Below are 55,772 nucleotides of genomic sequence, written 5' to 3' on the forward strand. Positions count from 1 at the left end.
GGAGCAGAGTACCGAGAGGATACCCAGCAGGCCGGTCAGCAGGATCATCAACAGCGACAGGCCGTCGAGGGCCAGGTGCACATTGATGCCGAAGCGCTGGATCCACACGTGCTTGAATTCAAGCGCGAAGGTGGGATCGACACCCGGTGCCGGAGCAAATGAATAGTCGCCATGGGCCCACAGCCAGAGGCCGAGCGCGAGTTCCAGGGACATGGTCAGCAACGCAATCCAGCGGGGGAGGGTGGCGCCGAAGCGTTCACCCATCCAGCAGAGCAGGCCGCCGATAAAGGGGATCAGGATTAGCCAGGGCAGAATCATGACGGGCTCGTTTCCTTTCGCAAGTTCGCAAAGTTCATATCAGACCGCTACCACTACGATGGCGCCGATCACCAGCACGGCGCCAGCCGCCATGGAAGCCGCATACCAACGCAATTGGCCGGTCTCGCTGCGGCTCAGGGCGGTGTGACCGCCTTTGGCTGCGCGCGGGATCAAACCAATGGTCTGGTCGAGCGGGTCTTTACGCAGCACATGGCTGATGGCCAGGTACGGCTTGACGAACAGTTTGTCGTAGATCCAGTCGAAGCCCCAGGCAGCGAACCACCAGGCCGACAGGAAACGGCCGATGCCACTGTTGGCCACGGCGGTCACGAAGCGGCGCTTGCCGAGGAACAGCAGGGCTGCCAGCAGGATACCGGCAATGGCAATGGCGCCCGAGGCGATTTCCAGGCTGTGCTTGGCGTCGCCGCCGGCATGGCCGACGCTTTCCGGCAGTACACCGGCCAGTGGCGGGGTGATCATGGCGCCGATGAAGGTCGACAGGATGATCAGCACCGACAGTGGCAGCCAGTGGGAGATGCCATGGCCTGCGTGCGCTTCGGTCTTGGCTTCACCATGGAAGGTGATGAAGATCAGGCGGAAGGTGTAGAGCGAGGTCATGAAGGCACCGACCAGGCCTGCGTACAGCAGGTTCTGGTTACCGCTGGCAAAGGCTTCCCAGAGGATTTCGTCCTTGGAGTAGAAACCTGCGGTCACCAGCGGCAGGGCGGCCAGGGCGGCACCACCGACGATGAAGCTGGCGTAGGCCAATGGCAGTTTCTTCCACAGGCCGCCCATTTTGAAGATGTTCTGCTCGTGGTGGCAGGCGACGATTACCGCACCGGAAGCGAGGAACAGCAGGGCCTTGAAGAAGGCGTGGGTCATCAGGTGGAAGATCGCCGCGTCCCAGGCGCCGACGCCCAGGGCCAGGAACATGTAGCCGATCTGGCTCATGGTCGAGTAGGCGAGGATACGCTTGATGTCGGTCTGCACCAGCGCGGCGAAGCCGGCCAGTACCAGGGTCACGCCGCCGACCAGGCCCACCAGGTGCAGGATCTCCGGCGCCAGGGTGAACAGGCCATGGGTACGGGCGATCAGGTAGACACCCGCGGTCACCATGGTTGCGGCGTGGATCAGGGCCGACACCGGGGTAGGACCGGCCATCGCGTCCGCCAGCCAGGTCTGCAGGGGCAGTTGCGCGGATTTACCCACGGCGCCGCCCAGCAGCATCAGGGTCGCCAGGGTGATCCAGAAGTCACCGACCTGGAATTTCTGCGGCGCCAGTACCAGCAGTTCCTGGATGTTCAGCGTGCCCGCCTGTTGGAACAGGATGAACAGGCCGATGGCCATGAACACGTCGCCGATACGGGTGACGATAAACGCTTTAAGTGCGGCGTTACCGTTGTTGCGGTTGCTGTAGTAGAAACCGATCAACAGGTACGAGCACAGGCCCACGCCTTCCCAGCCGAAGTACAGGAACAACAGGTTATCGCCGAGCACCAGGAACAGCATGCTGGCGATAAACAGGTTGGTGTACGAGAAGAAGCGCGAGTAGCCCGCTTCACCGCGCATGTACCAGGACGCGAACAGGTGGATCAGGAAACCCACGCCCACCACCACGCCAAGCATGGTGATCGACAGGCCATCGATGTAGAGGGCGAAGTTGGGCTTGAAGCCCTCCACCGACATCCACTGCCACAGCACCAGGGTGTAGTGACCGCCTTCCGGCGGCGCCACGTTGAATTGCCAGATGACGTAGGCGGCGACGATCGCCGACAGGCCAATGGACCCCACGCCGATCAAGGCCGAAAGGTTTTCCGACCAGCGCCCGCGAGAGAACGACAGCAGCAGGAACCCGATCAGGGGAAACAGGAAAGTCAGAAAGATCATGTTCATCCGCGCATCTCACTGGCAGCGTCGATATCAAGCGTGTGGAAGCGACGATACAGCTGCAGCAGGATCGCCAGGCCAATACTGGCCTCGGCCGCTGCCAGGCTGATCACCAGGATGAACATGACTTGTCCATCCGGCTGGCCCCAACGTGCACCCGCAACGATGAAGGCCAGTGCTGCGGCGTTCATCATGATTTCCAGGCTCATCAACACGAACAGAATGTTACGGCGAACCATCAGGCCGACCAGGCCAAGGCAGAACAGGATGCCGGCGACCGCCAGACCATGCTCCAAAGGGATAGCAGGCATCGTCATTGCTCCTTGGCTTCGTTGCGGCCCAAGTGGAAGGCGGTGACGGCTGCGGCGAGCAGCAGCATCGACGCCAGTTCGACCACCAGCAGGTACGGGCCGAACAGGCTGATGCCCACGGCTTTTGCATCCACAGTGGTGTGGCCGATGGCCTGGCCGCTCTGGTGAGCGAACAGTACATACAGCAGTTCACCCAGCAGCAGAGCCGCGAGGACAACCGGGCCGAGCCAGATGCCGGGCTTGAGCCAGACGCGTTCCTGGGCGACCGAAGCCGGCCCCAGGTTGAGCATCATCACCACAAACACGAACAGCACCATGATGGCGCCGGCGTAGGCGATCACTTCCAGTACACCGGCGAACGGTGCGCCGAGGCTGAAAAAGGTCATGGCCACGGCGATCAGGGAAATGATCAGGTAGAGCAGGGCGTGCACGGGGTTGGTGTTGGTGATCACGCGAAGCGTGGACACAACCGCGATACCCGATGCGAAATAGAAAGCGAATTCCATCTTTCTTCCTTAAGGCAGCAAGCTCTTCACGTTGATCGGCTCGGCTTCGTTTTGTGCGGCGCCTTTTGGCTTACCGGCAACGGCCATACCTGCAACACGATAGAAGTTGTAATCAGGGTTTTTACCGGGACCAGAGATCAGCAGATCTTCTTTCTCGTACACCAGGTCCTGACGTTTGAACTCGGCCATCTCGAAATCCGGTGTGAGCTGGATCGCGGTGGTCGGGCAAGCTTCCTCGCACAGGCCGCAGAAGATGCAGCGCGAGAAGTTGATGCGGAAGAAGTCCGGGTACCAGCGACCGTCTTCGGTTTCAGCTTTCTGCAGGGAGATGCAACCCACCGGGCACGCCACGGCGCACAGGTTGCAGGCAACGCAACGCTCTTCGCCATCGGGGTCGCGGGTCAGTACGATGCGGCCGCGATAGCGCGGCGGCAGGTACACCGCTTCTTCCGGGTATTGCAGGGTGTCGCGTTTGCGGAAGCCATGGCCGAAAACCATCACCAGGCTTCGCAACTGGGTACCGGTACCCTTAACGATGTCGCCAATATATTTGAACATGGGTCAAATCCTCACTGAACCGCGCCCGCTGGCGTGTTCAACAACACAACGGCAGCAGTCACCAGCAAATTGATCAGGGTCAGCGGCAGGCAGAAGCGCCAGCTGAAATCCATCACCTGGTCATACCGTGGACGCGGAATGGAAGCGCGCAGCAGGATAAACAGCATGATAAAGAACGCGGTCTTCAGGAAGAACCAGAAGAACGCCAGCTGCGGCAGGATGCCGAACGGACCGTGCCAGCCGCCGAAGAACAGCGTGACCAACAGGGCCGAGATCAAGATGATGCCGATGTACTCACCGACGAAGAACATGCCCCACTTCATGCCGGCGTATTCAATGTGGTAACCGTCGGCCAGTTCCTGTTCCGCTTCCGGCTGGTCGAACGGGTGACGGTGCGTCACGGCCACGCCAGCGATGAAGAAGGTACAGAAGCCGAAGAACTGCGGAATGATGAACCACAGGTTCTGCGCCTGGTACTCGACGATGTCGCGCATGTTGAACGAGCCGACCTGCACCACGATGCCCATCAGCGCCAGGCCCATGAACACTTCGTAGGACACGGTCTGGGCCGAGGCCCGCAAGCTACCCAGCAGGGCGAACTTGTTGTTGCTCGACCAGCCGGCGAACAGCACCGCGTAGACCGACAGACCGGCCATGGCAAAGAAGAACAGCAAGCCGATGTTCAGGTCCGCCACGCCCCAGGTCGGGGTGATCGGGATGATCGCGAAGGCGATCAGCAAGGCGCTCATGGCCACGACCGGTGCCAGGGTGAAGATCACCTTGTCGGCAAACGGTGGGGTCCAGTCTTCCTTGAAGAACATCTTCAACATGTCGGCGGCGATCTGGAACATGCCGAATGGGCCAACGCGGTTCGGGCCGTAACGGTCCTGCCACCAGCCCAGCAGGCGACGTTCGACGAAGCTGAGCAGGGCGCCCGCCACGACCACGGCCAACAGGATCACGATGGCCTTGACGACCGAGATGATCACGTCGATCACTTCAGGGGTGAACCAGGTCATTGCGCTGCCTCCTGCAGACCGTCAACGGTTTTGCCGAAGATCGCCGGCGGGATGCCGGCGAGGCCTTTAGGCAGTGCAACCAGGCCGGCACTCAGCTCTTCGTTGATACGCAGCGGCAGACGCAGGGTCTGGCCGGCAACGTTCAAGCTCAGCAGGGCACCGTCGTTGACACCCAGGCGGTCGGCTTCGGACTTGGCCATGGACACGTAGGCGGCGGGGATGCGCTCCTGAACCGGTGCGGCCTTGGAAGAGTTCTCCTCGCTGCCGAACAGGTGGAAGAACGGCACGACCTGCCAGGTGCCCGGGGCCGGGTTGAAAGGACGCGGGACCGCCGCGAACCAGTTCAGCGAATCGCCCTGGGTTTCGATCAGGCGAGTGCCTGGGTCGCCGGCGCGGATGTGGCCACCGACTTCGTCCTGGAACTTGTTCCACGCCTGTGGTGAGTTCCAACCTGGCGACCAGGCGAACGGCACTTGCTGACGCGGTTCGGCCGAACCCGAATAACCTTCCATGGAGAAGGCGAACGCGGTGTCGTTATCTTGCGGCGTACGTGGTTCATGCACGCTGATATCGGCGCGCATGGCGGTACGACCGGAATAACGCAGCGGCTCACGGGCCAGTTTCAGACCCTTGATGCGGAATGCAGCGGACGGCGCGGCGTCGACGATACGTGCCAGTTGCGGCGCGCTCGCGGCAGTGGCGGCGGTGACGTGGTCGAGCTGGGTCCAGTCGATTGGCCGATTCAGCAGGGTGGAGCGCAGGGCATGCAGCCAGCGCCAGCCTTCATGAATCAGGATGCTGGCGTCCATGTACTTCGGATCGAACACCTGGAAGAAGCGCTGCGCACGGCCTTCCTGACTGACCAGGGTACCGTCGCCTTCGGCGAAGGTGGCGGCTGGCAGTACCAGGTCGGCACGGTCGCTGGTGGCAGTCTTCTGGTGGTCGGCGACGATCAGCACCTTGGCGGCGTTCAAGGCGGCGTCCACCTTGGCCGCGTCGGTGCGGGTATACAGATCGTTTTCCAGCACCACGATGGCGTCGGCGTTGCCGTCGATCACCGTTTGTAGCGCGGCATCCACGGATTCGCCACCAAGCATGGCCAGGCCGAGGCTGTTGGCTTCCGGTACCACCAGGCTGATGGAGCCGTTCTTGTCGCGCAGTTTCAAGGCCTTGGCGATGTTGGCGGCGGCCTCGATCAGCGCCTTGGAACCCAGCGAGGTGCCGGCGATGATCAGCGGACGTTTGGCGGCCAGCAGCGCGTCGGCGATGCGTTGGGCCAATTCGACGGCTTCGGTGTCCAGGCCGTCGACGGCAGGGGCGCTCGCGTCCAGGGCATGAGCCACGGCGAAACCGAGGCGGGCCAGGTCGTCGGGGGCAGCGTGCACGCATTCTTCTGCGATATCGTCGAGCTTGGTTTCCGCCAGGCTAGCGATAAACAGTGGGTTCAGCGCGTGCTGGCCGATGTTTTTCACGGCGGCGTCGAGCCAAGGCTGTACGCGCATGGCGTCGGCCATCTCTTCAGCTTTGCCTTTGACCGACTGACGCAGCGACAGCGCGATACGCGCGGCGGTCTGGGTCAGGTCTTCGCCGAGCACGAAGATGGCGTCGTGGTCTTCGATGTCGCGCATGTTCGGCACCGGCAGCGGGCTGTCGTTCAGCACCTGCAGGACCAGGCGGATACGCTCCAACTCACCGGCTTCGATACCGCTGTAGAAGTGCTCGGCGCCGACCAGTTCGCGCAACGCATAGTTGCTTTCGAGGCTGGCGCGTGGCGAGCCGATGCCGACAATCGTGCGGCCGCGCAGCAGATCGGCGGCTTTATCCAAGGCTTCGTCGGTGCTCAGCTTCGCGCCGCCGGCCAACAGTGGCTGGCGTGGGCGGTCTTCGCGGTTGACATAGCCATAGCCGAAACGGCCACGGTCGCACAGGAAGTACTGGTTGACCGAACCGTTGAAGCGGTTTTCGATGCGACGCAGTTCGCCGTAACGTTCGCCCGGGGAGATGTTGCAACCGCTGGAGCAGCCATGGCAGATGCTCGGGGCGAATTGCATGTCCCACTTACGGTTGTAACGCTCGGAGTGAGTCTTGTCGGTGAACACACCGGTCGGGCAGACCTCGGTGAGGTTGCCGGAGAACTCGCTTTCGAGCACGCCGTCTTCGACGCGACCGAAGTACACGTTGTCGTGGGCGCCGAATACGCCAAGGTCGGTGCCGCCGGCGTAGTCTTTATAGAAGCGCACGCAGCGGTAGCAGGCGATGCAGCGGTTCATCTCGTGGGAGATGAACGGGCCGAGGTCCTGGTTCTGGTGGGTACGCTTGGTGAAGCGATAGCGGCGCTCGTTGTGGCCGGTCATCACCGTCATGTCCTGCAGGTGGCAGTGACCGCCTTCCTCACAGACCGGGCAGTCGTGAGGGTGGTTGGTCATCAGCCACTCGACGACACTGGCGCGGAACGCCTTGGATTCTTCATCGTCGATGGAGATCCAGGTGTTGTCGGTGGCTGGGGTCATGCAGGACATGACGATACGACCACGGGTGTCGTTCTCGTCGGTGTATTGCTTGACCGCACACTGGCGACAGGCACCGACGCTACCAAGCGCGGGGTGCCAGCAGAAATAAGGGATGTCGAGGCCTAGTGACAGACACGCCTGTAACAGGTTGTCCGCCCCATCGACTTCGAGCGCTTTGCCGTCTACGTGGATAGTGGCCATGGTTCAAAGTTCTTCGTTGGCCCGTTGTCAGCGGGCGTGGCTAATGGAATCTTGTTATTCATGTGCATCTACACAGCCTTAAAGGCGTCAGCACATGACAAGGCGAAGGGCACGGACCCTTCGCCTGTTTAAGCGTTACGCACCGACCATGGTCGGTGATACCACCTGATTGAGATCGCCTGCGCGGGTTGGCGCGATGCCGGCCTCGAATTCAGAGCGGAAGTATTTGATTGCGCTGCCCAATGGCTCCACGGCGCCCGGTGCGTGAGCACAGAAGGTCTTGCCTGGGCCGAGGAAGCCGACCAGACCCAGCAGGGTCTCGATATCACCCTCGCGGCCTTCGCCTTTTTCCAGGGCCATCAGCAGCTTGACGCTCCACGGCAGGCCATCGCGGCATGGGGTGCAGAAGCCGCAGGATTCACGGGCGAAGAACTGCTCCATGTTGCGCAGCAACGAGACCATGTTGACGGTGTTGTCCACCGCCATCGCCAGGCCCGTACCCATGCGGGTGCCCACCTTGCCGATGCCGCCGGCATACATTTGGGCGTCGAGGTGTTCGGGCAGCAGGAAACCGGTACCGGCACCGCCTGGCTGCCAGGCTTTCAAGGTGTAGCCGTCGCGCATGCCGCCGGCGTAGTCTTCGAACAGCTCGCGGGCAGTCACGCCGAAGGGCAGCTCCCACAGGCCAGGATTCTTGACCTTGCCGGAGAAGCCCATGAGCTTGGTGCCCATGTCTTCGCTGCCTTCGCGGGCCAGGGATTTGTACCAGTCCACGCCGTCGGCGATGATCGCCGGCACGTTGCACAGGGTCTCGACGTTGTTCACGCAGGTCGGCTTGCCCCACACGCCCACGGCGGCAGGGAAGGGCGGCTTGGAGCGCGGGTTGGCGCGACGGCCTTCGAGGGAGTTGATCAACGCGGTTTCTTCACCGCAGATATAACGCCCGGCGCCGGTGTGCACGAACAGTTCGAAGTCAAAACCCGAACCGAGGATATTCTTGCCCAGCAGGCCGGCGGCCTTGGCTTCTTCCACGGCACGGTTGAGGTGCTTGGCGGCGGTAGTGTATTCGCCGCGCAGGAAGATGTAGCCACGGTAGGTCTTCAGTGCGCGGGCACTGATCAGCATGCCTTCGATCAGCAGATGGGGCAGTTGCTCCATCAGCATGCGGTCTTTCCAGGTGTTCGGCTCCATTTCATCCGCGTTGCACAAGAGGTAGCGGATGTTGATGGATTCGTCCTTGGGCATCAGGCCCCATTTGACGCCCGTGGGGAAGCCTGCACCGCCGCGGCCTTTGAGGCCAGCGTCTTTCACGGTCTGGACGATATCGTCCTGGGCCATGTCGGCGAAGGCCTTGCGCGCTGCGGCGTAACCGTTCTTGGCCTGGTACTCGTCAAACCATACCGGTTCGGCATCGTCACGCAGGCGCCAGGTCAATGGGTGAGTTTCGGGCGACCGCTGGATGCGGTTGGCCGGGCCGAAAGAAGTCAGGGTCATGGGTAGCCCTCGAGCAATTGGGTCACGCCAGCAGGCTGCACGTCACCGAATGTGTCGTCGTCGATCATCAACGCCGGCGCCTTGTCGCAGTTGCCCAGGCAGCACACCGGCAGCAGCGTGAAGCGGCCGTCCGGGGTGGTCTGGCCGAGGCCGATGCCCAGCTTGTTCTGGATTTCGCTGACCACGGATTCGTGACCGCCGATGTAGCAGACCATGCTGTCGCACACGCGAATGATGTGGCGGCCGACCGGCTGACGGAAGATCTGGCTGTAGAACGTGGCCACGCCTTCAACGTCGCTGGCGGGAATGCCGAGGATCTCGCCGATGGCGTAGAGGGCACCGTCCGGTACCCAGCCACGTTCCTTCTGGACGATCTTCAAGGCTTCGATCGACGCCGCGCGCGGGTCTTCGTAGTGATGCAGCTCGTGCTCGATGGCCGAGCGCTCGGTTTCACTCAAAGTGAAACGGTCTGTCTGGATAAGCGTGCTGTTCATGCTTAGCGGTCCACGTCGGCCATAACGAAATCGATACTACCCAGGTACGCAATCAAGTCCGCGACCATCTCGCCTTTGATCACCGAAGGGATCTGCTGCAAGTGGGCGAAGCTTGGGGTGCGAATCCGGGTGCGGTAGCTCATGGTGCCGCCATCGCTCGTCAGGTAATAACTGTTGATACCCTTGGTCGCTTCGATCATCTGGAAGGATTCGTTGGCCGGCATGACCGGGCCCCACGAAACTTGCAGGAAGTGCGTGATCAGGGTTTCGATGTGCTGCAGCGTGCGCTCTTTCGGCGGCGGCGTGGTCAGCGGGTGATCCGCCTTGTACGGGCCTGCCGGCATATTGCGCATGCACTGCTCGATGATTTTCAGGCTCTGGCGCATTTCTTCGACGCGTACGATGCAACGGTCGTAGGCATCGCCGTTGGCCGCCAGCGGTACTTCGAACTCGAAGTTCTCATAGCCGGAATACGGGCGTGCTTTACGCAGGTCGAAATCGCAACCGGTGGAACGCAGGCCAGCACCGGTGACGCCCCATTCCAGGGCTTCCTTGGTGTTGTACTGAGCGACGCCGATGGTACGACCCTTGAGGATGCTGTTGTCCAGGGCGGCCTTCTGGTACTCGTCCAGACGCTTGGGCATCCACTCGACGAACTCCTTGACCAGGCGCTCCCAGCCGTTCGGCAGATCGTGGGCCACACCACCAATGCGATACCAGGCCGGGTGCAGGCGGAAACCGGTGATGGCCTCGATGACCTTGTAGGCGCGCTGACGGTCGGTGAAGGTGAAAAACACCGGGGTCATGGCGCCGACGTCCTGGATATAGGTACCCAGGAACAGCAGGTGGCTGGTGATGCGGAAGAACTCGGCCATCATGATGCGGATGGTGTCGACGCGGTCTGGCACCTTGATGCCGGCCAGCTTCTCGACCGCGAGCACGTACGGCAGGTTGTTCATCACGCCGCCGAGGTAGTCGATACGGTCGGTGTAGGGGATGAAGCTATGCCAGGACTGACGCTCGGCCATCTTCTCGGCGCCACGGTGGTGGTAGCCGATGTCCGGTACGCAGTCGACGATTTCTTCGCCGTCCAGCTGCAGGATGATGCGGAAGGCACCGTGGGCCGAAGGGTGGTTAGGACCCAGGTTGAGGAACATGTAGTCCTCGTTGGCGCCGGAACGCTTCATGCCCCAGTCTTCCGGGCGGAAGCGCGCGGCCTCTTCTTCAAGCTGCTGCTTGGCGAGATTGAGGCTGAACGGGTCGAATTCCGTGGCACGGGCCGGGAAGTCCTTGCGCAACGGGTGACCTTCCCAGGTCGGCGGCATCATGATGCGCGACAGGTGCGGGTGACCCGGGAAGTCGATGCCGAACATGTCCCAGACTTCGCGCTCGTACCAGCTGGCATTCGGCCAGATGCCGGTCACGGTTGGGATGCTCAGGTCGCTCTCGGACAGCGCGACCTTGATCATCACATCGCTGTTACGTTCCAGCGACATCAGGTGATAGAACACGGTGAAATCGGCGCCGCTCGGCAGCCCTTGACGCTTGGTGCGCAGACGTTCATCCACGCCATGCAGGTCATAGAGCATGACGTACGGCTTGGGCAGGTTGCGCAGGAAGGTCAGGACTTCGACGAGCTTGGCGCGCGCCACCCACAACACCGGCATACCGGTGCGCGTGGCCTGGGCGGTGAAGGCGTCAGGGCCAAAACGGTTATTGAGTTCGACGACCACATCCTGGTCGTCTGCCTTGTAAGGCGGGATGTACAGAGCACTGCCTGTAGTCATGGTTTTTTATCGCTTTCGGTCAACGTAAAGAATGAAGCCAGGTTTTCGTTCTATGAAAGAAGCGGCGCTGGATCAGACTTCGTCGGGGCTGCGCAGGTTGGTGACCTGAATACGCTGTTCGCGGCGCTGTTCCTTTTGTGACGGCATCTCGGCGCGGTATACGCCTTGATCCCCGACAACCCAGGAAAGTGGGCGACGCTCCTTGCCAATCGATTCCTGCAACAGCATCAAGCCTTGCAGAAATGCTTCAGGACGGGGCGGGCAGCCAGGCACGTAGACGTCCACGGGCAGGAACTTGTCCACCCCCTGGACCACGGAGTAGATATCGTACATGCCACCGGAGTTGGCGCACGAACCCATGGAGATAACCCACTTCGGCTCGAGCATTTGCTCGTAGAGACGCTGAATGATCGGCGCCATCTTGATAAAGCAGGTACCGGCGATAACCATGAAATCCGCCTGGCGCGGCGAGGCCCGGATCACTTCGGCGCCGAAGCGCGCAATGTCGTGGGGCGCCGTGAAGGCGGTGGTCATTTCCACGTAGCAGCACGAAAGGCCGAAGTTGTACGGCCACAGGGAGTTCTTACGCCCCCAGTTGACCGCGCCACTCAGCACGTCTTCGAGTTTGCCCATGTAGATGTTTTTGTGGACTTGATCTTCTAACGGATCGGAGACGGTTTCCCGTTCGCCGATGGGGTACTGCTCGTTAGGAGCATCCGGGTCGATCCTGGTGAGATTGTATTGCATCGCCAAAGCCTCATTGTTTCAGCTTCGCTTGCCGCTTGCGACGAGCTTCCGGAGCCCAGTCAAGGGCGCCCACTCGGAACAGGTAGACAAGACCTGCCAACAGAATTGCTATGAAAACGAGAGCTTCGACGAATCCGGTCCAGCCGCTTTCGCGGACGGACACAGACCAGGCAAAGAGAAAGAGGGCTTCGATATCGAAGATCACGAACAGCATCGCGACCAGATAGAATTTGGCTGAGAGCCGCAAGCGGGCGCCACCTGTAGGTAGCATGCCGGACTCGAACGGTTCGTTTTTGCTGCGGCCCCAGGCTTTTGACCCGAGGAGGCTGGAGACGCCGAGCATGAAGGCACAGAGGCCGACAACACCGAGGAGGAAAATGGCAAAGCCCCAGTTGTGGGCCATGAGTCCTGTCGCTTCGGTCATGCTGGAAATCCTTAACAGAGAGCAAAGGTCTCTGAGCTCGAAAAAAGTAACGATGCAGTGACGATATGTCGCAGCGTAGTCAATCGCGGTGATTTTATGGCTAAACACCGGGCAAGTAAAATTCCGATGGCGAAATTATTCGATGGAATAAGGACATAGTGCACCTTTGTGGGGCTGCAGCCCTTGTGGCGTGGGCATTAGCGGGCATTTGATCAATTGTGTTTTGTTTAGGTTGTAACGAAGTTTCTATGTTCTAAATGATAATGAATATTGTTTGGGCGAGTTTTAAGCGGGTGGTCATGGTGTGGCGAGGGAAGTTGCCGTTACTTGCTCGGTTACCGCTAGTTGTTGGAGCGGAATTTTTAACCGATTTATCTGCAACGAATACCGCTCTGGATCAAGATTTTGTACAAAATCTTCAGGTTGCAAGGTTCCTCATGCGGGAGGGGGGGGGGGGGGCCGATGGCTGAGTGTCAGGCTATAGCTTTCTTGCTGATCCCCCTCTATCGAGGGCAAGCCCGCTCTCTGATGAGGTGTGTGCGGGCAAAAAAACGCCCCGAACCAGTCGGGGCGTCAGATCGTGCGGCACTGCGGTTAGCTTTTTAAGAAGTCCGCCGTGGCCGTGTACTCACATCGATCAGTGAAACTGCTCTTCTTCGGTCGAACCGGTCAGCGCGGTCACGGACGAGGTGCCGCCCTGGATCACGGTGGTCATGTCGTCGAAGTAGCCGGTGCCCACTTCCTGCTGGTGAGCCACGAAGGTGTAACCCTTGGCGGCGTCAGCGAATTCCTGCTCTTGCAGCTTCACGTAAGCGGTCATGTCGTTGCGGGCGTAGTCGTGCGCCAGGTTGAACATGCTGTGCCACATGTTGTGGATGCCAGCCAGGGTGATGAACTGGTGTTTGTAGCCCATGGCGGACAGTTCGCGCTGGAACTTGGCGATGGTCGCGTCGTCCAGGTTCTTCTTCCAGTTGAAAGAAGGCGAGCAGTTGTAGGACAGCAGTTGGTCCGGGTATTCCTTCTTGATCGCTTCGGCGAAGCGACGGGCTTCGTCCAGGTCCGGCTTTGCAGTTTCGCACCAGATCAGGTCGGCGTACGGGGCATAGGCCAAGCCGCGGGCAATGGCTTGATCCAGACCTGCGCGCACTTTGTAGAAACCTTCCTGGGTACGCTCGCCCGTGACGAACGGCTGGTCGTACGGATCGCAGTCCGAGGTCAGCAGGTCGGCAGCGTTGGCGTCGGTGCGGGCCAGGATGATGGTCGGCGTGCCGGCAACGTCAGCAGCCAGGCGCGCCGCGGTCAGTTTCTGTACCGCTTCTTGGGTCGGTACCAGTACCTTGCCGCCCATGTGGCCGCATTTCTTCACCGACGCCAGTTGGTCTTCGAAGTGCACGCCGGCAGCGCCGGCCTCGATCATGCTCTTCATCAGCTCGTAGGCGTTCAGTACGCCGCCGAAACCGGCTTCGGCGTCAGCCACGATCGGCGCGAAGTAGTCGATGTAGCCTTCGTCGCCTGGGTTCTTGCCGGCTTTCCACTGGATCTGGTCGGCGCGACGGAACGAGTTATTGATGCGCTTGACCACGGTCGGTACGGAGTCCACCGGGTACAGCGATTGGTCGGGGTACATGGATTCAGCGGAGTTGTTGTCCGCCGCCACTTGCCAGCCGGACAGGTAGATCGCCTGGATACCGGCTTTTACCTGCTGGACTGCCTGGCCGCCAGTGAGGGCGCCCATGCAGTTGACGAAATCTTTGTCGGGACGGAAGGATGGCTTGGCACCTTGAGTGACCAGGTTCCACAGCTTCTCGGCGCCGAGTTTTGCAAAGGTGTGCTCAGGTTGAACCGAGCCGCGCAGGCGGACGACGTCAGCAGCGGAGTAAGCGCGGGTCACGCCTTTCCAGCGTGGGTTCTCAGCCCAGTCTTTTTCAAGGGCTGCAATTTGCTGTTCGCGTGTCAGTGCCATGGGGAAAAACCTCGTCGCGTCTTTGTGGAAAATCTACTGGGTTGAACATTCCGTTGGCCAGCCACTGTAGTCAGTGCGTGGTCATGGCTGCTCGCTGATCAGAAGCGTAGGCGGTCAGGTCAGGTTCGACGGGGTAGGCGACAGGATGAACGATGGCTCAAGGGGGAGTTGAGCAGGTAAGGGCAGACTGCGAACGGTCTTCGGGCGTCGTGGGCCTTTGTACGATCCATCAGTGTGTTGCCGGGTTACCTGGTTAGCTTCCGTCCCTCGGGACAACTTCGTTCCAGTCGCAACCTCGTCAAACACGCCTTGTGGGCGGTACAGACACGAATCGGCTCGGGTGGGTAGCTTGGAGCGACGATCCGAAGGCCCTTGCCAGGGCCCCTGATTAGCGGGAGCGAGGCCATCATGCCCAGGCTTTTTTCGATCGTCAAATGTTTTGTAGTGCTTTTTTTCAGGCACTACATCTTTAGTCTAATACGACTCGTCAGTCAGTTTTTGGTGCTTCAGTTCAGGGTGTCGACCTTGACCCGCAATGTCAGGTCATCGCGGCCCTGCGTAGAGTAGGTGCGGGTTGCGGAGGTTTTATCGGCCTGAGTCTGGCGATTGATGCCGGCCAGAGGAATCCACTCGCCCAGGCGGCCGCTGATGGTTGTGTCGGTGCTTTGCACGTTCACTACATCGGGACGTTCCTGGCTCATGCGGTCACGGTTGGTACTGATCGCCAGGTGTACGGTGTCGCCGGTGACGCTGGCGGTGACATAGAACCCTTGGGTGACGTTGCGATACTGGGTCTGGTTTTGCAGGCGCCCGTAGCTGTCTTGCGAGGTGGTAGTCAGCGGGACGCTCTGGCCGACCTGGATCAGTGCGGGCACGCCTTCACTGGCCTGGATCTGCTGAATGCCGCCGTCGCGGCTGACGGTGCCGTAGCTGATGATGCGGGTCTGGCTGTCGCCGGTGTCCTGCTGATTGTTTTCATTGGTGTCGACGGTGATCAGCAGGCGCTTGGCTGGCGTATCCAGTTGTGCCAGCAGGGTGCGTAATCCCTGCACTTTGTCGGGGGCAGCGTTGACGATCAGCTGGTTGCCATAGGCGCTGACCGTACCGTCCTTGCCGATAAAATTCTGCGCCACCGGCAATAGGTCGGCGCTGGTGCGGTTGCTCAGGTTGAGGACTTCGGTGTCGGCGCTGGCCGAGACGCTTACAGCCAGGAGGAGGGCGGTGAGCAGGGTGCGTAGGTGCATGTCCGTTATCTCTGCGAGTCAATTAGGCGTGATAGTGCCAGTTTGTCGGCCTGGGCGGTCGCTTATTGAATCGTAGACGGCAAAATGCCCCGCATGGCAGGGCATTGCTGGTGGTGCTGAAATAGCTATCGGGGGCAAGCCCCCTCCCACATGTTGACCCTGTACATTTCAAATGTGGGAGGGGGCTTGCCCCCGATAGCAGCGACGCGATCTCGAATCAGGCTCCGCGCACCATATCGACATGGGGAATCCCGACTTCCAGGAATTCATCGCTGACGATCTCGAAACCCAAGCGCTCATAGAACGGTGCGGCATACACCTGGGCGCTGAGGAATTGCTTGGTCTGGCCACGTTTTTCAGCCGCTTCGATCACCGCCTCCATCAGCTTGTCGCCCACCTTCAGACCGCGCCAGTCCTTGAGTACCGACACGCGGCCGATCTCGCCGCTGGGCAGCAGGCGCGCGGTACCAATCGGAAAGTCACCCTCGTAAGCGAGGAAATGCATGGCATCTGCGTCGTCGGAGTCCCACTCCAGTTCGGGTGGGACCGATTGTTCAGCGATAAACACCGCTTCACGAATGCGCCGAATCTCAGCGATATCCTTATGCCAGTCCGCGACACTTACGTGAATCTTATTCATCGGCAAATCCCAGGCTTCCTTGCTTCACCAGTTCGCACAGCAGGGCGCGACCGTCTTCGTCCGCCAGCCACGGGCCGAGGTTCTCGGCGTGCAGGGCATCGGCGGAGCAAATCATTTTCAGCAGTTCGCGCAATTTACCCGGCAGGTAGCGACTCTGGCCGCTGGCGAACAGCAGCACGTCATCGTCCACTTCCGACCAGGCCATGCGCGCGCTCGGGTTGCGCACCAGAATCGCGCCGTCCTGCAGGCTGGCGACGAAATCTTCTTCGCCCAGCTCTTCGCCGGCTACCAATTCCGGATAGCGCGGCTCGGTCATGAATTGGCCGAACCAGGTCAGCAGCATGCGCTCGTCGCTCATATGCTCGGCCAGCAGGCTCTTGAGGCGATCGAGGGCGTCGCTCTGGATCTGGTGCGGGTCGCTGACCGGCTGGACGTCGGCGTCGGTGTAGCGCTCTTCGTCGGTCAGGTATTGAGCGAGGAAGTCGGTGAAGTGGGTCAGCACTTCGGCTGCGCTTGGGGCGCGGAAGCCGACGGAGTAGGTCATGCAATCGTCTTCGGCAATGCCGTAGTGGGCCAGGCGCGGTGGCAGGTAGAGCATGTCACCCGGTTCCAGTACCCATTCGGCGCTTTCTTCGAATTCAGCCAGGATGCGCAGGTCGGCATGTTGCAGCAGCGGGCTCTCGGAGTTGCACATCTGGCCGATCTTCCAGTTGCGTTTGCCTTGGGCCTGCAGCAGGAACACATCGTAGTTATCGAAGTGCGGGCCGACGCTGCCGCCGGGCGCGGCAAAGCTGATCATCACATCGTCGATGCGCCAGCTTGGCAGGAAGCGGAACTGCTCTAGCAGTTCGGCCACTTCCGGTACGAACTGATCGACCGCTTGCACCAGCAGGGTCCATTCGCGCTCGGGCAGTGTGCTGAAGGCGTCTTCGGCAAACGGGCCGCGGCGCAGTTCCCATGGACGTTCGCCGTGCTCGATCACCAGGCGCGATTCGACTTCTTCTTCCAAGGCCAGGCCGGCCAGTTCGTCGGCGTCGATGGGGCTTTCGAAGTCAGGGATGGCCTGACGGATCAGCAACGGTTTTTTCTGCCAGTAGTCGCGCAGGAATTCCCGTGCCGTGATGCCGCCCAGAAGTTGAAGAGGGATATCAGGATTCATGTGTAACCTATTGAAAAAAAGCACTTTTCAGACTGGAATAAAAACGCCCGGCGCGGCCGGGCGTCTCAAGGGTCTTGCTTGGATCAGATGCGCTTGGCCTGGGCCACGGCATTACCGATGTAGTTGGCCGGGGTGAGCAGTTTCAGCTCGGCCTTGGCAGCAGCTGGCATATCCAGGCCATCGATGAAAGTTTGCAGCGCTTCAGGGCTGATGCCCTTGCCACGCGTCAACTCTTTGAGCTTCTCGTAGGGGTTTTCGATGTTGTAGCGACGCATCACGGTCTGGATCGGCTCGGCCAGTACTTCCCAGCAAGCGTCCAGGTCAGCGGCGATTTTCTGCTCGTTGAGTTCCAGTTTGCTGATGCCTTTGAGGCTGGCTTCGTACGCGATCACGCTGTGGGCGAAGCCCACGCCGAGGTTACGCAGTACGGTGGAGTCGGTCAGGTCGCGCTGCCAGCGGGAGATCGGCAACTTGCTGGCCAGGTGCTGGAACAGGGCGTTGGCGATGCCGAGGTTGCCTTCGGAGTTTTCGAAGTCGATCGGGTTGACCTTGTGCGGCATGGTCGACGAACCGATTTCGCCGGCAATGGTGCGCTGCTTGAAGTAGCCCAGGGAGATGTAGCCCCAGATATCGCGATCGAAGTCGATCAGGATGGTGTTGAAGCGCGCGATGGCGTCGAACAGCTCGGCGATGTAGTCGTGCGGTTCGATCTGTGTGGTGTACGGGTTGAAGCCCAGGCCCAGCTCGTCTTCGATGAATGCACGGGCGTTGGCTTCCCAGTCGATCTCGGGGTAGGCCGACAGGTGGGCGTTGTAGTTGCCCACGGCGCCGTTGATCTTGCCCAGCAACGGCACGGCGGCCACTTGGGCGATCTGGCGCTCCAGGCGGTAGACCACGTTGGCCAGCTCTTTGCCCAGAGTGGTAGGCGAGGCCGGTTGGCCGTGGGTGCGCGACAGCATCGGCACGTCGGCGAAACGGATCGCCAGCTCGCGGATAGCGTTGGCGGTCTGGCGCATCAGCGGCAGCATCACGTCATCACGGCCTTCGCGCAGCATCAGGGCGTGGGACAGGTTGTTGATGTCCTCGCTGGTGCAGGCAAAGTGGATGAACTCGCTGACCTGGGCCAGTTCCGGCAGCTTGGCTGCTTGCTCTTTGAGCAGGTACTCGATGGCTTTTACGTCGTGGTTGGTGGTGCGCTCGATCTCTTTCACACGCTCGGCGTGCTCCAGGGAGAAGTTTTCCGCCAGGGTGTTGAGCACGGCGTTGGCTTCGGCGGAAAACGCCGGCACTTCGCTGATGGCGGGGTGAGCGGCCAGGCGCTGGAGCCAGCGCACTTCAACCAGAACGCGGGCACGGATCAGGCCGTACTCGCTGAAAATTGGGCGCAGGGCCTGGGTTTTGCCGGCGTAGCGGCCGTCAACAGGGGAAACCGCAGTGAGCGAAGAGAGCTGCATGGGGTGTTCTCGGACAGTCGGGCAACGAAATGGGGCGCGTATCATACATGAAAAAATCCGCCGGTCCGTCGCCAACTGACCGGCGTATTACGCGTAACGGCTTGAAAACAGCCTGCTGCTGCGACTTATTCGTTGCGCATCAACGGGTAAAGCTCTTTAAGCAATTTGCGACGGCTGATGACCAACTGCCAACGATGACCGCCCAACTGGCGCCATAACCGCGCCGAACGAATACCGGCCAGCAACAGGGCGCGGATTTTCGACGCGTTGTTGGGTTGTTGCAGGTTGCGCATGTCGCCATGTACCTGGATACGCTGGCGCAGGGTGCTCAAGGTGTCTTGGTACAGCGCACCACAGGCGGCGATCACGTTTTCGTGGGCCGGGCCGAAGTGCTCCACCTGGGACTGGATTTGTGGCAGACGCTTGCCGATGGTCTCCAGCATGTCCTCGCGCTTGGCCAATTGGCGCTCCAGACCGAGCATCGACAGGGCGTACCGCAGTGGCTCGCGTTGCAAGGTGCTGGGGTCGCGTTCCAGGGCGCCGATCAGGGCGCGATAACCTTCGCGCAGCGCCAGATCGTCGCCGCCGTAGACTTCCAGGGTGTCCTTGGGGTCGCGGATCAACAGGCTGCCGAGCATGCAGGTCAGGCCAGCCTCGCCGACCTGGCCGGTCTTGGCGATCTTGTCCACCAGCACGGCGGCCAGAAATACGCCGCCCAGTGCGGTCAATTGCTCCTGGATCGGGCTCATGCCGGGTTGCTCCAGGGTTCGGCGACTTCGATCACGCCACCGCCCAGGCAGATCTCGCCGTCATAGAACACCACGGACTGGCCAGGGGTGACAGCGCGTTGCGGGTCATCGAAGGTGGCGCGGTAGCCGTTGGCGGTTTTTTCCAGGGTGCAGGCCTGATCGCTCTGGCGATAGCGCACTTTGGCGGTCAGGCGGCGCGGGGTGCTGAGGTCGATCGGGTTGACCCAGTAGATCTCCGACGCCAACAGCGCGCCGGAGAATAGCAGCGGATGTTCATTGCCCTGGCCGACGATCAGCACGTTGTGCTCCAGATCTTTGACCAGCACGTACCACGGCTCTTCACCGGCGTCTTTTAAGCCGCCGATCCCTAGGCCCTGGCGTTGACCGATGGTGTGATACATCAGGCCATGATGACGGCCAATGACTTCACCTTCGGTGGTCTTGATCTCGCCCGGTTGTGCTGGCAGGTATTGCTTGAGGAAGTCGCTGAAGCGGCGTTCGCCGATAAAGCAGATCCCGGTGGAATCCTTCTTCTTGGCGGTGGCCAGGCCGTGCTGCTCGGCAATCTTGCGCACTTCGGGCTTTTCCAGTTCGCCCACGGGGAACAAGGTCTTGGCGATCTGTTCGCCACCGACGGCATGCAGGAAGTAGCTCTGGTCTTTGTTCGGGTCCAGGCCCTTGAGCAGTTCGGTGCGCCCGTCGATATCGCGACGACGCACATAGTGGCCTGTGGCAATCAGGTCGGCACCGAGCATCATGGCGTAGTCGAGGAACGCCTTGAACTTGATTTCGCGGTTGCACAGGATGTCCGGGTTCGGCGTGCGACCAGCCTTGTATTCGGCCAGGAAGTGCTCGAACACGTTGTCCCAGTACTCGGCGGCGAAGTTGGCGGTGTGCAGCTTGATACCGATCTTGTCGCACACGGCCTGGGCATCCGCCAGGTCGTCCATGGCGGTGCAATATTCCGTTCCATCGTCTTCTTCCCAGTTCTTCATGAACAGGCCTTCCACCTCATAGCCCTGCTCCATGAGCAGAACGGCGGAAACGGAAGAATCCACGCCGCCGGACATGCCGACGATGACGCGCTTCTTTTGTGTGTCAGAGGGGGCTGGATCACGCATAGGGTTTCAACGGGTGTCTTGAAAAAGGACGCGATTCTAACAGGCTGCGGCCTCTAAGGCTAAAGAGAAGGGCGGATCAATTCGAGACTGTGGCAGTGGCCGGCCAGATAATCATCGATACAGCGAATGATCAGCTCGCTGCGCCAGTCCTCGCGCAGGTCCATCAGTTCGTCGCGAGTGAGCCAGCGGGCGCGCATGATGCCTTCGTCGAGCTGATAGTCGGGATGGTGTTTCAGGGCCTTGGCGATGAAGCACACACGCTGGTAGGTCACGCCGTTGCTCGGGGCGGTGTACAGGTAGATGCCGACTATGCCGGTGGCTTCGACGTCCCAGCCGGTCTCTTCGAGGGTTTCGCGTACGGCGGCTTCGGTCAGGGTTTCATGTGGATCGAGGTGGCCGGCAGGCTGATTGAGTACGGCGCGACCGCCCTTAAGTTCTTCGACCATCAGGAACTTGCCATTGTCTTCGACGATGGTGGCGACGGTGATGTGGGGTTGCCAGGTCATGGAGGCCTCGATTAAAGATATGACGCGGTGTTTGAGCAGAATTGCGGCCAGTGTAGGAGGGGGCTTGCCCCCGATGACGGTGTGTCAATTAGCAATAGCTAGACTGATCCATCGCCATCGGGGGCAAGCCCCCTCCCACATTTGATCTGGTTTCTTCAGTTGAGCGCTGGAAACAGAAACCCCGGCACTGGGCCGGGGCTTCATTGCATCCTTACAACCTTACTTCAACTTGGCAATCGCCGCGTTGAACGTGTTGCTCGGGCGCATGGCCTTGCTGGTCAGCTCAGGGTTCGGTGCGTAGTAGCCACCGATGTCCACTGGCTTGCCCTGTACGGCATTGAGCTCGGCGACGATGGTCGCCTCGTTCGCAGCCAGGGTTTTGGCCAGTTCGCCGAACTGTGCTTGCAATGCCGTGTCTTCGGTCTGAGCGGCCAGGGCCTGGGCCCAGTACAGCGCCAGGTAGAAGTGGCTGCCGCGGTTGTCGATGTTGCCGACTTTGCGCGATGGCGACTTGTTGTTGTCCAGGAACTGACCGGTGGCCTGGTCCAGGGTCTTGGATAGTACCAGGGCCTTCGGGTTGTTGTAGGTGACGCCCAGGTGTTCGAGGGACGCGGCCAGGGCCAGGAATTCACCCAGGGAGTCCCAGCGCAGGAAGTTTTCTTCCAGCAATTGCTGTACGTGCTTCGGTGCAGAGCCGCCAGCGCCGGTTTCGAACAGGCCGCCGCCGTTCATCAGCGGCACGATGGACAGCATTTTGGCGCTGGTGCCCAGTTCCATGATTGGGAACAGGTCGGTCAGGTAGTCACGCAGGACGTTGCCGGTCACCGAGATGGTGTCCAGGCCCTTGCGTGTGCGTTCCAGGGTGAACTTCATCGCGTCGACCGGCGACATGATGCGGATGTCCAAACCTTCGGTGTTGTGGTCTTTCAGGTAGGCCTGAACTTTCTCGACCACCACGCCGTCGTGGGCGCGCTTAGGGTCCAGCCAGAAAATGGCCGGGGTGTTGCTGGCGCGGGCGCGGTTGACGGCGAGCTTGACCCAGTCCTGGATCGGCGCGTCTTTGGTCTGGCACATGCGGAAGATGTCGCCAGCTTCGACGCTCTGTTCCATCAGCAGGTTGCCCTTGCTGTCGGTGACGCGGACCACGCCGTCAGCCTTGATCTGGAACGTCTTGTCGTGGGAGCCGTACTCTTCGGCTTTCTTGGCCATCAGGCCAACGTTCGGAACGCTGCCCATGGTGGTTGGGTCGAACGCGCCATTGGCCTTGCAGTCTTCGATGACGGCTTGGTAGATGGTGGCGTAGCAACGATCCGGGATCACAGCCTTGGTGTCGTGCAGTTGGCCGTCGGTGCCCCACATTTTGCCGGAGTCACGGATCATGGCCGGCATCGAAGCGTCGACAATTACGTCGCTCGGCACGTGCAGGTTGGTGATGCCCTTGCCTGAGTTGACCATCGCCAGGGAAGGGCGAGCGGCGTAAACGGCCTGGATGTCGGCTTCGATCTGCGCTTGTTGGTCGGCCGGCAGGGTCTTGATGCGAGCGTACAGGTCGCCGATGCCGTTGTTCAGGTTGAAGCCGATCTGTTCCAGTACGGCGGCGTGCTTGGTCAGGGCGTCTTTATAGAACTCGGCAACGATCTGGCCGAACATGATCGGGTCGGAGACCTTCATCATGGTGGCTTTGAGATGGACCGACAGCAATACGCCTTTTTGCTTGGCGTCTTCGATCTCGGCGGCGATGAACGAACGCAGGGCGTTCTTGCTCAGCACGGCGCTGTCGAGGATTTCGCCAGCCTGAACGGAAGTCTTTTCCTTCAGCACGGTGGCGGTGCCGTCTTTGGCGACCAGCTCGATCTTCACGGCGTCAGCGGCTTCGATTTGTACGGCTTTTTCGCTGCCGTAGAAGTCGCCGTTGCTCATGTGAGCGACGTGGGACTTGGAGTCTGCCGCCCAGGCGCCCATTTTGTGCGGGTGCTTGCGTGCGTAGTTCTTGACCGACAGCGGCGCGCGGCGGTCGGAGTTGCCTTCGCGCAGTACCGGGTTTACGGCGCTGCCTTTGACCTTGTCGTAACGGGCACGGGTTTCTTTTTCCGCGTCGGTGGTTACGGTTTCCGGGTAGTCCGGAAGGGCGTAGCCCTGGGCCTGCAATTCTTTGATCGCCGCCTGCAGTTGAGGGGTCGAGGCACTGATGTTAGGCAGTTTGATGATGTTGGCTTCAGGAGTTACGGCCAGGTCGCCCAGTTCGGCGAGGTGGTCCGGTACAGCCTTGTTACCCAGTTGCTCGGGGAAGCTTGCGAGGATGCGCCCGGCGAGGGAAATGTCGCGGGTTTCCACGGCAATATCAGCGGAAGCGGTGAAGGCCTCTACGATAGGCAGCAGTGAATAGGTGGCGAGGGCTGGAGCTTCGTCGGTGAAGGTGTAGATGATCTTCGAGCGGGTGGGCATATTCGGATTAACTCTCTTCTTTGCTGAAAGCGTGCGCAGAAACTCGAGATGCGCCGGGTGGAGCGCGTTCGTTCAAAGTCATCCATGAGCGAAATATCGAGGTTTCTTCGCGGTGATGTTGGGTTGCATCAGTCGAGCGTCAAGCGGGTGGACTATTGTAATAGTCCTGCTTTCTGGCGGAGGGCCCGGTTCTAGAGCGGTCTGCCGGCGTGACTCTTGGGTCAGCGGCGGCATTATACATAGGTCGCTATGCTTACGCTGAGCCTTCATACAAAAGGTGGGTCGTCCATTGGTCTAAAGGTCGCAGGTACTGGTTTACGCCTAAAGTCGCACGATGTGCTCAAGATTGGCGTTTTTCCCTTTGCTTTCAGGCTTGTAGGCGACAATTTATGCTGTTTTCGATGCAAATGAGCATGGCGCAAGGTTTCGGTCGCCATTTATCTGGAGTAGGCTCGAACGCAGCCAGATGTTCAATCCAACGATGGAGTTCAGCATGGGATACAAGAAGATTCAGGTTCCGGCAGTCGGCGACAAAATCACCGTCAACGCAGACCATTCTCTCAATGTTCCTGACCACCCGATCATCCCGTTCATCGAGGGTGACGGCATTGGCGTCGACATCAGCCCGGTGATGATCAAGGTCGTCGACGCAGCGGTTGCCAAGGCTTACGGCGGCAAGCGCAAGATTTCCTGGATGGAGGTTTATGCCGGCGAGAAAGCGACACAGGTTTACGACCAAGATACCTGGCTGCCTCAGGAAACCCTGGACGCAGTTAAGGACTACGTGGTGTCGATCAAGGGCCCGTTGACTACCCCGGTGGGTGGCGGTATCCGTTCGTTGAACGTTGCCCTGCGTCAGCAACTCGATCTGTATGTGTGCCTGCGCCCTGTGCGTTGGTTCGAAGGCGTGCCCAGCCCGGTGAAAAAGCCTGGCGACGTGGACATGACCATCTTCCGTGAGAACTCCGAAGATATTTACGCCGGTATTGAATGGAAAGCCGGTTCGCCGGAAGCGATCAAAGTGATCAAGTTCCTTAAGGAGGAAATGGGCGTCACTAAGATTCGCTTCGACCAGGACTGCGGGATTGGCGTCAAGCCGGTGTCCAAGGAAGGTACTCAGCGTCTGGCGCGTAAAGCCCTGCAATATGTCGTGGATAACGACCGTGACTCGCTGACCATCGTGCACAAAGGCAACATTATGAAGTTCACCGAAGGTGCCTTCAAAGAATGGGCCTACGAAGTGGCTGCGCAGGAGTTTGGCGCGACTCTGTTGGATGGCGGTCCTTGGATGCAGTTCAAGAACCCGAAAACCGGCAAAAACGTGGTGGTCAAAGATGCGATTGCTGACGCCATGCTCCAGCAGATACTGCTGCGCCCAGCCGAATATGACGTGATCGCGACCCTTAACCTCAACGGTGACTACCTGTCCGATGCCCTCGCGGCGGAGGTGGGTGGGATTGGTATCGCGCCAGGCGCCAACCTGTCCGACACCGTGGCGATGTTCGAAGCCACCCACGGCACAGCGCCCAAATATGCGGGCAAAGATCAGGTCAACCCAGGTTCGCTGATTCTGTCGGCGGAAATGATGTTGCGCCATATGGGCTGGACCGAAGCTGCGGACTTGATCATCAAGGGCACCAACGGGGCGATTTCGGCCAAGACCGTGACCTATGATTTCGAGCGCCTGATGGAGGGCGCGAAGCTGGTGTCGTCGTCAGGCTTTGGTGATGCGTTGATTTCGCATATGTAAGGCAGGCTAAAAAACGGCCATTCTGCAGAACCAGAATGGCCGTTTTTTTTGCAGGCTATTTACCCAAATGTGATCAGGCCAGTTGCTTATTTTGTTTAGAGGGCTGGTCTTTTTTGGGCTGTTTTTCGTGCGTAACGTCGTGGGCCGTCCCAGGCGCTGCCGCGCAGGCCGCACAAATTGCGACGGCATGCAGTCCCTTTGGCCCCTGAATGATCTCGAACTCCACGCTTTGGCCTGCTTTCAGCGTCTTGTAGCCGTCCATGGTGATCGCTGAATAGTGCGCAAAAAGGTCCTCGCTTTTACCTTCTTCATTAATAAAGCCATATCCCTTGGCATTATTGAACCACTTGACCTTGCCTTTGATCTTGACGCCAGACATAACCCATTTCCTTCTGCACCAGACTCCATCACTGGAGTATCATCCAGTTTATCCGTCCTAACCCGAATAAATAAGGTTGACTGCGCGGACCTTTTTTACCCACTGTGGGTTCTATTGGTTGTAACACCGATTTGCCGATAGTCAAGGCGACCAATCGCTCAGCGTTGAAATTCTGACAGGTTGCCCCCACCACTGTATTGAACAACTGACGAACCTTTCTTTCCATGCATGCAATCAGCCAGATTCGACTAACATTCAATCAGGATCGACCGGATCACGAACACGATGACGACGGTTCTGCAGGCATTGCTGTTCAGGAGGCCAAGCCTGCCTTACAGGCGCCGCCGATGTACAAGGTGGTTTTGTTCAACGATGACTACACACCGATGGATTTCGTGGTCGAAGTGCTCGAGGTGTTTTTTAACCTGAACCGCGAGTTGGCGACCAAGGTAATGCTGGCCGTTCATACAGAAGGACGGGCAGTATGTGGAGTGTTTACCCGCGACATCGCCGAGACAAAGGCCATGCAGGTCAACCAGTACGCCAGGGAAAGCCAGCATCCGCTACTCTGTGAAATCGAGAAGGACGGTTAACGCCGACCACTTGGGTATGAGGTGAAGCTATGTTAAACCGCGAGCTCGAAGTCACCCTCAATCTTGCCTTCAAGGAGGCTCGCTCGAAGCGTCATGAATTCATGACCGTCGAGCACCTGCTGCTGGCACTTTTGGATAACGAAGCTGCCGCCACCGTTCTGCGTGCGTGCGGCGCCAATCTCGATAAGCTCAAGCATGATCTGCAGGAGTTTATCGACTCCACCACGCCACTGATCCCCGTGCATGACGAGGACCGTGAAACCCAGCCTACCCTGGGCTTTCAGCGGGTATTGCAGCGTGCTGTGTTCCACGTACAGAGCTCCGGTAAGCGCGAAGTCACAGGGGCCAATGTGCTCGTGGCGATCTTCAGCGAACAGGAAAGTCAGGCTGTGTTTCTGCTCAAGCAGCAGAGCGTTGCCCGTATTGATGTCGTCAACTACATCGCCCACGGTATCTCCAAAGTGCCAGGGCACGGCGATCATTCCGAGGGTGAGCAGGATATGCAGGACGACGAGGGCGGTGAGTCTTCTTCTTCGGGCAATCCACTGGATGCCTATGCCAGCAACCTCAACGAACTGGCGCGCCAGGGGCGGATCGATCCGCTGGTGGGGCGTGAGCTTGAGGTCGAGCGGGTAGCGCAGATCCTCGCGCGCCGTCGCAAGAACAACCCCTTGCTGGTCGGCGAGGCAGGTGTGGGCAAGACTGCGATAGCCGAAGGTCTGGCCAAGCGTATTGTCGACAACCAAGTGCCGGATCTGCTGGCCAATAGTGTTGTGTACTCACTCGACTTGGGTGCGTTGCTTGCCGGTACCAAATACCGCGGCGACTTTGAGAAGCGCTTCAAGGCATTGCTGGGCGAGCTGAAAAAACGTCCCCAGGCGATTCTGTTTATTGACGAAATCCACACCATCATCGGAGCCGGTGCGGCTTCCGGCGGGGTCATGGATGCTTCCAATTTACTCAAGCCGTTGCTGTCGTCAGGTGATATCCGCTGCATCGGTTCGACCACGTTCCAGGAATTTCGCGGAATCTTCGAAAAAGACCGCGCCTTGGCGCGCCGCTTCCAGAAGGTCGATGTGTCCGAGCCGTCGGTGGAAGACACCATCGGCATCCTGCGCGGGCTGAAAGGGCGTTTCGAATCGCACCATGGCATCGAGTACACCGACGAGGCGCTGCGTTCTGCTGCGGAGCTGGCATCGCGCTACATCAATGATCGACACATGCCGGATAAGGCGATCGATGTGATTGATGAGGCGGGCGCTTACCAGCGTCTCCAGCCGGTCGAGAAGCGTGTCAAGCGCATCGACGTGCCGCAGGTTGAAGATATCGTGGCCAAGATTGCGCGGATTCCGCCGAAGCACGTCACCAGCTCCGACAAAGAGCTGCTGCGTAACCTGGAGCGTGATCTCAAGCTGACCGTGTTCGGCCAGGATGCGGCCATCGACTCGTTGTCCACCGCGATCAAGTTGTCGCGTGCGGGCCTCAAGTCGCCGGACAAGCCTGTCGGTTCGTTCCTGTTCGCTGGTCCTACCGGCGTTGGTAAGACCGAGGCGGCGCGGCAGTTGGCCAAGGCCATGGGGATCGAGTTGGTGCGCTTCGACATGTCCGAGTACATGGAGCGGCATACCGTGTCGCGTTTGATCGGTGCGCCTCCAGGCTATGTCGGCTTCGATCAGGGCGGTCTGCTGACCGAGGCGATCACCAAGCAGCCTCACTGCGTATTGTTGCTCGATGAAATCGAGAAGGCTCACCCGGAAGTCTTCAACCTGCTGCTGCAGGTTATGGACCACGGGACCCTCACCGATAACAACGGGCGCAAGGCGGATTTCCGCAATGTGATCGTGATCATGACCACCAACGCCGGTGCCGAAACGGCTGCGCGGGCCTCGATTGGCTTCAGTCATCAGGATCACTCTTCCGATGCGATGGAAGTGATCAAGAAGAGCTTTACGCCGGAGTTCCGCAACCGTTTGGACACCATTATCCAGTTTGGTCGCCTCAGCCATGAGGTTATCAAGAGCGTGGTGGACAAGTTCCTTACCGAGCTTCAGGCGCAGTTGGAAGACAAGCGCGTGCAGTTGGAGGTAACGGACGCCGCACGCAGCTGGCTGGCAGAGGGTGGTTACGACGCGGCAATGGGCGCTCGTCCGATGGCGCGCCTGATCCAGGACAAGATCAAGCGGCCGCTGGCCGAAGAGATCCTGTTCGGCGACTTGGCGGACCACGGCGGCGTGGTGCATATCGATCTGAAGGACGGCGAGTTGACCTTCGACTTCGAAACCACTGCGGAAATGGCCTGATCGTTCCGTAACCATGCAAGAGGCGCCGAAAGGCGCCTTTTTGCTGTCTGGAAAAGTAATTGCAAGAGCAATTAATTCCAGTGTGGGAGGTGTCAGCAAAATCCCGGGCACACAAAAACGCCCGGCATAACCGGGCGTTTTGTATTGACTTGCTTAGCGAGCGCGGTAAGTGATGCGCCCTTTGCTCAAGTCATAGGGCGTCAGCTCGACGCGCACTTTGTCACCGGTAAGAATACGAATGTAGTTCTTGCGCATCTTGCCGGAGATATGCGCGGTTACGACGTGCCCATTTTCCAACTCCACACGAAACATGGTGTTGGGCAGGGTGTCGACGACAGTGCCTTCCATTTCGAAGCTGTCTTCTTTCGACATGCAGTAAAGCCCTCGGTATCCAGTGAATGGCCCGGTGCAACTGCGCCAGGCAAAAGCGGCGTGCATTGTGCCCGAAAAAGGGTGTTTAAGCCAAGGGGTTCTAGTTAAGCGTGACCCATCTTTGATTAATCAGTAGCTCAATGGGCCGATATTGGGTCTTGTAGTTCATCTTTTTGCAGTTTTTGATCCAGTAGCCGAGGTACACCGCCTCCAGTTCCAAGCGCAGTGCTTCGCCAATCTGCCAGAGGATCGCAAACCGTCCCAGGCTGCGCCGTTCCTCGCCCGGCTCGTAGAAGGTGTACACCGCCGACAAGCCGTTAGGCAGCAGATCGGTCACCGCCACTGCCATCAGTTGCCCGTGTGCACGAAACTCATAGAATCGCGAGAACGGCAGATCGCGCACCAGAAAGGTCGAAAACTGGTCGCGACTGGGCGGGAACATATCGCCGTCGGCGTGGCGCTGTTCGATGTAGCGCTGGTAAAGATCGAAATACTCTTCGGTGAAGCGTGGCTTGGATGAGGTTACCGTCAGATCGGCGTTGCGCTTGAGGATGCGCTTTTGATTGCGGTCCGGCGTGAATTGCGCAACCGGGATGCGGGCCGGGACGCAGGCATTGCAGTTCTGGCAGTGAGGCCGGTACAGATGGTCGCCGCTGCGTCGAAAGCCCATTTCCGATAAGTCGGCGTACACATGCACGTCCATGGGCTGGCTGGGATCGAGGAACAGCGTAGTAGCCTGCTCGTCGGGCAGATAGCTGCAAGAGTGAGCTTGAGTGGCATAAAACTTCAAGCGCGCCAGCTCGGTCATGATCAACCCTCGAAATAAGCTTTGAAATAAGTGTAAGCCAGGTCGGCGCAAGCCGCTTAATAAACCCAGGGTCCGGTGTTGGGTCGGTCCAAGTGCTCACGCAGAAAGCCCGCGAACTCATGGCGCGGGATGGCGCGGGCGCCCAAGCTGTGCAAATGGTCGTTGGGCATCTGGCAGTCGATCAGCACGTACCCCCAAGCCTGCAACTGGCGGGTGAGGGTGGCGAAACCGAATTTCGAGGCGTTATCGGCGCGGCTGAACATGGATTCGCCAAAGAACAGCTGGCCCATTGCTAGCCCGTATAGGCCGCCGACCAGGGTGTCGCCGTCCCACACCTCCACCGAGTGGGCATAGCCACGTTTGTGCAGTTCCACATAGGCACGCTGGATGCCTTCGGTGATCCAGGTGCTGTCGGCGTAAGCTCGTGGTGCGGCGCACGCTTGGATGACGGCGGCGAAGTCCTGGTCGAAGGTCACGGTATAGCGCTGCTGGCGCAACAGTTTGGCAAGACTGCGGGATACGTGCAGCTCATCGGGGAATATCACAGTACGCGGGTCCGGTGACCACCACAAAATGGGCTGGCCCTCGGAGAACCACGGGAAACAGCCATGACGATAGGCTTCAACCAGGCGCTCGGCCGATAGGTCGCCACCGGCGGCGAGCAGGCCATTGGGCTCGCGCATGGCCTTGGTCAGCGGCGGGAAGGTCAGTGAGTCGCGTTGTAGCCAGGTCAGCATGGGCATCCAGGTTTGCGGAAGGGGAGGGGAGTGACGGGCTTGGCGCCTGTCTCGCACAGGCTGATTATTGTCGACCCAACGCTGTGGGGCCAGCCCGAATCGGTTGTCAGGGTGGAACAGCCGTCGCAGGTGCCTCTGCAACTCTGTGTCATGGGTGTGGTCGTAATCGGGTCAGGCGCATGCAGGCCATTTGCCAAGCTTGCTTGGATTGGTAAAAACCGCGCATAAGCCTTTGTCAGCAAAGACAATGCATGCTCAAATTGAACATGCTGTCATACATTAATTGGGCGGGCTGTCGGGTAGGCGGCAATGGCGTGGCATCGCGGGCACAAATCCGTACAATGCGGCCATTGTGGCGGTATCGCCGTTTCGCCTGGCAATCGGCAGTGTTAAAAGTAGTTTCTACCCGTTCGTTCATTTTTCAGCTGCCCGGATCCGGCAGTATTTTGCAGTCATTCAACAGATGGACGCGCTAAAAGGCGCAGGAAAAGACCCGTTTTGAAGAAATCCACCGCGACACCTAAAACAGTCGTGCCGGCCTGGCGTCAGCACCTGCATTATCGTCTCAAGGAAGGTGCGCTTATCGCGATCGGCGCTCTGTGCCTGTTCCTGATGATGGCCTTGCTCACCTATGGCAAGGACGATCCGGGCTGGAGCCACAACAGCAAGATCGATGACGTGCAGAACTTCGGCGGGCCCGTGGGCTCCTACAGCGCCGATATTCTGTTCATGGTGCTGGGTTACTTTGCCTATATCTTCCCCCTGCTGCTGGCGATCAAGACCTGGCAGATCTTCCGCCAGCGCCATGAGCCTTGGCAGTGGAGCGGCTGGCTGTTCTCGTGGCGTTTGATCGGCCTGGTGTTTCTGGTGTTGTCCGGCGCGGCTCTGGCCCATATCCATTTCCATGCGCCTACCGGCCTGCCAGCAGGCGCGGGCGGTGCGCTGGGCGAAAGCCTCGGCGACCTGGCGCGCAAGACCCTGAATATCCAGGGCAGCACCTTGATGTTTATCGCGCTGTTCCTGTTCGGCCTCACAGTGTTCACCGACCTGTCATGGTTCAAGGTGATGGACGTGACCGGCAAGATCACCCTCGATCTGCTTGAGCTGTTCCAGGGCGCCGCCAACCGCTGGTGGGCCGCCCGGGTGGAGCGCAAGCGCATGGTGGCCCAACTGCGCGAGGTGGATACCCGTGTCAACGAGGTGGTCGCGCCGAGCACGCCGGATCGGCGTGAGCAGGCTAAGGTCAAGGAACGCCTGATCGAGCGCGAGCAGGCCCTGAGCAAGCATATGTCGGATCGCGAGAAGCAGGTGCCACCAGTGATCGCCCCGGCACCGCCCAAGGCTCCGGAGCCGAGTCATCGCGTACAGAAAGAGAAGCAGGCCCCGTTGTTTATCGACAGCGCGGTCGAAGGCACCTTGCCACCTATCTCGATCCTCGACCCCGCCGAAAAGAAACAACTCAACTATTCCCCTGAGTCCCTGGCGGCCGTTGGCCATCTGTTGGAAATCAAACTCAAGGAATTCGGCGTCGAAGTGTCGGTGGACTCCATTCACCCCGGCCCCGTGATCACCCGTTACGAAATCCAGCCAGCTGCTGGCGTCAAAGTCAGCCGCATCTCTAACCTGGCGAAAGACTTGGCGCGCTCCCTGGCAGTAACCAGCGTGCGCGTGGTGGAAGTGATCCCCGGTAAAACCACCGTGGGTATCGAGATTCCCAATGAAGACCGCCAGATCGTGCGCTTCTCCGAAGTGCTGTCGACTCCTGAGTACGACAACTTCAAATCGCCGGTCACCCTGGCTCTTGGCCATGACATCGGCGGCAAGCCGGTGATTACCGACCTGGCGAAAATGCCCCACTTGCTGGTGGCCGGTACCACCGGTTCCGGTAAGTCGGTGGGCGTGAACGCCATGATCCTGTCGATTCTGTTCAAGTCCGGCCCGGAAGACGCCAAGCTGATCATGATCGACCCGAAGATGCTCGAACTGTCGATCTACGAAGGCATTCCGCACCTGTTGTGTCCCGTGGTCACCGACATGAAGGACGCCGCCAACGCCCTGCGCTGGAGCGTGGCCGAGATGGAGCGCCGCTACAAATTGATGGCGAAGATGGGCGTGCGTAATCTTTCGGGCTTCAATGCCAAGATCAAGGAAGCCCAGGAGCGCGGCGAGACCATTCCGGACCCGCTGTACAAACGCGAGAACATCCACGACGAAGCGCCGATACTGACCAAGCTGCCGACCATTGTCGTAGTGGTGGACGAATTCGCCGACATGATGATGATCGTCGGCAAGAAGGTCGAAGAACTGATCGCGCGTATCGCCCAGAAAGCTCGTGCGGCCGGTATTCACCTGATCCTCGCGACCCAGCGTCCATCGGTGGACGTGATCACCGGTCTGATCAAGGCCAACATCCCGACCCGCATGGCGTTCCAGGTGTCGAGCAAGATCGACTCGCGGACCATCATCGACCAGGGCGGCGCCGAACAGTTGCTGGGCCACGGTGACATGCTCTACATGCCGCCGGGCACCAGCCTGCCGATCCGTGTTCACGGTGCGTTCGTTTCCGATGATGAAGTTCACCGCGTGGTGGAAGCCTGGAAGCTGCGTGGCGCCCCCGAGTACAACGACGACATCCTCAACGGCGTGGAAGAGGCCGGCAGCGGCTTCGAGAACGGCGGCGGGGGTGGTGACGACGATGCCGAAACCGATGCGCTGTACGACGAAGCCGTGGCCTTTGTGCTGGAGAGCCGTCGTGCTTCGATCTCCGCGGTGCAGCGTAAGCTGAAGATCGGCTACAACCGTGCCGCCCGCATGATCGAAGCCATGGAAATGGCCGGCGTGGTGACCGCAATGAACACCAACGGCTCGCGCGAAGTCATTGCCCCCGGGCAAATGCGCGACTGACCTCGCGCCGCATGGCAGCATGCGGCGTGCCCTGCTTACTCAATGAGGATTCCCATGCGTCTTATCCGCATGCTGTTGTTGCCGGCCCTGGCCCTGACCGCTGTTTCGGCCCACGCCGACCCGGCCTCCGTCAAAAGCCTGACCAACCTGCTGGACAAATCCAAGACCCTGACCGCGCGCTTTTCGCAACTGACCCTGGATGCCGGCGGCACTCATCTGCAGGAAACCGCAGGGGAAATGGCGGTGCAGCGTCCAGGGCTGTTCTACTGGCACACCGAGGGCAAGGCCGAGCAGACCATCGTGTCCGATGGCCAGAAAGTCACGTTGTGGGACCCGGACTTGGAGCAAGCGACCATCAAGAAGCTCGACCCGCGCCTGAACCAGACTCCCGCACTGCTGTTGTCGGGTGATGTGTCGAAAATCAGCGACAGCTTCGACATCACCTCCAAGCAAACCAGCAACGTGATCGAGTTCACCCTCAAGCCCAAGTCCAAGGACACGTTGTTTGACACACTGTCCCTGTCGTTCGGCAATGGCGTGATCAATAACATGCGCCTGATCGACAGCGTCGGTCAGCGCACCGATATCCTGTTCTCCGGGGTCAAGGCCAACGAGCCGGTGCCGGCGTCCAAGTTCAAGTTCGACATCCCCAAGGGTGCCGACGTGATTCAGGAATAATCTGCCCCGAGGTTTCAAACGCTGCCCATGGATTTGTTTCGAAGTGACCCGATTGCCCAGCCCTTGGCCGCGCGCCTGCGCTCGACCAACCTGGATGAGTACGTCGGTCAAGAACACCTGCTCGCTCGCGGCAAGCCCCTGCGCGAAGCCCTGGAGCAGGGGGCGCTGCACTCGATGATCTTCTGGGGGCCGCCAGGCGTGGGCAAGACCACCCTGGCGCGCCTGTTGGCGAAGGTCTCGGATGCGCATTTCGAAACGGTCTCGGCGGTGCTCGCCGGGGTCAAGGAAATCCGCCAGGCCGTTGAAGTGGCCAAGCAGCAGGCCGGTCAGTATGGCAAGCGCACCATTTTGTTCGTCGATGAAGTGCACCGCTTCAACAAGTCGCAGCAAGATGCGTTTTTGCCGTATGTCGAAGACGGCACGCTGATTTTTATCGGTGCCACCACCGAAAACCCCTCATTTGAGCTCAACAACGCGTTGCTGTCGCGGGCGCGAGTCTACGTACTCAAAAGCCTCGATGAAGCGGCGATGCAAAAGCTGCTGCATCGCGCCTTGAGCGAAGACAAGGGGCTGGGCAAGCGTCGTCTGAGCGTGGGCGACGAAGCCTTCAAGATTTTGCTCACGGCCGCAGACGGCGACGGCCGCCGCTTTCTCAATCTGCTGGAAAACGCCTCGGACCTGGCCGAAGACGGCAGCGAAATCGGTGTCGACCTGTTGCAAAGCCTGCTCGGTGACACACGCCGGCGTTTCGACAAGGGCGGCGAAGCGTTTTACGACCAGATTTCGGCGTTGCACAAATCCGTACGCGGCTCCAACCCGGACGGTGCGTTGTATTGGTTCGCGCGCATGATCGACGGTGGCTGCGACCCCCTGTACCTGGCCCGCCGCGTGGTACGCATGGCCAGCGAAGACATCGGCAACGCCGACCCGCGGGCTTTGAGCCTGTGCCTGGCGGCCTGGGATGTGCAGGAGCGCCTCGGCAGCCCGGAAGGCGAATTGGCGGTGGCCCAGGCCATCACCTACCTGGCCTGCGCGCCAAAAAGCAATGCGGTGTATATGGGCTTCAAGTCCGCCCTGCGCGCGGCCGCCGAGTACGGCTCCCTGGAAGTGCCGCTGCACCTGCGCAATGCGCCGACCAAGCTGATGAAACAACTGGGCTACGGTGACGAATACCGTTATGCCCACGATGAGCCGGACGCCTACGCTGCCGGCGAAGACTACTTTCCCGACGCCCTGGAGCCCCAGCCGTTCTATCAGCCAGTGCCGCGCGGCCTGGAGCTGAAGATCGGCGAAAAGCTCAACCACCTCGCGCAACTCGATCGCCTCAGCCCCAAACAGCGGAGAAAGTAGTGCTCAAGACAATTCTTGCCGTGTCCGTGGCCGGCATCGCTGGTACATTATTGCGTTTCGCCACCGGCACCTGGGTCAGCGCCAATTGGCCGAAGCATTTTTATGCGGCGACCTTGGCGGTCAACCTGGTGGGCTGTTTGATTATCGGGCTGTTGTACGGCTGGTTCCTGTTGCGCCCGGAAGTGCCGATTGAGATTCGTGCTGGCTTGATTGTCGGCTTTGTAGGTGGTCTGACGACCTTTTCATCCTTTTCACTGGATACGCTGCGCTTGCTGGAAAGCGGGCAGGCCCTTGTCGCCTTCGGGTACCTGGGCATCAGCGTGTTCGGCGGGCTGCTCGCCACCTGGGCTGGCCTGTCCCTGACCAAACTTTGATAAACGAGAGACCGACATGCTCGATTCCAAACTGTTACGTAGCAACCTTCAGGACGTAGCGGACCGCCTGGCTTCCCGTGGCTTTGCCCTGGATGTCGCGCGCATCGAAGCGCTGGAAGAACAGCGCAAGACCGTCCAGACCCGCACCGAAGCACTGCAGGCTGAGCGGAATGCGCGTTCCAAATCCATCGGTCAGGCCAAGCAGCGCGGTGAAGACATCGCGCCGTTGATGGCGGACGTCGAGCGCATGGGCACCGAGCTGTCCGACGGCAAGGCCGAACTGGACAAGATTCAGTCCGAGCTGGATCAGATCCTGCTGGGCATCCCCAACCTGCCGGACGCCTCCGTACCTGTCGGCGAAGACGAAGACGGCAACGTCGAAGTGCGCCGCTGGGGCACGCCGAAAGCCTTTGATTTCCCGATCAAAGACCACGTCGCCCTGGGCGAATTGAGCGGTGGCCTGGATTTCGAGACCGCCGCCAAGCTGTCCGGCGCGCGCTTTGCCTTGCTGCGTGGCCCGATCGCGCGCCTGCATCGCGCCCTGGCGCAGTTCATGATCAATCTGCACACCGGTGAGCACGGCTACGAAGAAGCCTACACGCCTTACCTGGTTCAGGCGCCAGCGCTGCAGGGCACCGGCCAGCTGCCGAAGTTCGAGGAAGAGCTGTTCAAGATCAGCCGCGACGGCGAGGCCGATTTCTATCTGATTCCGACCGCTGAAGTGTCGCTGACCAATATCGTCGCCGGCGAGATTCTCGACGCCAAGCAACTGCCGATCAAATTCGTCGCCCACACGCCGTGCTTCCGTAGCGAAGCCGGCGCATCGGGCCGCGACACCCGCGGCATGATCCGCCAGCACCAGTTCGACAAAGTCGAGATGGTGCAGGTGGTCGAGCCGTCCACGTCGATGGAAGCCCTGGAAGGCCTGACCGCCAACGCCGAGCGCGTCCTGCAACTGCTGGAGCTGCCGTATCGCGTACTGGCGCTGTGCACTGGCGACATGGGCTTCAGCGCGGTAAAAACCTACGACCTCGAAGTGTGGGTGCCCAGCCAGGACAAGTACCGCGAGATTTCCTCGTGCTCCAACTGCGGTGATTTCCAGGCCCGTCGCATGCAGGCGCGTTTCCGTAACCCGGAGACCGGCAAGCCGGAACTGGTGCACACCCTCAACGGTTCGGGCCTGGCCGTAGGCCGTACGCTGGTGGCCGTACTGGAAAACTACCAGCAAGCCGACGGTTCGATCCGTGTACCAGAGGTGCTCAAGCCGTACATGGCGGGCGTTGAGGTCATCCGCTAAATGGAATTTCTGCCGCTGTTTCATAACCTGCGCGGCAGCCGCGTGCTGGTGGTCGGGGGCGGGGAGATTGCCTTGCGCAAATCCCGGCTGCTGGCGGATGCCGGTGCCGTGCTGCGAGTGGTTGCGCCTCAGATCGAAGACCAGTTGCGTGAGTTGGTACGGGGCAGCGGCGGGGAGCTGATTTTGCGCGGTTATCAGGAGGCGGACCTGGACGGCTGTACCCTGATCATCGCCGCGACGGACGATGAGCCGCTGAATGCGCAAGTGTCCAGCGATGCCAAGCGTCGGTGCGTGCCGGTCAACGTGGTGGATGCGCCGGCCTTATGCAGCGTGATTTTCCCTGCCATCGTCGACCGTTCGCCGCTGGTGATCGCGGTGTCCAGCGGCGGCGACGCGCCGGTGCTGGCGCGCTTGATCCGGGCCAAGCTGGAAACCTGGATTCCGTCTACCTATGGCCAGTTGGCCGGGTTGGCCGCGCGGTTCAGGGCCCAGGTCAAAAGCCTGTATCCGGATGTGCAGCAACGTCGCGCATTCTGGGAAGAGGTATTTCAAGGCCCGATTGCTGACCGTCAACTGGCCGGGCAGGGCGATGAGGCCGAGCGCCTGTTGGTGGCGAAGGTCAACGGAGCGCCACCTCACGCGCCGGGTGAGGTTTACCTGGTGGGTGCCGGTCCGGGTGACCCCGATTTGCTCACATTCCGCGCGCTGCGCCTGATGCAGCAGGCCGACGTGGTGCTGTATGACCGTCTGGTCGCTCCGGCGATTCTGGAGTTGTGCCGCCGCGATGCCGAGCGTGTGTATGTCGGCAAGCGTCGCGCCGAACATGCGGTGCCCCAGGACCAGATCAACCAGCAACTGGTGAACCTGGCCAAGCAGGGTAAGCGCGTGCTGCGCCTTAAAGGTGGCGATCCGTTCATCTTTGGTCGTGGGGGCGAAGAAATCGAGGAGCTGGCCGCCCATGGCATTCCGTTCCAGGTCGTGCCGGGTATTACCGCAGCCAGCGGGTGTGCGGCGTATGCCGGTATCCCGTTGACCCATCGTGACTATGCACAGTCCGTGCGTTTTATCACAGGGCATTTGAAAGACGGCACCTCGGACCTGCCCTGGCAAGATCTGGTCGGGCCTTCGCAGACGCTGGTGTTCTATATGGGCTTGATTGGCTTGCCGATCATCTGCGAACAGCTGATTCAGCATGGTCGCGCCCCGGATACCCCGGCCGCGCTGATCCAGCAGGGCACCACGTCCAACCAGCGCGTGTTCACCGGCACCCTGGCGGATTTGCCGCGCATGGTGGCCGAGCATGAAGTGCATGCCCCAACCCTGGTGATTGTCGGTGAAGTGGTGTTATTGCGTGAGAAATTGAAGTGGTTCGAAGGCGCCCAGTCTCAAGTCTGAAACTAAAGCGCCACCACCCTTTGGAAGGGGTCTTGCCCCCGATGCGGCCTGGCAGTCAGCCAGGCTGTTGGATCAGCTCCACACCCCTTTTCCGCTCAACCGCCGCCGATCGTGCACGGTATCGAACGTCTGCAATGGTCCTTTCGGCACAATCCCCGTTGGGTTGATGGTGCGGTGGCTGGCGTAGTAGTGCCCTTTGATGTGTTCGAAATCCACCGTCTCGGCCACGCCAGGCCACTGATACATTTCCCTCAGCCAATTGGACAGGTTCGCGTAATCGGCAATGCGCCGCAGATTGCATTTGAAGTGGCTGTAATACACCGCATCAAAACGAATCAGCGTAGTGAACAGCCGCACATCGGCTTCGGTCAGGTATTCCCCGGCCAGGTAGCGATGCTCGCCCAGATGCCGTTCCAAGTGATCCAGCTCGGCAAATACATCGTCGAAAGCACTTTCATAGGCTTGCTGCGAGGTGGCGAAGCCCGCGCGATACACGCCGTTGTTGACCGCCGGATAGATCCGCGCGTTCAGTGCGTCGATGGTCTGGCGCAACGGCTCAGGGTAGAAGTCCAGGGCGTTGCCAGTCAGCCCGTTGAACGCGCTGTTGAACATGCGGATGATCTCCGCCGATTCGTTGCTGACGATGCGCTGGAGTTGCTTGTCCCACAGCACCGGTACGGTAACGCGTCCAGTGTAGTCGGACGTGTCGGCGGTGTAGCGTTGGTGCATGTAGGCAAAGTCGTCGAGTCGATCACCAGTTGAGCCTGTGGCCTTATCGAAGGTCCAGCCGTTTTCCAGCATCAGCCAGCTGACCACCGACACGTCGATCAGGCTTTCCAGGCCCTTGAGCTTGCGCAGGATCAACGTGCGATGTGCCCACGGGCAGGCCAGGGAAACGTAGAGGTGATAGCGCTCGGCTTCGGCCCTGAAGCCGCCCTCGCCACTGGGGCCAGGCTGGCCGTCGACGGTGACCCAGTTGCGGCGTTGCGCCTGTTCGCGCTGGAAAGCGCCATCCGCGCTACTTTGGTACCACTGGTCTTTCCAGTGTCCTTCGATCAGCAAACCCATGACTGGCTCCTCGACTAATAAGCGTTGGAGCCCAGTCTAAAGATCAGGGTTCGATTTAAAAGCGCAAAGACTGCGGGTCACTTATCGATTAAATAGATCTATCCCGCGTTTGCCAGTAAGCCTCCGCCATCGCAAACGCCTGTTCGCGGGGGTGTCCAAGGCCGCGCAGCGCCAGCGCCATGGTGGCGATCAGCGCCAGTTGCGGATAGCTGTCCTCGACATCGCCGCGCCATACGGCTTTGAGGTGTTCAGGCTCCAGGGTTGCCGGCTTGACGTGGCGTTGGACGGACAGCGCGGGCCATTCTTCGTCCCAGCTCTGGCCGCCGGTGGTGCCGTAGAGATGGCTGAGGGTATCGGGGTTGATTTCGATCTCGCCGCCATCGCCCTTCACCACAATCACCGTGTCGCCGAGCAGGCCGCTGGCATCGCGGTGCACGCCTTGGTAACCGGGGTGGAAAATGCTTTGCAAGCCGCACCGAGCGTTCAGCGGGTTGAGCAGGCGCGCCAGGGAGTGGATCGGCGAGCGCAGGCCCAGGGTGTTGCGCAGGTCGATCATGCGCTGCAGCTGCGGCGCCCAATCGCCCAGCGGAATAAACGCCAGGTTGCCTTGGGCAAACGCGGCCTCCACCTGCTGCCAGTCGCGGCACAGCGGAATCTGCAAGCCGTGCAGTAATTGCTCGGTGTACAGGCGCCCGGCGGTGTGCGCGCCGCCGCCGTGCATCAGGATACGCACGCCATTTTGTGCCAGGCACTTGGCGGCCAGCAGGAACCACGGCAGGTGGCGCTTTTTACCGGCATAGCTGGGCCAGTCGATATCGACGTTCAGCGCCGGGGCGTTGAGACGCTCGCGTACCGCCTCGGTAAAGCCGGCGAGCTCTTCCGGACTTTCCTCCTTATGCCGCAGCAGCATCAGAAATGCACCGAGTTGGGTGTCCTCGACTTTTTCGTCGAGCAACATGCCCATCGCCTCGCGGGCTTCTTCACGGGTGAGGTTGCGCGCACCGCGCTTGCCTTTGCCCAGGATGCGTACGAACTGCGCAAAGGGGTGCTCGGCAGGGGTTTGCAGGGTCAGCGGGGCAAAGTCGGTCATAAGCAATTCGTCGGCCTGGGCAGGCCCGCCAGCTTGGCGGCGAGTTTGGCGGGAGTGCCGTTGAACAGTTTGTTGAGGTGCAGGCTGTTGCCCTTTTCGGGGCCCAGCTTCAAGGCGGTGTATTTGATCAGCGGGCGCGTGGCCGGGGACAGTTGGAATTGGGCGTAGAACTCGCGCAGCAGGTTGAGGATCTGCCAGTGGTCCGGCGTCAGTTCCAAGGCCTCGGCGGCGGCCAGGGCGTTGGCGACTTCGACGGACCAGTCATTCAGGTCGACCAGGTAGCCGTCCTTGTCCAGTTCCAGGCTGCGCGAACCGACGGTGAGCGTATTCATAGCCAGGTATTGACCTTGTCGTAATCGATCGACAACTGCACGAACCCCGAATAATCCACGCTGCTGGCCCAGTCCGGCACTGGCAGGTTGCGCGCCTGGCTGTCTTCGGCCAGCACAAAGACTTTCACGCCTTGACTGTGCAGCGCCGGGTTGTGCAGGGCGTAGGCGCCGTCACCGCACAGCAGGATTGCGTCCTTGGCGCCGCATACCCGTAGGCAACTGGCCAGGCGACCATCGGTAAAGGGCGAGTGGGAAACCACATGGAGAGTCGACATCAGAGGGTTATCACCTGATCGTAACGGTCAATCAATTGGGAAATCGCAGCGCTGTCCACAGGCTGCGCGCTGGCGGGTGGGGTGAGCCCACGTTCCGTGAGGCTGTGGCTACAGGCGAACACGTCGTCGATGCCAAACAGCCCGAGGGCCTGCAAGTTGGCACTGAGGTCTTTTTGCTGAACGGCTTTGGCGTCCTGGCCGGGCGCCAGTTGAAATACGCCGTCGTCCATAAACAGCAAGCCGATCGGCAAATCGAAGGCTCCGCCGGCCAGTACGATGTCCAGCGCTTCCCGCGCGCTGGGCCCAGACCAGGGCGCCTGGCGGCTGATCACCAATAGGGATTTGGACATGTCACGGCCCTCCAAAGCAGATCAGGCGGTCGGCGGCCTGGGCAGCGTCGTGCAGTTGGCCAAGGCCCGAGAGGGCCCAGGGGGCCTCCAGGTTCACCGCGCTGCGTTGATAGCGCGTGGCCTCTTCGGCATTGAGCACGCCTCGGCGCAGGGCAGCGGCGATGCACACCACGCCATCAAGCTGATGCTGGCTGACAAACTCACGCCACTGGCGCGCGATGTCCTGCTCATCCTGGGGCGCGACAATGCTGTTGGCCGCGCTGTAAACGCCGTCCTGATAGAAAAACAGCCGCACAATCTCATGCCCGCCGGCGAGCGCGGCCTGGGCAAACAGCAGGGCACGGCGCGAAGAAGGCGCATGGGCGGCGGAAAACAAGGCAATCGCAAACTTCATGGAACACTCGGCAAGCAAACGTGGGGCAATGATAAAGCCGACTGCGCGAAAAAGCCCGCCGTGATCAAAACGGTCAGTGTCGCTGACCGTTCTGACGATTGCCGATAGGCGCCAGGCTGCCTAGGCTGTGGGAACTCGCAACCCTACGGGAGTCCCTATGTCCGGTCCCTTGGCGTCCCTTAAAGTGCTGGATTTTTCCACCTTGCTGCCCGGTCCGTTTGCTTCATTGATGTTGGCGGACATGGGCGCCGAGGTGCTACGCATCGAGTCGCCCACGCGTCCGGACCTGTTGCGCGTGCTGCCGCCCCATGACCGGGGCACTTCGGCGAGCCACGCTTACCTCAATCGCAATAAACGCAGCCTGGCGCTGGACCTCAAGCAGGCCGAGGCGCTGGAGATCGTGCGCACGCTGGTGGCGGATTACGACATTGTGCTCGAACAGTTCCGCCCCGGCGTGATGGAGCGCCTGGGGCTGGGGTATGAGGCATTGAAGGCGATCAACCCGCGGTTGATCTACGTGTCGATCACCGGCTACGGCCAGACCGGCCCCTACAAGGACCGTGCCGGCCACGATATCAATTACCTGGCACTGGCTGGCGTGGCCAGTTACACCGGGCGTCAGGACAGCGGGCCGTTACCTCTGGGCGTGCAAGTTGCGGATGTGGGGGGCGGCTCTCTGCACGCGGTGGTCGGTTTGCTGGCGGCGGTGATCGCACGGCAGCAGAGTGGGGTGGGGCAATACCTGGATGTGAGCATGACGGACTGCTCGTTCAGCCTCAATGCCATGGCTGGCCCGGGGTATCTGGCGTGCGGTGTGGAGCCGGAATGGGAAAGCCAGGTGCTCAATGGCGGCAGTTTCTACGATTACTACCGCACGCGGGACGGGCGCTGGATGTCAGTGGGTAGCCTGGAGCCTGCTTTCATGCAGGCTCTGTGCGCAGCCTTGGGCCGGCAAGAGTTGGCGGCGCACAGCCTCAAGCCCGAGCAGCAACGTGTTCTTAAACAGGCGTTGCAGGTGGAATTCGAGAAGCGCAGTTTCGATGAGCTATGTGAATTGTTTGCCGGGTTGGATGCGTGTGTGGAGCCTGTGCTGACGCTCAGTGAAGCCGTGGCTCATCCGCAGCTAAAGGCGCGGGCGTTGGTCAGCCAAGTACCCAGAGGCGATGGCTCAAGCCAGGCGCAGATTGCCTGCCCGCTGAAGTTTTCAGAAGGGTTGCCGGCGCCTCGACACATTGGCGTAGCCGTGGGCGCACACAGCGATGAAGTGTTGGCGGAGCTGGGTTTCAGTGCTCAGCGGATAGCCGAATTGCGGCGCAGCAAGGTGCTCGGCTGACTGATCCGCCGCTATCGGTGCACGGGTATGCACCCATCTTCAGTGAAAACCTCAACTATCAAAGGTGGGAGGGGGCTTGCCCCCGAAGGCGGTGGGCCAGTGGCAGATAGGCTGACTGACCCACTGCCATCGGGGGCAAGCCCCCTCCCACCTTTTGAGCCGGTTCTTTCAGTTAATACTGGTGATACCTAGGGCTAGTAGGGCAAGCCCCTTGCCACATTTTAATCGGTTGCTCTGCTCTAAATGGGCGCTTGCCTCGATAGCGCCCGATGACCACCGACCCCATTACTCCACGCGAGTTTCTCCGGTAAACACCAGTGTCTGCCGACACCGCCGGCATAAATACCTGCGCCCCTGACGCACTAGGCCGTGACGCTGTGAGGAAAATGGAAAATCGCTGTCGGCACACGGGCAGCGGTAGATGTAGCGCGTTACCTGGCGCCGTTTCACCGCGTAGGTATGGCAGCGGTCCGGCGGCAGTTCGTACACGCCGCGCATGATCAATTGCCATTCTTCGCCATGGGGCTGGATGCGCTCGCCGAATAGTTGGTGGGCGATCAGGTGGGCCACTTCATGGGCCACGGTCTGCTTGAGGAAGTGTTGGCTGTTTTCCTGGTAAAGCTGGGGGTTGAAGCGCAGCAGGTTCTCGTGCAAATGCGCGACGCCGGCCTTTTGACCGCGCAGCTTGAGGCTGACTTGGGGACGCTTGAAGTTTCGTTTGAAAAAGGACTCGGCTAGCTGGAAACACTCTTCGACGCGGGTATTGAGTTGCTCGGGCATGCTGTATCTATCTCCAGAGACGCCCAGTATGCCGTAAAACCAGGTGTTTCCGAATCTGTCAGGCGCCGAATGGTCGTGCCAGACGCACAAGGCCACCTTGCGGTGGCCCTGCCTGCGCGGTGGTGTGCGTCAGTTGGTGTAGATCGGCCCAACGCCCAGGCCCCAGACAATCACGGTAAACGCCATGATCGCCACCAGCACCACCAGCCCTACGGCCAGTATGGAGCTGGAAAACAGGAAGCCTTCATCCGGATCGATGCTCATAAAAGTCGGCACGCCGACATACAACAGGTACACCGTGTAGCAGATCGCCGCCGTCCCCACGACCATGCCCAACCACATGTGCGGGTACAAGGCCGCCAGCCCGCCGATAAACAACGGCGTCGCGGTATAAGTGGCGAAGGCCACACAGCGCGCCATGCTGGGGTTGGCGTCATAGGTGCGCGCCATCCAGTGGATAAAGGCGCCCATCACTGCCACGCCGGCGAGCATCGCCGCGTAGGACATGATGGTCATCCACAATGCGCTTTCCTGGGTCAGCATAACGGGTGCGCGGTTGCCGATGACCCAGCCGACCTGGGTGGTGCCGATAAAGGCCGATAGGGCGGGGATGGCCGCCAGGATCAGCGTGTGAGTGAGGTACATGTGGCCGATGCTTTCTTCTTTATCGCCACGGATTTCCCGCCATTCCTGGTCGGGATGGGTAAACAGCCCCACGACGTGATGGATCATGCCAGTCACTCCTGTCGTTATTACTATCGCCCCCAACGGAGCGCCCACGGGCCAGTTGGCCTGAAAGGTCTGGATAGCTTGTGCGCGACCTTATGTCGCAGTATAGGAATGGATGACCGGAAAAACTGTAAGGCCTTTAGAGCATATTGCACTGTAAATATTGGGCTTAATCGCGGCAGGCTCTGTAGAAGAAGCAATATAAGCGCGCATTGGACTCGCTGGCGCATACCGGTAAAATGCTGCGCTTTTCGTCACACACCTCAAGCGGATCCAAGCGCCATGGGCACTCTTACGGTCAACCAGAACAAACTGCAAAAACGCCTGCGTCGCCTGGCCGGTGAAGCGGTCGCCGATTTCAACATGATCGAGGACGGCGACAAGGTGATGGTCTGCCTCTCCGGCGGCAAAGACAGCTACACCATGCTTGACGTGCTGCTGCACCTGCAAAAGGTCGCGCCGATCAAGTTCGAGATCGTTGCCGTCAACATGGACCAGAAACAACCGGGCTTCCCCGAGCATGTGCTGCCGGCCTACCTGAAAGAGTTGGGCATCGAGTATCACATCGTCGAAAAAGACACCTACTCGGTGGTCAAGGAACTGATCCCGGAAGGCAAAACCACCTGCTCGCTGTGCTCGCGCCTGCGCCGTGGCACGCTCTACACCTTCGCCGATGAGATCGGCGCGACCAAAATGGCCTTGGGGCATCACCGCGACGATATCGTCGAGACGTTTTTCCTCAATATGTTCTTCAATGGTTCGCTCAAGGCCATGCCGCCCAAGCTGCGCGCCGATGACGGGCGCAACGTGGTGATTCGTCCGTTGGCATACTGCAATGAGAAAGACATCCAGGCCTATTCCGACTTCAAGCAATTCCCGATCATCCCGTGCAACCTCTGCGGCTCCCAGGAAAACCTGCAACGCCAGGTGGTCAAGGAGATGCTGCAGGACTGGGAGCGCAAGACCCCGGGACGTACCGAAAGCATTTTCCGCAGCCTGCAGAATGTGATCCCGTCGCAGTTGGCCGACCGTAACCTGTTCGACTTCACCAGCCTGAAGATCGACGAGACCGCCGCGTCGCGCTTCGTTAATGTGGTGAACCTCTGAGCCGTTTCAAGGCTCTGACACACGGCGCTTGCGGGCGCCGTTTTCAATTCCACTGCCAGGAGAGGGCATGCGCGATTACAAGTGGCTGCACGAATATTGTCTGAACCGCTTCGGCTCGGCGGCCAAACTGGAAGCCCATCTGCCGATACCCAAGACCCCGGCGCAATTACGCAAGATCAGTGATGATCGCTACCTGTCCACCCTGGCGCTGCGGGTGTTCCGGGCCGGGCTCAAGCACAGCGTGGTAGATGCCAAATGGCCAGCCTTCGAGCAGGTGTTCTTTGGCTTCGATCCGGAAAAAGTCGTGTTGATGGGCGCCGAGCACCTGGAACGCCTGATGCAGGACACCCGCATCATTCGTCATCTGGGCAAGCTCAAGAGCGTGCCGCGTAATGCGCAGATGATCCTGGATATCACTCAGGAAAAAGGCAGCTTCGGCGTGTTCATCGCCGATTGGCCGGTGACCGACATCGTTGGGCTGTGGAAATACTTGAGCAAGCACGGCCACCAGTTGGGTGGGCTATCGGCCCCGCGCTTTCTGCGCATGGTCGGCAAGGACACCTTTGTGCCCAGCGACGACGTAGTCGCGGCGTTGAATGCGCAGAAAATCGTCGACAAGGCCCCCACCAGCCTGCGCGATCTGGCGACGGTGCAGGGCGCGTTCAACCAGTGGCATGCCGAGAGTGGTCGGCCGATGTGCCAGTTGTCGATGATGCTGGCGTACACCGTCAACCACTGACACATGCGGTGAGCGCAACTTTCGTGGCGAGTCACCTCGCCACGGTGGATTACGCGGCCAGGCGTCGGTTCAACTGATGGCGCCAGCGCACGTACAGCAGCGCGGTACAGAACACCGCCAGGCTTGCCAGCATTTCCAGCACGCCGAACCACTGTCGGTTCGGGTCGTACGCCGCCAGCGCGCCTTTGATGAAATACAGGTTCACCGCAAAGCACATCCATGAATGCCCGCGCGCGCTGCCGAGCAGCATGCCCGGTGCCAGAATCAGCAACGGCACCAACTCGATCAGCAGGATCACCCATGGGCGTGCGCCGTGCAGGTCGGCAACGAACAGGTAATACCCGCACAACAACCCCACCAGCGCAAAAAACGCCAGCAGGCTCAATGCGCGTGCCACTTTGACTCGCGGCTCCAACCACGCTTGCGGGGGCAGTACTTTAGGCTTTTTGGCCACGGCCGTTCTCCAGCAACGTGGCGGTGTTGGCCAGGCGCAGGCCGAGGGCCTTGCACAGCGCCATTTCATGTGGGTCGAGCAGGCGTTTGCCGTCCGGCCCGGCATGGTGGCTGGCGCCGTACGGCGTGCCGCCGCCCTGGGTGTCGAGCAGGGCCTGTTCGCTGTAGGGCAGGCCGGTGATCAGCATGCCGTGATGCAGCAGCGGCAGCAGCATCGACATCAGTGTGGTTTCCTGGCCGCCATGCAGGCTGGCGGTGGAGGTGAACACCCCGGCGGGTTTGCCGACCAGGGCGCCGGTGAGCCACAGGTTGCTGGTGCCGTCGAGGAAGTACTTGAGCGGCGCGGCCATGTTGCCGAAACGCGTCGGGCTGCCGAGGGCCAGGCCCGAGCAGTTTTTCAAGTCATCGAGGCTGGCATACAACGCGCCTTCGTCAGGAATACTCGGCGCCACCGCTTCGCACTCGGTGGACACCGCCGGTACCGTGCGCAGGCGCGCTTCCATGCCGCCTAGTTCGATGCCCCGGGCAATATGCCGGGCCATTTCACTGACCGAGCCGTTACGGCTGTAATACAGCACCAGCACATAAGGCGCAGTCACGGCAGAATCTCCAATACGTTTTCCGGAGGACGGCCGATGATGGCCTTGTCGGCGGTTTCCAGGATCGGGCGTTCCATCAACTTGGGATGGGCGGCAATGGCGTCGATCAACTGGGTTTCACTGAGGTTGGGGTCAGAAAGGTTGAGGCTTTTGTACTCGTCTTCGCCGGTGCGCAGCAGTTGGCGCGCACTCAGGCCGAGTTTGCCCAGCAGGGCCTGGATTTGCGCGGCGTTGAGTGGGGTTTCCAGGTAGCGCACCACGGTCGGGGCGAGGCCGCGGGCTTCCAACAGTTCGAGAGCACCGCGGGATTTCGAGCAGCGCGGGTTGTGATAAAGCGTCAGATCGGTCATGTGCGGGTCGCATCTTGCAGGAGGTGGCGGGTATTCTACCTGCGCGGCGCCCGGTCCTTAAACCGTAAGAGGCATCCGGTCGCAGCCAACGTCTATTTTCACGAAGGATTACCCCATGACACGTCGACTGATCGGTGCATTGGCGATCATCACAACCCTGCTGCTCAGCGGCTGCGGGAATGACTATGGCATTGACCAATACGGCCAGAAAGTCGCGGCCGAGCGTTTGGACAAACAGTGGGTGGTGATCAACTACTGGGCGGAATGGTGTGGCCCGTGCCGCACGGAAATCCCTGAACTCAACGCTTTGGCCGAGCAGCTCAAAGGCGAGAATATCGGGGTGTTCGGGGTCAACTTCGACAATGTGCAGGGCGAAGAACTCAAGGCCGCCAGCGAGAAACTGGGGATCAAGTTCACAGTGCTGGCGCAGAACCCGGATGGCATCTTCGAGATCCCGCGCAGCGAAGCGCTGCCGGTGACTTACATCATCGATGACAAGGGTAAGGTGCGCGAGCAGTTGATGGGCGAGCAGACGGCCGAGGGGGTGCTGGCCAAGCTCAAGGCGTTGCGCGGTTAAAGCGACATCTCAAAGCAACGGTGGGAGGGCTTTCCTCCCACCTTTAATGTCCATCGGGTCAGAACCCGGATCAGCCTTCTTCGAGCCACAGGCGTATCGGCTTGCCTTCGGCCGGCCAGAAACGGGTCTGCTCGATGGGCGAGATGTCCCAGCGCTGCACGCCTTGCAGGGCCTGGAAGAAGCGGTGCTCCTGCTCCATCAAGGCTTCGGCGCAGAGCTTGCGGGTGCTGCCGATCTTGCCGAAGCTGAGTTTGTCGCCGTCCAGGGTGTAGGGCGCGAACCAGTGGTTGCAGCCACCATTGCCGTAGGCACGCCCGTCATTGCCGAGGGTGACGGTCAGGTGCGCGTAATCCATCAAGGGCCGCTCACCGATCCATTCCACCACGTAGCTGTGGTCCTGCTGGAGTTTGACCGCATCTCCCGCGCAGCCGGCCAAGCCGGCGCCGAGTGCGGCGAGCAACACCAGGCCTTTCATTGGGCGGCCTCCTGGCAGCTCGGGCAGCGGTGTTTGTCGCCTTCGCTGGCCCAGCCCAACTCGGCAATGCGCGCGTTGGCGGCCGGTTGCAGCGGCTCTTTGGTCAGCTTGGTTTCCACGGCAAACTCAAACTCCAGCACGGCGTCGCAGCTGTCGCAGTTGACCTTCCAGGTGTGAATTTCCAGTTCGCCGAATTTCGGCCCTTGGGCCATGGCGACCCATTGGCCTGCCGGGCGGATGGAGTAACGCGCATCGCCTTCGACGGTAAGGCGCATCGACAAAGTTTTACTGCCGCGCAGGGTGACGATCAGGACGTCGCCATGCTTGATCGAACCACCGTTGCCGGTGACTTGGTAACGGCCCGGCACCAGGGCGCGGCATTCGATCAGGGTGTGTTGCGGGCTCAGCAAGCTGAAGCGGAAATCGTGTTCGGCCATGGATCCTCCAAATAGGCGCGGCATCCTATCACGGGTGCCGGCCTATCATGAGCGCGGTATGTGACCGCTGATCAACCTGCCACCTGGTTTTGCACACGACCGTCGGCCCACGCGGCGATATTGTCCAGCGTAGTGGTGGCGATTGCCGCCAGGGCCTCGTGGGTCAGGAACGCCTGGTGGGCGGTGATGATCACGTTGGGGAAGGTCAGCAGGCGCGCGAGTACGTCGTCTTGCAGGGGCAGGTCGGAGCGGTCTTCGAAAAACAGCTGGGCCTCTTCCTCATACACGTCCAGCCCCAGGTAGCCGAGTTGGCCGTCCTTGAGGGCTTCGATCAATGCGGGCGTGTCCACCAGGCCGCCACGGCCGGTGTTGATCAGCATCGCACCAGGCTGCATCTGCGCCAGGGACGCGGCGTTGATCAAGTGCTTGCTGTCGGCGGTGAGCGGGCAGTGCAGGCTGATGATCCGGGCTTGGGCGAGCAACTCGGGCAGGCTCACGTAACGTGCGCCGAGCGCCTGCACATCGGGATTGGGGAAGGGGTCATAGGCCAGCAGCGTGCAGCCGAATCCGGCCATGATCTTGGCGAAGGTTGCGCCGATCTGCCCGGTGCCGACCACGCCGACTGTCTTGCCCACCAAGTCGAATCCGGTCAAGCCGTGCAGGCTGAAATCGCCATCGCGGGTGCGGTTATAGGCACGATGCAAACGCCGATTGAGCGCCAGGATCAGCGCCACGGCGTGCTCGGCCACGGCGTGGGGCGAGTAGGCGGGCACGCGCACGATGGTCAGGCCCAGGCATTTGGCGCTGGCCAGGTCGACATGGTTATAACCGGCCGAACGCAGCGCAATCAGGCGCGTACCGCCCTTGGCCAGGCATTCCAGCACCGGTGCGCTGAGGTCGTCGTTGATAAACGGGCAGACCACTTCGTGGTGCTCGGCCAGCGCCACGGTATCGAGATTCAGCCGTGCCGGCTGGAACTGCAGTTCCAGGCCCGCAGGCAGCGGGGCGCCGAGGAAGCTGTCGCGGTCGTAGGTTTGGCTGCTGAACAGAATCACGCGCATGGCAAAGCTCCCTGCAAGTTCAAATCAATGGAAAGGGACGCATCAGGCACTGACTCGCGCTTCACTGGCCAGGCGGGCAATGGCCATGTCCAGTTCGTCCAGCGCGTGCAGGGCCTTGGCATCGTCCTGCTTGAGCAGGGTTTCGGCGCGCTGGCAGGCGGCGCGCAGTTGCGGAACGCCACAGTAGCGCGTAGCGCCGTGCAGGCGGTGGACGCGTTCGATCAGCGCATTGTTGTCATTGGCTTCGCGGGCGATGCTGATGGCGGTCCGGTCGGCTTCCAGGGAGGCCAGCAACATGGCGAGCATGTCGGCGGCCAGGTCGGTTTTACCGGCGGCCAGACGCAGGCCTTCCTCGTGGTCCAGCACCGGCAGTTGCACGCCAGGAGCCAGGCCGTCAGTGGCGCGTTCCGGTGCCTGATTGCGCAGGGCCAGGCCCGTCCATTTGAGTACTACTTGGGCCAGTTGCCGTTCGCTGATGGGTTTGGTGAGGTAATCGTCCATGCCACTTTGCAGCAAGGCGCGTTTTTCGTTGGCCATGGCATGGGCCGTGAGCGCCACCACTGGCAGCGGCGAGCCATGACGCTCGCTCTCCCACTGACGAATCGCTTCGGTGCTCTGGCGACCGTCCATGCCCGGCATTTGCACGTCCATCAGCACCAAGTCGTAAGTCTCCTGCTTGACCGCGTCGACGGCGGCGTAACCGCTTTCCACTGCGTGCACCTTGGCACCCATATCCTCCAGCAACGTTTGCACCAGCAACAGGTTCGCCGGGTTGTCATCCACGCACAGCACCCGTGGCGCGCGGCTGGCCAGGGGCTCGCCCGGCTCGCTGCGCGAAGGGCGCGGGTTGATCAGGTCGGACAATGCCCGGCGCAGTTTGCGGGTGCATGCCGGTTTGGCCTGCAATTGGCTATTGGGGTTGGGCACCGACTGGTTGAACAGCATCTGTTCGGTGGTCGGGCATAGCACCAGCACTTTGCAGCCCAGGTGTTCGAGGTCCCACAGGTGCTGGTTGAGGCGCTCGGGGGGTATGTCGTTGGCGGTCACGCCGAGCACGGCCAGGTCGATAGCCTGCTCGGTCTGATGGGCGCTGGTAATGCCGTTGGTCAGACTTTCCAGGGTGTTGAACGGCGTGACCTCCAGGCCGCAATCTTCCAATTGGTGTTGCAGGGCCTGGCGCGCCAGTTCGTGGTTTTCCAGCACCGCCACGCGGTGGCCCAGCAGGGGCGCGCAGGGCAGGTCTTCAACGTCATCGCGGGTTTTGGGCAGGTTCAGGCTGATCCAGAATTCCGAGCCTTCGCCCGGCGTGCTGTCGACGCCGATTTCGCCGCCCATCTGTTCGATCAAGCGTTTGGAGATCACCAGCCCCAGGCCCGTGCCGCCGGGTTGACGCGACAACGAGTTGTCGGCCTGGCTGAAGGCTTGGAACAGCGCACGCACGTCCTGGCTGGAGAGGCCGATACCGGTGTCCTGCACGCTGATGCGCAGTTGCACGGTATCTTCCTGCTCGTCCTCGATCATCGCCCGAGCCACGATGGTGCCCTCGCGGGTGAACTTGATCGCGTTGCTGATCAGGTTGGTGAGGATCTGTTTGAGCCGCAGCGGGTCGCCCACCAGCGCCAGCGGCGTATCGCGGTAGACCAGGCTGACCAGTTCCAACTGCTTGGCATGGGCGGCGGGGGCGAGGATGGTCAGGGTGTCCTGGAGCAAATCGCGCAGGTTGAATGGAATGCTGTCGAGCACCAGTTTGCCGGCTTCTATTTTCGAGAAATCGAGAATTTCATTGATGATGCCCAGCAGGTTGTCGGCGGATTTTTCGATGGTGCCCAGGTAGTCGAGTTGGCGCGGCGTCAGCTCGCTTTTTTGCAGCAGGTGGGTGAAGCCGAGGATGCCGTTGAGGGGCGTGCGAATTTCATGGCTCATATTGGCCAGAAACTCCGACTTGATGCGGCTCGCCTCCAGGGCTTCTTTGCGCGCCAGATCCAGCTCGATATTCTGGATCTCGATGGTTTCCAGGTTCTGACGCACGTCTTCGGTGGCCTGGTCGATGCTGTGCTGCAATTCTTCCTGGGCATTCTGCAAGGTTTCGGCCATGCGGTTGATGCCCGAGGCGAGTTGATCCAGCTCCTGGCTGCCCAGCGCGGGCAGGCGGGTTTCCAGGTTGCCGTCCTTGAGCTGGGCCACGGCTTGCTTGATCAATCCGATCGGCGAGGTGATCGTGCGGCTGATACGCAGCGCCAGCGCGGCGGTGAAGATCAGCCCGATGGCGATCAGCAGCAGGCTGGCGAACAGGCTTCGATAGCCGCGCAGCAGCATGCCGTTGTGGGACAGTTCCACCTCGACCCAGCCCAGCAGGCGGTCGCTTTCGTCGGGGATCAGTTCGCCCGCCAGGTTGCGATGGCGGCCGAACACCGGCAGCAGGTAACGGGTGGCGTCGTTGCCCGTGCGCTGCAACAGATGCGAACTGTTGCCGACCGGCGCCTGATTGAGCATGGTCGGACCGGCGTGGGCGAGGGTGCTGCGGTCCGGCGCGAGGAACGATACAGTGCGTACGTCCTGCTGCTCCAGGGATTGGGTGGCGATGCGCTCCAGCAAATCGACGTTTTTATTGCCCAGGGCCGGCGCCACCAGCGGTGCCAATTGCTCGGCGATCATCTCGCCGCGCTGCAGCAACTGGGTTTGCAGCTCCGACAGCTGCATCCAGGTGAAATAACCGCCCAACAACAACGCCATCAGGCTGGTCGGCAATAAGGTCAGCAACAGTACGCGGCCTTTTATCCCCATTCTTCTAAGCACGCCACTCTCCTGCTACCACATTGGAATCAATCTTTCGCGCCGGCATCCGGCCTGCGCCACCTGCGCAGTGTAGCCATTTGCGCGGCGAGGAATCTCGCAAAATCATCACAGGAGTCAATCTTCGGGCCATTGGCCGGCGAGTGGCGATTGCCTGTGGCGGGGTAATCTTGAATAATCGGCGATTGAGAATGACTTGCAGACGCTAATGAATCCCGCAGCCAGTATCCTGACCATCGAAGATGACCCCGTGCTCGGCGCCTACGTCCATGAGGAGCTGGCGCGCAGTGGCTTTCAGGTTACATGGTGCCAGAACGGCCAGCAGGGCCTGGACATGGCGCGTGAGCGTGCTTTCGACGTGGTGTTGATGGATATTCTGCTGCCGGGGCTGGACGGCCTGTCGATCCTGACGTATTTGCGCAAAAGCCATTCGACCCCGGTGATTCTGATGTCGGCCTTGGGCGCCGAAGCCGACCGCATCAGCGGTTTTCGCCTGGGCGCGGACGACTACCTGCCCAAGCCTTTCAGTATGCTTGAGCTGCGCGTGCGCATTGAAGCGATCCTGCGCCGCGTGGCCCTGGACCGTCGGCCCCTGCCTACTCTGCCAGTGCGGCGCGAGGACGTGCCGAGCTTGCGCTTTGACGATGAGTTGGGTGATGTTTTTTACCTGCAACACGCCGCCGGCCTGACCCGTAGCGAATTCCGCCTGCTGGAAACCCTGCATCGCCATGCTGAGGAGGTCTTGAGCAAAGCCTTTCTTTATCAGCATGTGCTGCAACGCGGTTATGCCCCCCATGACCGTAGCCTGGACATGCATATCAGCCAGATCCGCCGCAAGCTAAAAGCCATCGGCTACAGCGAGCGCGAAGTGCGCACCGTCTGGGGCAAGGGCTATGTGTTGAGCGGTCACGATGACAGCCTTTGAACGACCGCTGAAACGCCTGCCGGGCCGGCACTCATTGTTCTGGAAACTGGCCTGCCTGTTGATTGCGTTCTGTTTGCTGATGATCTGGCTGAGCTGGTCCTGGGGTCGCTATATGGAGCAGCAGAATGCCTATCTATCCGAGGAGGCGAAAACCACCCTGAGCGGGTACGCGGCGCAAGCGGAGCAGGCGTGGAACCTTGGCGGCCCTTCAGGCGTCGATGCCTGGCTGCAGACCATGGGCAAGCGTGAAACCACTTGGATCGGCGTGATTGGCAACGACCTGCAATCGTTGAGCAGCTACCCCTTGAGTAGTGCGCAAAACCAGCGCCTGACCTTTTTACGCGGCTTGGACTGGCCGGTGAGTCGGCATGTCAAGGGGCTGCCCTGGCTGAAGATCGCGTTTCCCGGCGACCCGGAGGCCGGGTCGTTGGTGATCGAACTGCCACAGCGCTTTATGCCCGGTCGCTATCAAGTGTTCTGGCGGGTGGTGACCAACGGTGTGATCCCCGGTCTGTTCACCCTATTGCTGTGCATAGGCCTGTACCGCTTGCTGATCATGCCCCTCAATCAATTACGTGAGCAGGCCAACGCCTGGCGGGCCGACCAGTTGAATACGCGTCTGTCCCAGGATGCGACCAGTCGCCAGGATGAGTTGGGCGAGCTGGGCCGTGCTTTTGATCATATGTCCGAACGCTTGCAGGGGACCGTGGTGTTGCAACAGCAGTTGCTGCGCGATATGTCCCATGAACTGCGTACGCCTCTCAGTCGCTTGCGGGTGGCCTGTGACAGCGAGCAGGACCTCGTGCAACTGCGTCAACGCCTGGGCCGGGAAATCGATGCCATGCAGCGACTGGTGGAAGACAGCCTGCAATTGGCCTGGTTGGACGCCGAACGGACGCCGTTGACCAAAGAAACCATTCAGCTTCAGGCGTTGTGGGACATATTGCGTGAGAACGCATGCTTTGAAAGCGCTTGGCCAGCATCGCGCCTGCCGTGTTTGCTGGGCCCCGAGTGCTGGGTGCGGGGCAACCTGAATGGCTTGGCCCAGGCCCTGGAAAATATCCTGCGTAATGCCATACGCCACTCTCCAGCGGACGGGGTGGTGTGCCTGGACGGGCGGCGCGAGGGTGAGTACTGGCACCTATGGCTGGAAGATCAGGGCGGGGGGATCGATGAGCGGGACCTGGAACGCATTTTTGCGCCGTTCACGCGCCTGGACGGCTCTCGCCCCGGCGATGGTGGCTTCGGCCTGGGGCTGAGCATCGCGCGCAATGCGCTGCAACGTCAGGATGGCAGCCTATGGGCGGAAAACACCGGTGCGGGCCTGCGGGTACATCTGCGCCTGCTGGCGCTTTAGGTTTTACCCGCGCCGCTGTTTGCGTTTCTTCCATTGGTGGGCCACCCACCACCGCCAGTAACCCATGGTCAGGC

The 55,772-nt window shown here is 60.5% G+C and carries 56 protein-coding genes (2 of these 56 cut by a window edge); 15 read left to right on the forward strand and 41 right to left on the reverse strand.

Annotated features, from left to right (window positions below):
* The 21 genes from nuoM to ACFZPT_RS15230 form a co-directional block, all read right to left on the reverse strand.
* Positions 1-318 carry the 5' portion of an NADH-quinone oxidoreductase subunit M gene (gene nuoM / locus ACFZPT_RS15130; protein WP_034098707.1) on the reverse strand. It extends 1,215 nt beyond the left edge of the window, so only the first 318 of its 1,533 coding nucleotides appear in the window; the start codon lies at positions 316-318; its stop codon lies off the left edge, out of view.
* Between the two features lie 39 nt (positions 319-357).
* Positions 358-2,211 carry an NADH-quinone oxidoreductase subunit L gene (gene nuoL / locus ACFZPT_RS15135; protein ID WP_034114188.1) on the reverse strand — a complete coding sequence of 618 codons (1,854 nt, stop codon included), beginning with the start codon at positions 2,209-2,211 and terminating at the stop codon, positions 358-360.
* Entirely contained in the window at positions 2,208-2,516 is a 309-nt protein-coding gene (gene nuoK / locus ACFZPT_RS15140) for an NADH-quinone oxidoreductase subunit NuoK (RefSeq protein WP_003174727.1), read from the reverse strand. Before nuoK ends, nuoL begins: the two co-directional genes overlap by 4 nt.
* Positions 2,517-2,518: 2 nt before the next feature.
* Positions 2,519-3,022: an NADH-quinone oxidoreductase subunit J gene (nuoJ, locus tag ACFZPT_RS15145; protein WP_016974048.1), complete on the reverse strand. Its 504-nt coding sequence runs from the start codon at positions 3,020-3,022 to the stop codon at positions 2,519-2,521.
* Positions 3,023-3,031: 9 nt separating this feature from the next.
* Positions 3,032-3,580 (reverse strand): NADH-quinone oxidoreductase subunit NuoI, encoded by a 549-nt coding sequence (nuoI, locus tag ACFZPT_RS15150; RefSeq protein ID WP_003174725.1) that lies wholly within the window; start codon positions 3,578-3,580, stop codon positions 3,032-3,034.
* Positions 3,581-3,591: 11 nt separating this feature from the next.
* A complete protein-coding gene (nuoH, locus tag ACFZPT_RS15155; RefSeq protein ID WP_017137518.1) occupies positions 3,592-4,599 on the reverse strand; it encodes an NADH-quinone oxidoreductase subunit NuoH in 1,008 nt (335 codons plus the stop codon).
* Positions 4,596-7,310 (reverse strand): NADH-quinone oxidoreductase subunit NuoG, encoded by a 2,715-nt coding sequence (gene nuoG, locus ACFZPT_RS15160; protein WP_034114187.1) that lies wholly within the window; start codon positions 7,308-7,310, stop codon positions 4,596-4,598. The genes nuoH and nuoG overlap by 4 nt, the downstream gene beginning before the upstream one ends.
* A 135-nt stretch (positions 7,311-7,445) precedes the next feature.
* Positions 7,446-8,804 carry an NADH-quinone oxidoreductase subunit NuoF gene (nuoF, locus tag ACFZPT_RS15165; protein ID WP_034098702.1) on the reverse strand — a complete coding sequence of 453 codons (1,359 nt, stop codon included), beginning with the start codon at positions 8,802-8,804 and terminating at the stop codon, positions 7,446-7,448.
* Positions 8,801-9,298: an NADH-quinone oxidoreductase subunit NuoE gene (gene nuoE, locus ACFZPT_RS15170; protein ID WP_003174721.1), complete on the reverse strand. Its 498-nt coding sequence runs from the start codon at positions 9,296-9,298 to the stop codon at positions 8,801-8,803. Before nuoE ends, nuoF begins: the two co-directional genes overlap by 4 nt.
* 2 nt (positions 9,299-9,300) lie before the next feature.
* The gene (gene nuoC, locus ACFZPT_RS15175; protein ID WP_379555476.1) at positions 9,301-11,085 is read right to left on the reverse strand and encodes an NADH-quinone oxidoreductase subunit C/D; all 1,785 of its coding nucleotides are present in this window, start codon (positions 11,083-11,085) and stop codon (positions 9,301-9,303) included.
* 72 nt (positions 11,086-11,157) lie between these two features.
* Complete coding sequence (locus ACFZPT_RS15180) at positions 11,158-11,832, reverse strand: NADH-quinone oxidoreductase subunit B family protein (RefSeq protein WP_003219572.1); 675 nt, start codon at positions 11,830-11,832, stop codon at positions 11,158-11,160.
* A gap of 10 nt (positions 11,833-11,842) precedes the next feature.
* Positions 11,843-12,256, reverse strand: coding sequence for an NADH-quinone oxidoreductase subunit A (locus ACFZPT_RS15185; protein ID WP_003219575.1), 414 nt, complete (start codon positions 12,254-12,256; stop codon positions 11,843-11,845).
* A 637-nt stretch (positions 12,257-12,893) separates the two neighbouring features.
* Positions 12,894-14,219: an isocitrate lyase gene (gene aceA / locus ACFZPT_RS15190; protein WP_003174717.1), complete on the reverse strand. Its 1,326-nt coding sequence runs from the start codon at positions 14,217-14,219 to the stop codon at positions 12,894-12,896.
* 506 nt (positions 14,220-14,725) lie between these two features.
* Positions 14,726-15,463, reverse strand: a complete 738-nt coding sequence (locus tag ACFZPT_RS15195; protein ID WP_034098697.1) for a secretin N-terminal domain-containing protein — start codon at positions 15,461-15,463, stop codon at positions 14,726-14,728.
* Positions 15,464-15,680: 217 nt separating this feature from the next.
* Positions 15,681-16,103, reverse strand: a complete 423-nt coding sequence (locus tag ACFZPT_RS15200; RefSeq protein WP_034098695.1) for a GNAT family N-acetyltransferase — start codon at positions 16,101-16,103, stop codon at positions 15,681-15,683.
* On the reverse strand, positions 16,096-17,262 hold the full coding sequence (locus ACFZPT_RS15205) for a cupin domain-containing protein (RefSeq protein WP_034098693.1): 1,167 nt from the start codon (positions 17,260-17,262) through the stop codon (positions 16,096-16,098). The genes ACFZPT_RS15200 and ACFZPT_RS15205 overlap by 8 nt, the downstream gene beginning before the upstream one ends.
* An 83-nt stretch (positions 17,263-17,345) precedes the next feature.
* Positions 17,346-18,716, reverse strand: a complete 1,371-nt coding sequence (purB, locus tag ACFZPT_RS15210) for an adenylosuccinate lyase (RefSeq protein ID WP_034098692.1) — start codon at positions 18,714-18,716, stop codon at positions 17,346-17,348.
* Positions 18,717-18,841: 125 nt separating this feature from the next.
* The gene (gene hflD / locus ACFZPT_RS15215) at positions 18,842-19,465 is read right to left on the reverse strand and encodes a high frequency lysogenization protein HflD (protein ID WP_034098690.1); all 624 of its coding nucleotides are present in this window, start codon (positions 19,463-19,465) and stop codon (positions 18,842-18,844) included.
* A complete protein-coding gene (gene mnmA, locus ACFZPT_RS15220; RefSeq protein ID WP_034114184.1) occupies positions 19,462-20,586 on the reverse strand; it encodes a tRNA 2-thiouridine(34) synthase MnmA in 1,125 nt (374 codons plus the stop codon). The genes hflD and mnmA overlap by 4 nt, the downstream gene beginning before the upstream one ends.
* 59 nt (positions 20,587-20,645) lie before the next feature.
* Positions 20,646-21,092 (reverse strand): NUDIX hydrolase, encoded by a 447-nt coding sequence (locus ACFZPT_RS15225; protein WP_034114183.1) that lies wholly within the window; start codon positions 21,090-21,092, stop codon positions 20,646-20,648.
* A 219-nt stretch (positions 21,093-21,311) separates the two neighbouring features.
* The gene (locus ACFZPT_RS15230) at positions 21,312-23,537 is read right to left on the reverse strand and encodes an NADP-dependent isocitrate dehydrogenase (protein WP_379555479.1); all 2,226 of its coding nucleotides are present in this window, start codon (positions 23,535-23,537) and stop codon (positions 21,312-21,314) included.
* A 493-nt stretch (positions 23,538-24,030) separates the two neighbouring features.
* On the opposite strand from ACFZPT_RS15230, the gene icd reads away from it, so the two are divergent.
* Positions 24,031-25,287: an NADP-dependent isocitrate dehydrogenase gene (gene icd, locus ACFZPT_RS15235; protein WP_034098676.1), complete on the forward strand. Its 1,257-nt coding sequence runs from the start codon at positions 24,031-24,033 to the stop codon at positions 25,285-25,287.
* Positions 25,288-25,360: 73 nt separating this feature from the next.
* On the opposite strand, the gene cspD is transcribed toward icd, so the two are convergent.
* Entirely contained in the window at positions 25,361-25,666 is a 306-nt protein-coding gene (cspD, locus tag ACFZPT_RS15240; RefSeq protein ID WP_034098674.1) for a cold shock domain-containing protein CspD, read from the reverse strand.
* 224 nt (positions 25,667-25,890) lie between these two features.
* On the opposite strand from cspD, the gene clpS reads away from it, so the two are divergent.
* Both clpS and clpA read left to right on the forward strand, forming a co-directional pair.
* Positions 25,891-26,259: an ATP-dependent Clp protease adapter ClpS gene (gene clpS / locus ACFZPT_RS15245; RefSeq protein WP_010567912.1), complete on the forward strand. Its 369-nt coding sequence runs from the start codon at positions 25,891-25,893 to the stop codon at positions 26,257-26,259.
* Between the two features lie 29 nt (positions 26,260-26,288).
* Positions 26,289-28,559: an ATP-dependent Clp protease ATP-binding subunit ClpA gene (gene clpA / locus ACFZPT_RS15250; protein WP_034114181.1), complete on the forward strand. Its 2,271-nt coding sequence runs from the start codon at positions 26,289-26,291 to the stop codon at positions 28,557-28,559.
* 153 nt (positions 28,560-28,712) lie between these two features.
* On the opposite strand, the gene infA is transcribed toward clpA, so the two are convergent.
* The 3 genes from infA to aat all read right to left on the reverse strand — a co-directional run bounded on the left by infA (position 28,713) and on the right by aat (position 30,476).
* Complete coding sequence (gene infA / locus ACFZPT_RS15255; protein ID WP_002553999.1) at positions 28,713-28,931, reverse strand: translation initiation factor IF-1; 219 nt, start codon at positions 28,929-28,931, stop codon at positions 28,713-28,715.
* 100 nt (positions 28,932-29,031) lie between these two features.
* The gene (locus ACFZPT_RS15260) at positions 29,032-29,739 is read right to left on the reverse strand and encodes an arginyltransferase (protein ID WP_034098670.1); all 708 of its coding nucleotides are present in this window, start codon (positions 29,737-29,739) and stop codon (positions 29,032-29,034) included.
* A 56-nt stretch (positions 29,740-29,795) separates the two neighbouring features.
* Positions 29,796-30,476: a leucyl/phenylalanyl-tRNA--protein transferase gene (gene aat, locus ACFZPT_RS15265; RefSeq protein WP_034114180.1), complete on the reverse strand. Its 681-nt coding sequence runs from the start codon at positions 30,474-30,476 to the stop codon at positions 29,796-29,798.
* 498 nt (positions 30,477-30,974) lie between these two features.
* Here aat and ACFZPT_RS15270 point away from each other — a divergent pair, with 498 nt between their 5' ends.
* From ACFZPT_RS15270 to cysG, 6 genes are read left to right on the forward strand one after another with little or no spacing between them, the layout of a single operon-like run.
* Entirely contained in the window at positions 30,975-33,380 is a 2,406-nt protein-coding gene (locus ACFZPT_RS15270) for a DNA translocase FtsK (protein WP_034114179.1), read from the forward strand.
* A 54-nt stretch (positions 33,381-33,434) separates the two neighbouring features.
* Complete coding sequence (gene lolA, locus ACFZPT_RS15275; protein ID WP_034098665.1) at positions 33,435-34,058, forward strand: outer membrane lipoprotein chaperone LolA; 624 nt, start codon at positions 33,435-33,437, stop codon at positions 34,056-34,058.
* Between the two features lie 27 nt (positions 34,059-34,085).
* Entirely contained in the window at positions 34,086-35,408 is a 1,323-nt protein-coding gene (locus ACFZPT_RS15280) for a replication-associated recombination protein A (protein WP_034098663.1), read from the forward strand.
* Positions 35,408-35,782 (forward strand): fluoride efflux transporter CrcB, encoded by a 375-nt coding sequence (crcB, locus tag ACFZPT_RS15285; protein WP_034098661.1) that lies wholly within the window; start codon positions 35,408-35,410, stop codon positions 35,780-35,782. Before ACFZPT_RS15280 ends, crcB begins: the two co-directional genes overlap by 1 nt.
* A 16-nt stretch (positions 35,783-35,798) precedes the next feature.
* Entirely contained in the window at positions 35,799-37,079 is a 1,281-nt protein-coding gene (gene serS / locus ACFZPT_RS15290) for a serine--tRNA ligase (RefSeq protein WP_034098658.1), read from the forward strand.
* The gene (cysG, locus tag ACFZPT_RS15295; protein ID WP_034098656.1) at positions 37,080-38,474 is read left to right on the forward strand and encodes a siroheme synthase CysG; all 1,395 of its coding nucleotides are present in this window, start codon (positions 37,080-37,082) and stop codon (positions 38,472-38,474) included.
* A gap of 72 nt (positions 38,475-38,546) precedes the next feature.
* Here the strand turns inward: cysG and ACFZPT_RS15300 are convergent, their stop codons facing one another.
* The 6 genes from ACFZPT_RS15300 to tusD form a co-directional block, all read right to left on the reverse strand.
* Positions 38,547-39,542: a glutathione S-transferase family protein gene (locus tag ACFZPT_RS15300; protein WP_034114177.1), complete on the reverse strand. Its 996-nt coding sequence runs from the start codon at positions 39,540-39,542 to the stop codon at positions 38,547-38,549.
* An 88-nt stretch (positions 39,543-39,630) separates the two neighbouring features.
* On the reverse strand, positions 39,631-40,614 hold the full coding sequence (locus ACFZPT_RS15305) for a glycosyl transferase family protein (RefSeq protein WP_169903559.1): 984 nt from the start codon (positions 40,612-40,614) through the stop codon (positions 39,631-39,633).
* Between the two features lie 14 nt (positions 40,615-40,628).
* A complete protein-coding gene (locus ACFZPT_RS15310) occupies positions 40,629-40,964 on the reverse strand; it encodes a TusE/DsrC/DsvC family sulfur relay protein (protein WP_034114174.1) in 336 nt (111 codons plus the stop codon).
* A complete protein-coding gene (tusB, locus tag ACFZPT_RS15315) occupies positions 40,961-41,239 on the reverse strand; it encodes a sulfurtransferase complex subunit TusB (protein WP_034114172.1) in 279 nt (92 codons plus the stop codon). The genes ACFZPT_RS15310 and tusB overlap by 4 nt, the downstream gene beginning before the upstream one ends.
* The gene (gene tusC / locus ACFZPT_RS15320; protein WP_034114169.1) at positions 41,239-41,589 is read right to left on the reverse strand and encodes a sulfurtransferase complex subunit TusC; all 351 of its coding nucleotides are present in this window, start codon (positions 41,587-41,589) and stop codon (positions 41,239-41,241) included. The genes tusB and tusC overlap by 1 nt, the downstream gene beginning before the upstream one ends.
* 1 nt (position 41,590) lies before the next feature.
* Positions 41,591-41,983: a sulfurtransferase complex subunit TusD gene (tusD, locus tag ACFZPT_RS15325; RefSeq protein WP_034098644.1), complete on the reverse strand. Its 393-nt coding sequence runs from the start codon at positions 41,981-41,983 to the stop codon at positions 41,591-41,593.
* Between the two features lie 157 nt (positions 41,984-42,140).
* On the opposite strand from tusD, the gene ACFZPT_RS15330 reads away from it, so the two are divergent.
* Positions 42,141-43,316: a CaiB/BaiF CoA-transferase family protein gene (locus tag ACFZPT_RS15330; RefSeq protein ID WP_034114167.1), complete on the forward strand. Its 1,176-nt coding sequence runs from the start codon at positions 42,141-42,143 to the stop codon at positions 43,314-43,316.
* A gap of 285 nt (positions 43,317-43,601) precedes the next feature.
* On the opposite strand, the gene ACFZPT_RS15335 is transcribed toward ACFZPT_RS15330, so the two are convergent.
* Positions 43,602-44,096: a SprT family zinc-dependent metalloprotease gene (locus ACFZPT_RS15335; RefSeq protein WP_034114164.1), complete on the reverse strand. Its 495-nt coding sequence runs from the start codon at positions 44,094-44,096 to the stop codon at positions 43,602-43,604.
* A gap of 129 nt (positions 44,097-44,225) precedes the next feature.
* Entirely contained in the window at positions 44,226-44,828 is a 603-nt protein-coding gene (locus ACFZPT_RS15340) for a Yip1 family protein (RefSeq protein ID WP_034098638.1), read from the reverse strand.
* Positions 44,829-45,107: 279 nt separating this feature from the next.
* On the opposite strand from ACFZPT_RS15340, the gene ttcA reads away from it, so the two are divergent.
* Both ttcA and ACFZPT_RS15350 read left to right on the forward strand, forming a co-directional pair.
* On the forward strand, positions 45,108-45,932 hold the full coding sequence (gene ttcA, locus ACFZPT_RS15345) for a tRNA 2-thiocytidine(32) synthetase TtcA (RefSeq protein ID WP_034098636.1): 825 nt from the start codon (positions 45,108-45,110) through the stop codon (positions 45,930-45,932).
* Positions 45,933-45,999: 67 nt separating this feature from the next.
* A complete protein-coding gene (locus ACFZPT_RS15350; protein ID WP_034114163.1) occupies positions 46,000-46,671 on the forward strand; it encodes a DNA-3-methyladenine glycosylase I in 672 nt (223 codons plus the stop codon).
* Between the two features lie 49 nt (positions 46,672-46,720).
* Here ACFZPT_RS15350 and ACFZPT_RS15355 read toward each other — a convergent pair whose 3' ends face one another.
* The 3 genes from ACFZPT_RS15355 to arsC are packed head-to-tail and all read right to left on the reverse strand — an operon-like array spanning position 46,721 to position 48,073.
* The gene (locus ACFZPT_RS15355; RefSeq protein ID WP_034098632.1) at positions 46,721-47,125 is read right to left on the reverse strand and encodes a DUF2069 domain-containing protein; all 405 of its coding nucleotides are present in this window, start codon (positions 47,123-47,125) and stop codon (positions 46,721-46,723) included.
* Complete coding sequence (wrbA, locus tag ACFZPT_RS15360; RefSeq protein ID WP_034098630.1) at positions 47,109-47,723, reverse strand: NAD(P)H:quinone oxidoreductase; 615 nt, start codon at positions 47,721-47,723, stop codon at positions 47,109-47,111. The genes ACFZPT_RS15355 and wrbA overlap by 17 nt, the downstream gene beginning before the upstream one ends.
* Positions 47,720-48,073, reverse strand: a complete 354-nt coding sequence (arsC, locus tag ACFZPT_RS15365; protein ID WP_034098628.1) for an arsenate reductase (glutaredoxin) — start codon at positions 48,071-48,073, stop codon at positions 47,720-47,722. The genes wrbA and arsC overlap by 4 nt, the downstream gene beginning before the upstream one ends.
* Before the next feature lie 115 nt (positions 48,074-48,188).
* Between arsC and ACFZPT_RS15370 the strand changes: the two genes are divergently transcribed.
* Positions 48,189-48,650: a TlpA disulfide reductase family protein gene (locus tag ACFZPT_RS15370; protein ID WP_099311671.1), complete on the forward strand. Its 462-nt coding sequence runs from the start codon at positions 48,189-48,191 to the stop codon at positions 48,648-48,650.
* Between the two features lie 70 nt (positions 48,651-48,720).
* Here ACFZPT_RS15370 and ACFZPT_RS15375 read toward each other — a convergent pair whose 3' ends face one another.
* The 4 genes from ACFZPT_RS15375 to ACFZPT_RS15390 form a co-directional block, all read right to left on the reverse strand.
* Positions 48,721-49,125 carry an META domain-containing protein gene (locus ACFZPT_RS15375; RefSeq protein ID WP_034098625.1) on the reverse strand — a complete coding sequence of 135 codons (405 nt, stop codon included), beginning with the start codon at positions 49,123-49,125 and terminating at the stop codon, positions 48,721-48,723.
* Positions 49,122-49,562 (reverse strand): hypothetical protein, encoded by a 441-nt coding sequence (locus tag ACFZPT_RS15380; protein WP_034114159.1) that lies wholly within the window; start codon positions 49,560-49,562, stop codon positions 49,122-49,124. Before ACFZPT_RS15380 ends, ACFZPT_RS15375 begins: the two co-directional genes overlap by 4 nt.
* Before the next feature lie 71 nt (positions 49,563-49,633).
* A complete protein-coding gene (locus ACFZPT_RS15385; RefSeq protein ID WP_379555481.1) occupies positions 49,634-50,623 on the reverse strand; it encodes a 2-hydroxyacid dehydrogenase in 990 nt (329 codons plus the stop codon).
* A 42-nt stretch (positions 50,624-50,665) separates the two neighbouring features.
* Positions 50,666-53,419, reverse strand: a complete 2,754-nt coding sequence (locus ACFZPT_RS15390; protein WP_034098619.1) for a response regulator — start codon at positions 53,417-53,419, stop codon at positions 50,666-50,668.
* A 205-nt stretch (positions 53,420-53,624) separates the two neighbouring features.
* Between ACFZPT_RS15390 and ACFZPT_RS15395 the strand changes: the two genes are divergently transcribed.
* Positions 53,625-54,341 carry a response regulator transcription factor gene (locus tag ACFZPT_RS15395; protein ID WP_034114157.1) on the forward strand — a complete coding sequence of 239 codons (717 nt, stop codon included), beginning with the start codon at positions 53,625-53,627 and terminating at the stop codon, positions 54,339-54,341.
* Positions 54,328-55,698, forward strand: coding sequence for a sensor histidine kinase (locus tag ACFZPT_RS15400; protein ID WP_034114155.1), 1,371 nt, complete (start codon positions 54,328-54,330; stop codon positions 55,696-55,698). Before ACFZPT_RS15395 ends, ACFZPT_RS15400 begins: the two co-directional genes overlap by 14 nt.
* A 3-nt stretch (positions 55,699-55,701) precedes the next feature.
* Here ACFZPT_RS15400 and ACFZPT_RS15405 read toward each other — a convergent pair whose 3' ends face one another.
* Positions 55,702-55,772: the final stretch of a DUF2062 domain-containing protein gene (locus ACFZPT_RS15405; protein WP_034098616.1), read on the reverse strand. The gene runs 445 nt beyond the window's last position; only the last 71 of its 516 coding nucleotides appear in the window; the start codon falls outside the window, past its right edge; it ends in the stop codon at positions 55,702-55,704.

The organism is Pseudomonas sp. MD330_10 (genome assembly GCF_042610415.1).
GTDB classification, from domain to species: Bacteria; Pseudomonadota; Gammaproteobacteria; order Pseudomonadales; family Pseudomonadaceae; genus Aquipseudomonas; species Aquipseudomonas rhodesiae.

Bases quoted from the DNA above. Each gene is read 5' to 3' on its own strand.
- nuoL (WP_034114188.1), bottom strand. From the start codon at position 2,211: ATGAACATGATCTTTCTGACTTTCCTGTTTCCCCTGATCGGGTTCCTG.
- nuoK (WP_003174727.1), bottom strand. From the start codon at position 2,516: ATGCCTGCTATCCCTTTGGAGCATGGTCTGGCGGTCGCCGGCATCCTG.
- nuoJ (WP_016974048.1), bottom strand. From the start codon at position 3,022: ATGGAATTCGCTTTCTATTTCGCATCGGGTATCGCGGTTGTGTCCACG.
- nuoI (WP_003174725.1), bottom strand. From the start codon at position 3,580: ATGTTCAAATATATTGGCGACATCGTTAAGGGTACCGGTACCCAGTTG.
- nuoH (WP_017137518.1), bottom strand. From the start codon at position 4,599: ATGACCTGGTTCACCCCTGAAGTGATCGACGTGATCATCTCGGTCGTC.
- nuoG (WP_034114187.1), bottom strand. From the start codon at position 7,310: ATGGCCACTATCCACGTAGACGGCAAAGCGCTCGAAGTCGATGGGGCG.
- nuoF (WP_034098702.1), bottom strand. From the start codon at position 8,804: ATGACCCTGACTTCTTTCGGCCCGGCCAACCGCATCCAGCGGTCGCCC.
- nuoE (WP_003174721.1), bottom strand. From the start codon at position 9,298: ATGAACAGCACGCTTATCCAGACAGACCGTTTCACTTTGAGTGAAACC.
- nuoC (WP_379555476.1), bottom strand. From the start codon at position 11,085: ATGACTACAGGCAGTGCTCTGTACATCCCGCCTTACAAGGCAGACGAC.
- ACFZPT_RS15180 (WP_003219572.1), bottom strand. From the start codon at position 11,832: ATGCAATACAATCTCACCAGGATCGACCCGGATGCTCCTAACGAGCAG.
- ACFZPT_RS15185 (WP_003219575.1), bottom strand. From the start codon at position 12,256: ATGACCGAAGCGACAGGACTCATGGCCCACAACTGGGGCTTTGCCATT.
- aceA (WP_003174717.1), bottom strand. From the start codon at position 14,219: ATGGCACTGACACGCGAACAGCAAATTGCAGCCCTTGAAAAAGACTGG.
- ACFZPT_RS15195 (WP_034098697.1), bottom strand. From the start codon at position 15,463: ATGCACCTACGCACCCTGCTCACCGCCCTCCTCCTGGCTGTAAGCGTC.
- ACFZPT_RS15200 (WP_034098695.1), bottom strand. From the start codon at position 16,103: ATGAATAAGATTCACGTAAGTGTCGCGGACTGGCATAAGGATATCGCT.
- ACFZPT_RS15205 (WP_034098693.1), bottom strand. From the start codon at position 17,262: ATGAATCCTGATATCCCTCTTCAACTTCTGGGCGGCATCACGGCACGG.
- purB (WP_034098692.1), bottom strand. From the start codon at position 18,716: ATGCAGCTCTCTTCGCTCACTGCGGTTTCCCCTGTTGACGGCCGCTAC.
- hflD (WP_034098690.1), bottom strand. From the start codon at position 19,465: ATGAGCCCGATCCAGGAGCAATTGACCGCACTGGGCGGCGTATTTCTG.
- mnmA (WP_034114184.1), bottom strand. From the start codon at position 20,586: ATGCGTGATCCAGCCCCCTCTGACACACAAAAGAAGCGCGTCATCGTC.
- ACFZPT_RS15225 (WP_034114183.1), bottom strand. From the start codon at position 21,092: ATGACCTGGCAACCCCACATCACCGTCGCCACCATCGTCGAAGACAAT.
- ACFZPT_RS15230 (WP_379555479.1), bottom strand. From the start codon at position 23,537: ATGCCCACCCGCTCGAAGATCATCTACACCTTCACCGACGAAGCTCCA.
- icd (WP_034098676.1), top strand. From the start codon at position 24,031: ATGGGATACAAGAAGATTCAGGTTCCGGCAGTCGGCGACAAAATCACC.
- cspD (WP_034098674.1), bottom strand. From the start codon at position 25,666: ATGTCTGGCGTCAAGATCAAAGGCAAGGTCAAGTGGTTCAATAATGCC.
- clpS (WP_010567912.1), top strand. From the start codon at position 25,891: ATGCATGCAATCAGCCAGATTCGACTAACATTCAATCAGGATCGACCG.
- clpA (WP_034114181.1), top strand. From the start codon at position 26,289: ATGTTAAACCGCGAGCTCGAAGTCACCCTCAATCTTGCCTTCAAGGAG.
- infA (WP_002553999.1), bottom strand. From the start codon at position 28,931: ATGTCGAAAGAAGACAGCTTCGAAATGGAAGGCACTGTCGTCGACACC.
- ACFZPT_RS15260 (WP_034098670.1), bottom strand. From the start codon at position 29,739: ATGACCGAGCTGGCGCGCTTGAAGTTTTATGCCACTCAAGCTCACTCT.
- aat (WP_034114180.1), bottom strand. From the start codon at position 30,476: ATGCTGACCTGGCTACAACGCGACTCACTGACCTTCCCGCCGCTGACC.
- lolA (WP_034098665.1), top strand. From the start codon at position 33,435: ATGCGTCTTATCCGCATGCTGTTGTTGCCGGCCCTGGCCCTGACCGCT.
- ACFZPT_RS15280 (WP_034098663.1), top strand. From the start codon at position 34,086: ATGGATTTGTTTCGAAGTGACCCGATTGCCCAGCCCTTGGCCGCGCGC.
- serS (WP_034098658.1), top strand. From the start codon at position 35,799: ATGCTCGATTCCAAACTGTTACGTAGCAACCTTCAGGACGTAGCGGAC.
- cysG (WP_034098656.1), top strand. From the start codon at position 37,080: ATGGAATTTCTGCCGCTGTTTCATAACCTGCGCGGCAGCCGCGTGCTG.
- ACFZPT_RS15300 (WP_034114177.1), bottom strand. From the start codon at position 39,542: ATGGGTTTGCTGATCGAAGGACACTGGAAAGACCAGTGGTACCAAAGT.
- ACFZPT_RS15310 (WP_034114174.1), bottom strand. From the start codon at position 40,964: ATGAATACGCTCACCGTCGGTTCGCGCAGCCTGGAACTGGACAAGGAC.
- tusB (WP_034114172.1), bottom strand. From the start codon at position 41,239: ATGTCGACTCTCCATGTGGTTTCCCACTCGCCCTTTACCGATGGTCGC.
- tusC (WP_034114169.1), bottom strand. From the start codon at position 41,589: ATGTCCAAATCCCTATTGGTGATCAGCCGCCAGGCGCCCTGGTCTGGG.
- tusD (WP_034098644.1), bottom strand. From the start codon at position 41,983: ATGAAGTTTGCGATTGCCTTGTTTTCCGCCGCCCATGCGCCTTCTTCG.
- ACFZPT_RS15330 (WP_034114167.1), top strand. From the start codon at position 42,141: ATGTCCGGTCCCTTGGCGTCCCTTAAAGTGCTGGATTTTTCCACCTTG.
- ACFZPT_RS15335 (WP_034114164.1), bottom strand. From the start codon at position 44,096: ATGCCCGAGCAACTCAATACCCGCGTCGAAGAGTGTTTCCAGCTAGCC.
- ACFZPT_RS15340 (WP_034098638.1), bottom strand. From the start codon at position 44,828: ATGATCCATCACGTCGTGGGGCTGTTTACCCATCCCGACCAGGAATGG.
- ttcA (WP_034098636.1), top strand. From the start codon at position 45,108: ATGGGCACTCTTACGGTCAACCAGAACAAACTGCAAAAACGCCTGCGT.
- ACFZPT_RS15350 (WP_034114163.1), top strand. From the start codon at position 46,000: ATGCGCGATTACAAGTGGCTGCACGAATATTGTCTGAACCGCTTCGGC.
- arsC (WP_034098628.1), bottom strand. From the start codon at position 48,073: ATGACCGATCTGACGCTTTATCACAACCCGCGCTGCTCGAAATCCCGC.
- ACFZPT_RS15370 (WP_099311671.1), top strand. From the start codon at position 48,189: ATGACACGTCGACTGATCGGTGCATTGGCGATCATCACAACCCTGCTG.
- ACFZPT_RS15375 (WP_034098625.1), bottom strand. From the start codon at position 49,125: ATGAAAGGCCTGGTGTTGCTCGCCGCACTCGGCGCCGGCTTGGCCGGC.
- ACFZPT_RS15380 (WP_034114159.1), bottom strand. From the start codon at position 49,562: ATGGCCGAACACGATTTCCGCTTCAGCTTGCTGAGCCCGCAACACACC.
- ACFZPT_RS15385 (WP_379555481.1), bottom strand. From the start codon at position 50,623: ATGCGCGTGATTCTGTTCAGCAGCCAAACCTACGACCGCGACAGCTTC.
- ACFZPT_RS15395 (WP_034114157.1), top strand. From the start codon at position 53,625: ATGAATCCCGCAGCCAGTATCCTGACCATCGAAGATGACCCCGTGCTC.
- ACFZPT_RS15400 (WP_034114155.1), top strand. From the start codon at position 54,328: ATGACAGCCTTTGAACGACCGCTGAAACGCCTGCCGGGCCGGCACTCA.